Origin of the sequence: Corynebacterium sp. ACRPF (assembly GCF_022347395.1) — a bacterium.
In the GTDB taxonomy this organism is placed as follows: Bacteria; Actinomycetota; Actinomycetes; order Mycobacteriales; family Mycobacteriaceae; genus Corynebacterium; species Corynebacterium tuberculostearicum_D.
The window spans coordinates 1-53,010 of record NZ_JAKRNB010000015.1 but is presented as its reverse complement, the minus strand read 5'-3'; the positions used below and the strand labels follow the sequence as shown (position 1 = coordinate 53,010).

Here is a 53,010-nt window from a genome sequence, read left to right as displayed (position 1 = left end):
CGACAACGCTATCCCAACCGAGTACGAACACTCGATAGGAATCAGAAAAGGCCCCATGAAGTAACTAACCGTGTACCCGCCCGCGACACGCCGAGCGGACACACATTCTGCTACTTAACCCGTCTATGTCAACAGCCGGCCTACTCTCTTGCGAGGAAGGTCGGCTGTGGTGGTTAAGGGGGGCGTCGGCAAGCGCCCGCGACCGCGGGGAGTGCAAGCGGTGGAAACAGCGCTTCGCTAGTATAAGCAGCAGAACATTACGCACATTTTTAACCTAGAAAGGTTGAAGCACACCATGGCGAACCCATTTGTTAAGGGCTGGAAGTACCTGATGGCTCTCTTCGATAATAAGATCGAGGAAAACGCCGATCCGAAGGTGCAGATCGAGCAGGCTATTGAGGATGCTCAGCGCCAGCACCAGGAGCTGTCTCAGCAGGCGGCCGCCGTGATTGGTAACCAGCGTCAGCTGGAGATGCAGCTTAACCGCCGTTTGGCAGAGGTAGAAAAGCTGCAGGGCAATGCTCGCCAGGCTCTGGAATTGGCTGATCAGGCCCGTGCCAAGGGCGATGAAAATAAGGCCGTGGAGTACGAGAACGCGGCAGAGGCCTTCGCTGCCCAGCTGGTTACGGCTGAGGAGTCCGTGGAGGATACCAAGAAGCTGCACGACCAGGCACTGCAGCAGGCAGAAAAGGCCAAGAATGCGGTTCAGCGTAATAACACCGCGCTGCGCGAAAAGGTCAATGAGCGCTCCAAGCTGCTTTCCCAGCTGGAGCAGGCAAAGATGCAGGAAAAGGTCTCTGAGTCTTTGAACTCCATGAACGAGTTGAGCGCCAATGGCAATACGCCGTCCCTGGATGCTGTACGCGATAAGATTGAGCGCCGTTACTCCAAGGCACTGGGCCAGGCTGAGCTTGCTGAGAACTCCGTAGAAAACCGCATGGCCGAGGTTCAGCAGGCTGGCGTGCAGATGGCCGGTCATTCCCGCTTGGAGCAGATTCGCAGTGAAATGAACTCTTCCAAGTCCGTGGAAGGTAATAAGGCGCAGGCCATTGAGGGCAATAAAGCATCTGGCTCTGCTGCCGACAGCGCTGCCCAGCCAGGCAGTGCCAACAACGATGCTGTGCAGGCCCGTCTGCGTGAGTTGCGTGGGGAGTAAAACCCCCGACCGTCTTTTAAAAAGTTATCGCCTCCCTTGGCCATCATGTGGTGGTGCAAGGGAGGCGATAACTTATGCCGCTAGTCGCCGACGCCGCGGGCCTGCAACGCTTCCCCCATCGCGCGCGCTCGCCGGATGGAGCGAATAGTAACGGGGGTGCCAAATGCCAGCGGGGACATCCCGGCACCGCGCGCTTTGCGGGCATCTAGGACTTCATAGACGGTTTCAAACATCAGCGGGATGAGCCGAATAGTCAGTGACATAGCCAAGCTGATGTTTTCCACCGGTATTCCTAGTCGCTTTAGGGGCTCCAGCGACTCTTCCAGCGACTCCATGATTTCATCCACCGTGGAGGTCAGCGTGAGCAAGAAGGCAGCCATCATAGCGGCGAAGACATTGAGGAACATCACCGCCGCATAGTCGAAGTCCTTTGCCCACCATTGAAAGCCTGCCAAGGGGACTAGGAAAAAGAGAGGCGGCCAGATCTGACTCCAGGCAATGCCCAGTGGAATCCGGGCGCAAGCATAGAGAAAGACGACGAAAATGACACCGCCTGCGGCCCACGGAATGGACTTGAAAAAGATGCTGGTGACCAGGATAAAGACTAAGAGGAATGCGATCTTCCAGCTAGGTTTGATGCGATGAACAAAGCTGGTGCCATCAACATAGACGGAAAGTGGGAGATTCGTGCGTCGTTGCATGACAATTCTCCCTACAGCGGCCGCTGGGCCATGAGGTCTTGGTAAAAATCTATGACCTCGGCCGGCCGGCCATCCGCGGCGATGCGGTGGTTATCGATGCAAATGACCCGATCAAAATCGCGCAGAAATTCCAGATCGTGCGTGACCACAATCAGTTGCTGTTCCAGTCGCGCGAATTCTCTTTTGATCCGATCGCGGTTGCGTAGATCCAGCAGGGTAGTGGGCTCATCAGCGATGATGAGAATCGGGTCGATGACCATGACCGCTGCTAGCGCGAGGAGCTGCTTTTGTCCGCCAGACAGCGTGTGCGGTGAGCGCTCAGCAAATTCGGCGAGTCCGAAGCGCTCGAGGGCAGCATCCACGCGGGCGAGGCGCTCGTGTTTTGGCAGCTTAAAGCGGCGGAGCGAAAAGGCGACGTCATCGCGCACATTGGGCATGACAATCTGGTTTTCGGCATCCGAAAAGACAAACCCCACCTTTTCGCGCACCTTTTTGCCCTGCTTGGCGACGTCCATCTGGTCCACCGTCACCGTACCTTCACTAGGTTCGCCCAGCCCATTAATGAGCCTGGTTAAGGTGGATTTTCCGCCACCGTTTTGGCCGATAATGCCAATTCGCTGTTCGGTGAGGGTGAGGTTGATGTCCTCGAGTACCACGGTGTCATCAAAAGCCACCGAGACTGAGGAAAATTCGATCGTGGGCACTAGGCGGCCTTTCGTCCCATCAGATCGGGGAAGGCTGAGTGAACACCGAGAGCGATGATGACGGCAACGACAAGCTTTCCGGCATCGACAGGGATGAAGGGCAATTGGGCGGCGAAGGCTGGACCAATGTCCAAGCCAGAGCGGATCATGAGACCAAAGGCGCCGCAGATGTATTGGACGGCAAGGCCGGCAACGGCAGCGATGGCAAGCATGACCGCCATGCCGCCCTTGTTCTTAGGGGAGCGGTAGGCAATTGCACCTGCGACTGCTGGCGAGAGAACATAGCCGATGATGTAGCCCGCGGTTGGGCCTGCCAGCGCGCGCAGCGTGGTTCCGCCACCTGCCAGAACTGGGAGGGCAAGGCCCAGGAACAAAAAGAGGAGCCCCACGTATCCGCCGCGCTTGCTGCCCAAAATAAGGCCGGCGAGGATCAGCGCTGCGTTTTGCAGCACGATCGGCACGCCGGCCGAACCGATGGGGATGGACACGAAGGCAAGGACGATGACGAGAGCGGTAAACACGGCAACATAGGCAATGGTGGTTGCCAGAGAGTTCTTTTTCATGTTCAAGAGACTAGCACTGCATGAAAACTGCAGACAATTGAGGGTTTTGAACGGTGTTCATCCAGGGCTAATAATTGTGAGGCGGGGCCATTGCGGCGGGCTCCCAATCGAGACTTCCTAGCCCGCTAGCGCCCGTGCTTAAGCGCTGAGTAGGATGGCGCGCATGCGATTGACCGAGTATCACCAGCTCATTGTGGACGAATTTGGCGAGTCTAAGGGAAAGTGGATTAGCCACTCCCATGTTCTTCCTGACCTCGGGGCAACACCCGATGAGCTTATCGAACGCGGCGTCGATCCGCGTCGCGTCTGGCTGAGCCTGTGCGATGACTTTGATGTACCGAAGGAGCGCAGGTTGGGAGTCGATTACCCTACTTTATAGCGCGGTCGAATTTGACGGACTGGCGTGTTCACTTTCAAAATTCGAACAGATGTATGTAAGATGGCGGGAGTGTCGATGCAGTCGTCTACAGTGGGATGGCGTTGACGGAGGGAACCGTTTGAGTTCCACGGCAGTCTAATAATGCGTTAGTACATCGTCGTTAAAGATAAGGATGAAAGTTAATGGCAACCAAAAAGAAGTCTTCTTCTGCCGCCTCTAAGGGAGATGACCGCCAAAAGGCCCTCGATGCCGCAATGGCCATGATTGAAAAGGATTACGGCAAAGGCGCTGTAATGCGCCTGGGCGATGACAACCGCCCACCGATTAAGGCCATTTCTTCCGGTAATACCGCAATCGATGTCGCGCTTGGTATTGGCGGTTTCCCGCGCGGGCGCATCATAGAGATTTATGGCCCGGAGTCTTCTGGTAAGACCACTGTTGCGCTGCACGCTATTGCATCCGCGCAAAAGGATGGCGGCATTGCCGCGTTTATTGACGCCGAGCACGCGCTCGACCCGCAGTATGCTCGCCTGCTTGGCGTGGATACCGATAACCTCTTGGTGTCCCAGCCAGATACCGGTGAGCAGGCCTTGGAGATTGCCGATATGCTGGTGCGCTCCGGTGCTATTGACATCATTGTCGTTGACTCCGTGGCTGCTCTTACCCCAAAGGCGGAAATTGAAGGTGAGATGGGCGATAGTCACGTCGGCCTCCAGGCCCGCCTGATGTCGCAGGCGCTGCGCAAGATGACCGGTGCCCTGTACAACTCCGGTACCACCGCTATCTTCATTAACCAGCTGCGCGAAAAGATTGGCGTGATGTTCGGCTCGCCAGAGACCACCACCGGTGGTAAGGCGCTCAAGTTCTACTCTTCCGTGCGCTGCGATATCCGCCGCATCCAGACCTTAAAAGATGGCCAGGATGCCATCGGTAACCGCACCAAGCTCAAGGTAGTAAAAAACAAGGTCTCGCCACCATTCAAGATTGCCGAGTTCGACATCATGTATGGCGAAGGCATCTCTCGTGAGTCGTCCATCATTGACCTTGGCGTTGAAAACGGCTTCATCCGCAAGTCCGGCTCCTGGTTTACCTACGAAGGCGACCAGTTGGGCCAGGGTAAGGAGAAGGCGCGTAATTTCCTGAAGGATAACCCGGATCTGGCCAATGAAATCGAGCAGAAGATTTTCCAGAAGCTCGGTATCGGCGAGGCCGCGGCCGAAGGCGAGGAGGGTGCCGCGATGGACGTTCCTGGTGCCGATGACCCATTGACCGATGAGTCCGTTGATCTCGTTCCAAACGTCGATTTTGATGACGACTAAAATCGTCTAGCCCGTCCCCACACGCTCCACGTACCATTTGAATCTGCATCATGAATCAGCCCGCCCCCGAAAAGCTCGCCCAACTCCGTCAGGCCCTCGAGGCCTATGAGAATGGAGCAGCTGGGGGTGGGCTTTTTGATCGAGAGGCAGAAGAAGCCAAGGCCAAGGTCCGCTCTCGGGCGCTGGGTCTTTTGGATCAGCGTTCTAGGTCCCGGAAAGAGCTCTATGACCGTCTAGTAAAGGCCGAGTTTGAGCCAGATGTCGTTGAGGACGTGCTGGATGATTTGGCCCACGCGGGGCTGGTGAACGACGCCGCTTTTGCGCATGAATGGGTGCGCCAACGACATAAGCGGCGCGGCAAGTCCAGCTCGGTTCTCAACAGGGAATTGCGGGAAAAGGGCGTGAGCGAGGCCGACCGTGCTGAGGCCCTCGAGCAAATTTACCCTGCCGATGAACAAGCCATGGCGCAGGCCCTTGCGGAAAAGAAGGCTCGCTCCATTAAATCCGTACCAGAGGATCGCAAGGAGCGCGACAAGGCCCTACGCCGCATCGTAGGTGTGCTGGCACGCCGCGGCTTCCATGAAGGAATGTCGCTACAGATCGCAATCGCAGCGCTTGACGCGCGGTGCGTGGAGCTGCGCGCAGAGGACTGATACGGCCAAGGCAGGGCAGCACCGGAATTACTAAGTCCGGCAGTTATGAGATGCCTAGCTTCATGGCTAAACTATGCCGACGTGGAGCAGACAATCGCAGATAACCGTACTTATGAAGTCCGAACTTTCGGCTGCCAGATGAATGTGCACGATTCCGAGCGCATCTCTGGCCTCTTGGAGGAAGCCGGCTACGCGGCCGCTGGCGAAGGCGTGGAGCCAGATCTCATCGTCTTCAATACCTGCGCCGTGCGCGAAAATGCCGATAAGCGGCTCTACGGCACCTTGGGTGCCTTGAAGAAGACAAAGGAAAATCATCCCGGCATGCAAATTGCCGTGGGTGGTTGCTTGGCGCAGAAAGACAAGGACACCGTCCTAGATAATGCCCCGTGGGTTGACGCTGTCTTTGGCACTCACAATATGGCGGCCCTGCCGACGCTGCTGGAGCGCGCCCGACACAACGATGAAGCCCAGGTAGAAATCGTTGATTCCCTCGAGGCCTTCCCGTCGGTCTTGCCAGCCAAGCGTGAGTCTGCCTATGCCGGCTGGGTTTCTGTTTCCGTAGGCTGCAATAACACCTGTACCTTCTGCATTGTTCCTTCCTTGCGCGGCAAGGAAGAGGATCGCCGGCCCGGCGATATCTTGGCCGAGGTCAAAGCCTTGGTGGACCAGGGCGTATCCGAGGTGACTTTGCTGGGGCAAAACGTCAATGCCTATGGCGTCAATTTCGCCGATCCCAACATGCCACGCGACCGTTTCGCCTTTTCTAAGCTTTTGCGTGAGGTAGGCAAGATCGAAGGCCTTGAACGCCTGCGCTTTACCTCCCCGCACCCAGCGGAGTTTACTTCGGACGTCATCGACGCCATGGCCGAGACCCCTGCCGTATGCCCGCAGTTGCATATGCCGCTGCAGTCTGGCTCCGACAAGGTCCTTAAGGATATGCGCCGTTCCTACCGTACTAAGAGGTTCCTGCGGATTTTGGACGAGGTACGGGACAAGATTCCGCACGCCGCAATCACGACCGATATCATCGTGGGCTTCCCAGGCGAGACCGAGGAAGACTTCCAAGACACCATGGAGCTTGTGCGCCGCGCTCGCTTTGCCTCGGCCTTTACCTTCCAGTATTCGCCGCGTCCGGGAACCCCGGCTGCGGAAATGGAGGACCAGATTCCCAAGGAGATCGTCCAGGATCGTTTCGAGCGTCTCGTTGCCCTGCAAGATAGCATCCAGGCCGAGGAAAACAAGAAGCTCATCGGCACGGATGTGGAGGTTTTGGTGCAGGCCGAAGGCGGCCGCAAGAACGATGAAACCCACCGCATGACCGGCCGCGCCCGCGATGGCCGCCTAGTGCATTTCACCCCGGTTGACTCTGACGGCACGGATATTTCGGCGGAGATTCGCCCGGGCGATGTGGTGCATACCCAGGTCACCGGTGCGGGCTCCTTCTTCTTGCTTGCCGACGCCGCCGTGACCTCCCACACCCGCACCAAGGCCGGGGACATGTCTGCTGCCGGCGAAACGCCTACCACCGCACCCATCGGCGTCGGTCTGGGATTGCCGTCGATTGGCAAGCCCGCGGCGGCCGAATCCGGCGATTCCTGCGGTTGCTAGCAGGGGAGTAGGCTAGGGAGCCATGACTGAGGAACATTCGACCACCGCAGCCCGCAATGCAGCTAACGCTGAGCGTAGAGCAGCACAAACAATGGACCTCGGTGGCCACAAGTTCACACTAGGTATTGCAGTGGTGGTCTATATCCTCTACCTGATTTTGCCCTACGCCGGCTCAGCCCACGGTTGGGAGGCATTGACCTTTGGCACCACGTCTAGTGGCGTCAGGATTTCGATTATGGAAACCGTCTCCGCGTGGCTCGCGCTCATTGGGCTGGGCATTCTTACTCCGGTGACGCTGTTCACCCGTCGCGCCACGCCTGGGCTCGTTGCGTGGATGTTGGTGACGGTGTCCTTCTTTGCCAACCTATGGGGCTTCTGGTTCCGTGGTTCTACCGCCGATGGGGCGTCGCTGGGAATGTGGGTAGGGATGCTGGCTACCTTCCTAGCATTTTTGGCCTATAGCATGGTGGCGCTGCGCCGCAGCCCAGAGCAGAAGGCTGCCGAAGCCCGCGTGCGCGCCACCGCCGGACAGCTCGATGAGGTGGGCGAATTCCAATCCAGGATAGACGCGGCACCGCAGCAGGAGCCACTGGAGGACAATCGCCGCAAGCAAGCCGCCGAACGCCACCGCGCCCAGCGCGGCGAGCAGTAGGCCTACGGCCTCTAATCCCGCAGCCGCAATTCCCACGCAGAAGAACGGGAGAGTTCCCGGGCGCCCAGGCTGCGGTAAATGGCATTCATTGCCGCGTCCTTGGCGGCAACGGAACAATAGCAGCGCCGTACCCGCGGCCAATAGCCTGCCACCTCATGCAGCGCTGTGAGCTTGGCTAGCTGCGCAAGTCCACGGCGGCGGTGCGGGCGATCGGTTACAGTCAGAGTCCACTCGCATACTTCAGGATTCGCGTCCTCGTGCCGAGCCATTTCGGTTAGTGCGAGAATGCTCCCGTCCTCGGCGGTGAGTGCGATAAGAAGCGTGTGCCCGCGGCGAGAGCGCAGCCGGCTGTGCGCTTCGCGCAATCGAGCACGCGTCCACACGATGGGCTCCACCGTCAGATCTCCGGTTTCCGCGTCAGCGGAAGCTAGGCTAAGCAGCCGCATGACCTCGTCGAGGTAGCCCTCAGGGATGTCGTAATCCGGCCAGACTCGGGCGGTGATTCCCGCCGGCAGCAGTGCTGCGACAGGGCTTTCGGGGATGTCCATTACCAGCTGGTGCTCCGCATGCCTTTGCGTAAATCCCAACTCGCGGTAGATGCTGCCCATAGCGTCGTAGTCTGGATCCGCGCCCGGCGGGTGCAATAGCCCCACGTGCGCTACGGTGCGGCCGAGTTTCCGGGCCAGCTCCAGCGCGTTCGCACCCATCCACTCGGCTACTTGGCGCCCCTCCTCATCGAGCTGTTCGCCAGGGAGGGGCAAATCGCACAGCACGCACTCAATTTCTGCTGCCTCGCGCTCTTCTAAAAGCGGCAGGCTAATGTGGATGAACCCGAGGTAATCCAGCTCCGGGCTGGGTTCTATTGCAGGAATCTGCGGCAGTCCCAGCTCGGAAACCTCACCAAGGGTAGAGTCGCCGTCCACTACGGCAAAGAGATGGGTCTGCGATTCGCTAGAACCTTGTAGGCGCTGAACCACGCGGCCCGGCGACGTCGATGCCGCGGCATCGCCGCTTGCTTCTTGGGCCGCCAAGTTGGCCCAAAAGACGAAGCTGCGAATGCAATCCGCAGGTTCGCTGGGCCGGGCGTCAGTGCTAGGCGAGTGCGGCGGCCGCGGTGGCCGCGCAATCTGGACGAGGTGCACTACCTATCGTTGACGGCGTTAGCGGCGGCGTCGGCAAAAGCCTGCCACTGCTCAGCCTGCGCGCGCAGATCAGCGGCCTTCTTCGCATTGCCCTTGGCCTCAGCTGCCTCGGCCTGGGAGTTAAACTCATCGACCTTAGCCTGGAACTGCGCCACGCGTGCTTGCGCCTCTGGGTCAGTGCGGCGCCACTCGGACTTTTCTGCCTCGGTGACGCGCTGCTCCAGCGCCTCAATCTTGGACTCGTACTCGCGCACTTGCTTGCGGGGAACGAAGCCTACCTCTTCCCACTTTTCCTGCAGCTCGCGCAGCTTGGCCTTCGCACCTTCGATGCCCTTGGACGGGTCGATCTGGCCGTCGTATTCCGCAATCAAGGCGTCCTTGGCCTTGGCATTTTCTGCAAACTCGCGGTCGCGCTCGTCATTGACGGCATTGCGGGCATTGAAGAACTTGTCCTGGGCGGCGCGGAAGCGGGCCCAAAGCTTATCGTCCACGTCGCGCGGGGCGCGGCCTGCGGCCTTCCACTCGGTCATCAAATCGCGGTAGGCGCGGGCGGTGGGTCCCCACTCGGTGGAATCCTGGATGGCTTCGGCACGCTCGACGAGTTCTTCCTTCTTCTTGCGGGCAACTGCACGGGCGCGGTCCAGCTCGGCAAAATGGGAGCCGCGACGGCGGTTGAAGGAGTCGCGGGCGCGGGAGTAGCGCTTCCATAGGGCATCGTCGGTCTTGCGATCAATGCCCTTAATTTGCTTCCACTCTTCCAGGATGGCGCGAATGCGGTCGCCTGCGGCCTTCCATTCGGTGGAGTTTTCGGCAATTTCTTCTGCCTCAGCTGCCAGCTTTTCCTTGGCAGCGATAGCTTCCTCGCGGCGGCGCTCCTTATCGGCCTGCGCCTGCTCGCCGGCTTCTACCGAGTGCTCAATGACGGCAACAAGGCGGCGGTCAAGGGCCGCGATATCACCGATCACCGCAGCGGTAGGCAGGGTGTCGCGCAGTTGCGCTGCGGTCTTCTTGATGCCAGCGGCCTCGCTGGGGTTGGCGCGCAGGCGCGCCTCGAGCAGTTCAATTTCGGTGGAGAGATCGTCGTAGCGCGCGCCGTAGTGCTGTAGGCCCTCCTCGGGGGTGCCGGCCTGCCATTCGCCAATCTTGCGTTCGCCCTCCGGAGCGGAAACGAAGACGGAACCATCCGCGTCGACCCGGCCCCACTTGGCCGGGTCATTCTTGCTGGGTGCCTGGACGGGAACAGGCTTTGCGGTGGGACGAGGGCCCTTCTTGGGCATGGAACCTGGGGTAGGGATGGGAGACATGACTAGCCCTCCTATGCATAGATCGCCGCGCGTCACGGCTGCCGAATAAAATCACTGGATACATTACCGCGAATATTCCGCGCGTGCCCAGATTCTATTTAATTACCTCCACTTGGGTAGATAGTATGGAGGAATAATGTTCAATCTCATGGTAATGCCAGCCTCACCCGCGCTGGCCGTGGAGCTTTCCTCCAATGATGCCGCCTCCCGCGCACTGCTTGCCGCTGCCCGCACCCTTGCGGTGGAAGCTGCGGCCGCCGGCATAACGCAGGTAGATATCGTCGGCAGCCAGGACAATCGCTGGTACACCGCCCACACCGGCAGCTTAAAGGCGTGGGGTGCGGCCACGAACCTAGGCGGCGGCAATTATCTACCCGAGATTATGGCCCGTTACGTGCTGCACAGCGTGCCGCAGCTTAACGCCCGCGCTAGCCGGGAGCACATTGGCCAGCCGGATCCGGCGGCGCTGACCATCGTCGTGGCAGATGGCAGCGCGGGCCTGACCGAACGCGCCCCCTTAGCGCTCGTTCCCGGTGCCCAGGAAGCGCACGAGTGGTGCGAGGAGGTGCTCATGGGGGCGTCGGCAAGCAAGGCAGGCGAGTGGCTGTCCCAGCGCGGCGTGGTAGAGCCCGCACTGTGGGAGGAGTTAGCAGGACTACAACCAAAGAAGGCGCAGTTGCTGGCCACCGACGCCACCCTGGGGGTCGGCCGCTACGTTGCAGGGTGGGAGGTCTAATGCGCCCGATTGCAGTCTTTGGTCCTACCGCCTCCGGCAAATCTGCGCTGGGGTTGGCGCTAGCGCAGCAGCTGGACGGCGAGGTGGTCAACGTCGATTCCATGCAGCTCTACCGTGGTATGGACATTGGCACCGCCAAGCTCACCCCGGCCGAGCGCGAGGGAATCCCACACCACCAGCTCGATGTGTGGGACGTGACTGAGACCGCTTCTGTGGCCCGCTACCAGCGCGATGCCATTGCGGACGTGGAAGGCATCATGGCCCGCGGTAAGACGCCAATTCTGGTCGGCGGCTCCATGCTTTATGCCCAGGCGCTTGTCGACGACTGGCAGTTCCCACCCACCGACCCCGCCGTCCGCGCCAAGTATGAGGCCCGGCGCGTAGAAATCGGTACCGATGCCCTGCACGAGGAGCTGGCACAGGTAGATCCGGCCGCAGCCGCCATCATTGAAGATAAGGACCCACGTCGCACAGTGCGCGCCTTGGAGGTCATCGAACTAACCGGTAAACCTTATAAGGCTAGCCAACCGCCGAAGGACGCCCCGCCGCGGTGGGGCACACGTTTGCTCGGCCTGCGCACCACCGCAGACTGGCTTAATCCGCGCATCGAGCTGCGCACCCGCCAGATGTTTGAGCGCGGGCTCATCGAGGAAGTCGAGCGCCTCCAAGCCAAGGGCTTGGTGGCCGATTCCACTGCCGGGCGCGCCATTGGCTATGCGCAGGTATTCCAAGCCCAGCGCGGCGAACTTACGTGGGATGAGGCCGTTGAGCGCACGATTACCGGGACACGGCGCTACGTGCGCCGCCAACGCTCGTGGTTCAATCGCGACAAGCGCATCACGTGGTTGGATGCCGCGGGCGATACGACCGCCCAGGCGCTGCGCGCGCTAGGGTAGGGAGCATGAAATTTGCCAAGGGTCATGGAACTGAGAACGACTTTGTCATCGTCGAAGACCACGCGGCCGCCACGCCGCTTGCCCCCGAGCGCGTAGCGGCGCTGTGCGATCGCCGCGCCGGTATCGGCGGCGACGGATTGCTGCGTGTCGTGCGCGCCGAGGCCTTGCTCGCGGCCGGGGAAATCGAGTCGCTGCCCGAGGGCATCGCGCCCCATGACTGGTTCATGGATTATCGCAACGCCGACGGTTCCGTGGCCGAAATGTGCGGCAACGGCACCCGCGTTTTCGCCCACTGGCTGCGCTCGCGCGGCCTCGTGGAAGAAGACGAGTTCACCATCGGCACCCGCGCCGGAGCCAAGCGCGTGACGGTGCACTCGTGTGATGAGCACGCGGCCGAGGTCACCGTGGAGATGGGACCGGCCGAAGTAACGGGTGTATCCACCGCGTCTATGGCTGGGGAGAGCTACGCCGGTTTGGGCGTTGACATGGGCAACCCCCACCTCGCGGCCGTGGTGCCGGGGCTGGACGCCGAGGGACTTGCGGCCAAGACTTTCAAGCAGCCCGTCGTTGATGAGTCCTTCTTCCCGGCCGGCGTGAATGTTGAGCTGGTAACCCCGCTGCGCGATGGCCACGTGCACATGCGCGTCTTTGAGCGCGGGGTAGGAGAGACCCGCTCCTGCGGCACCGGCACCGTGGCGGCCGCGACCGCCGCGCTTGCCGACGCCGCCGTTGACCACACCACCACCCCTCACGGCACCGTGCACGTACACGTCCCCGGCGGGGAGGTGACGGTGGACATCTACGAGGGTGGCTCGCGCCTGACCGGCCCGTCCGCGATCGTCGCCACCGGCGAGACCTCGCTTTAGGCCGCGCAGCGCGCGGCGCACGCAGTGAGCGGTGAGTGCTTAGGCGCTGCGCCCTTCGCCTTCCTCTTCCTCGAACGCTTGCTCTTCGAGGGCTTGGCGGCGCAGGGCGCGATTTTTTACTTCGTTCTTTTCATACTTCGGCCCGAGCGCAAAAGCGGCGCGGCGGGCCGATAGCCAGGTTTCCTTGAGCTCGCGGGCTCGTTCATCGGTCACCTTGAGCAAGGATTCCAGCTCGTTGGTGCTGACCTCTTCCGCATTCACGCGCAGGTTCAACCGGCGCAGGAACCGTCGCGCGCCCGAAATCTCATAGTGGAAGGCCTCGATGGTGGGGTCGGAGCAATCCAGATCTAAAAGCGCCGGCCGGTAGAGCGTGCGGTCCGCGATCTTCTCGGCCGTCTCGGAGGACTGGAAGTCTTCGTATTCCGCCAAGACGTCCTCGATATCTTCGGCCGAGAGCCGAATGGAGCTGCGCAGCGCCGCCTGCTCCGAGGCATCCGGCCGGGTGTGGAGCATGAGTAAAGCTGCCGCGATAAGTAGTGCCGCGATGAAAACCCCGGGAAGTTTTAGGGTTGCCACAACCGCCACTGATCCCACCAGGATCAGCGCGAGAACCAGCACCCGCCGGTTCCTCGCATTTTCAGGGAAGGGCATCCACACAGCTATTCCACCAGACCTTTGCGTCAGTTCTTAGTGGCCGCCGCAGCCGCAGCCACCAGAGCCACAACCGCAGCCAGCGCCGTCGCCGCAGCCACCGCTGGGCATTTCAATAGAAGCCGTCAGCAGGGCGGTGCCGGCCACGATAGAGTCCTTGGCAGGCAGCTCGTCGCTACCCGCAGGCAGGCAGAGATCGAAGGGGAAGAGGCCGTCCATGACGAGGTGGGCGAATTTCTCGCCGCTTAGCTCATTGGTACGCCACTCGGATTCCATGACGCGGGCCGCGAAGGTAGCGGCTGGGGTAGGAACCTCCGCGCCAGAGCCGGAGGAAATAACCTTCGCGCCTGCGGACTCGAAGAGCGCCGGGAATTCGCCCTCGGCCGCCTCATAGGCAGCGGCAGACTCGTAGGTGCGGACATCAAGGCCCATGGCGGTGAGGGAGATTTGCTGCCATTGCTGCAAGGGTTCGTCGGCAAGCAAAGGCCCCTGCGCCAAGTTCGCGGTGGCCTGGGCGATGGTGGTTCCGAAAGGATCGATAATTTCCAGCAGCGCGAGAACATCGTTGACCATCTCCACGTGGGCGAACCCCTGCGTCACGGCATTGAAGCCAATGAAAGTAGCAAAAGGCTCTACCGCGAGAATATTGAGCTGCGCGCCCGATGGATCGGTGAACTGAATCAGCTGACCACCGCGTACCTCACCGGTAACGGCCAAGCGATCGCTAGCGATGGCGGCCTCGACGGCATCCTGCCAACGCTCGAAATTGAGGCCAATGGCCTGCATCTCGGTATTCTGCTTCACCCCAGTGTCCTTAACGTTCATGCCCGCCATTGTATCGCCTTGGGCAGCCAGCTAAGAATCCGCAATTCCCGCTTTCGGCCGCAACATGCCAAAATGAAAGGTAGTATGACCGAATTTTCCCAGCACAATAACGACGATCTCCTCGCCCGCGCGTTCCGCGATAACGACGCCCCGGCCGCACCAGAGGCAACGCCCACCACCGGTGACCTTGACCTGGCAGAGCGTAACGCCTTCCGCCGCGTTACCCGTGAGACCACCATCCGCGCCGAAGACACCACCGATGGCTATGAGGTGGAGTACCGTAAGCTGCGCCTCGAGCGCGTCATTCTGGTTGGCGTGTGGACCGAAGGCACCGTGGCCGAAGTCGAAGCCACCATGGACGAGCTCGCGGCGCTGACCGAGACCGCCGGCGCCGAAGTAGTGGAGATGATCTATCAAAAGCGCGATAAGCCAGACTCCGGCACCTTCATTGGCTCCGGCAAGGTCAAGGAATTGCGCGACATCGTCGAGGCCACCGGTGCGGATACCGTGGTGTGCGATGGCGAGCTCAACCCCGGCCAGCTCACCGCTCTCGAGCGCGCGCTTAACACCAAGGTCATTGACCGCACGATGCTCATCCTTGACATCTTTGCCCAGCACGCCAAGTCCAAAGAGGGCAAGGCGCAGGTTTCCTTGGCGCAGCTGGAATACCTCTACACCCATACCCGTGGTTGGGGCGGCAACCTTTCGCGCCAGGCGGGCGGCCGCGCTGGTTCCAACGGCGGCGTCGGCCTGCGTGGCCCCGGTGAGACCAAGATTGAGACCGACCGTCGGCGCATCCGCACGGAGATGGCCCGCCTGCGCAGGGAGCTGCGCGCTATGAAGACCGCCCGTGAGGTTAAGCGTTCCAAGCGCCAGCGCTCAACCATCGCGCAGATAGCCATTGCCGGCTACACCAATGCCGGAAAGTCCTCGCTCATTAACGCCATGACCGGCGCCGGCGTGCTGGTGGAGGACGCACTCTTTGCCACGTTGGACCCCACGACTCGCCGTGCCACGCTTGCCGACGGCCGCCAGGTCGTCTTCACCGATACCGTCGGCTTTGTCCGCCACTTGCCCACGCAGCTAGTCGAGGCCTTCAAATCCACCCTGGAAGAGGTGCTGGCCGCCGATATTATGTTGCACGTGGTCGATGGCTCTGACCCCTTCCCGCTCAAGCAGATTGAGGCCGTCAACCAGGTCATCTATGACATTGTCGCGGAAACCGGCGAGCAGGCCCCGCCCGAAATTATTGTGATCAATAAGATCGACCAGGCCGACCCGCTGGTGCTCGCCGAGTTGCGTCACGTACTCGACCACGAGGACGTCGTCTACGTATCCGCGCGCACGGGCGAGGGAATCGACGAACTTACCGCGCGCGTGGAGCTTTTCCTCAACTCCCGCGACAGCCACGTCAAGCTGCAGGTTCCCTTCACCCGCGGCGATGTGGTGGCTCGCGTACACGCCGAGGGCACGGTGCGCCACGAGGAGTACACGGCCGATGGCACGCTTGTCGACGTCCGCCTTCCCGCACCCACCGCCCGCGAACTCGCCGAATTTATCGTGGAGGAAGTTTCCTAAAACCAGCCTGGGTGATCCATAATTAAGGCTCGTGAGCTTAAAAGGTTGGACCGTCCACGGAGACGGTAAAAGGATTGCACCGGGCGCGGTCGTGGCGCCGGAAGAACGACTCAGCTGGGGCCGAACCATCGGCATCGGAATGCAGCACGTGGTGGCCATGTTCGGCGCCACGCTTTTGGTTCCCACCCTGACCGGATTCCCCGTCAATACGACGCTGCTCTTTTCCGGTCTCGGAACCATTTTGTTCCTGCTTATCACGCGCAACCGGCTGCCGTCTTACCTCGGTTCCTCGTTCGCGTTCATTGCGCCACTTTCGGCGTCGCAGCAGTACGGCATCGCCGCGCAAGCAGGCTCTATTTTGGTCACCGGCCTCGTCTTGGCCGCGGTGGGCGTGGCAGTCAAAATCGCCGGCCGCCGCGTGCTCGATGCCGTCATGCCGCCGGCCGTCACCGGTGCGATCGTGGCCCTCATTGGCCTGAACCTGGCGCCGAATGCGGCCGAGAACTTCGCCTCCCAGCCGCTCGTCGCCGCGGTGACGCTACTCGTCATCCTGCTGGCCACCGTCGCCGGCCGCGGTATGGTCTCGCGCCTGTCCATCCTGCTCGGTGTGGTCGTCGGCTGGATTTTCGCCGCGCTGACCGGCAACCTCGGCGATGACGCCGTGGCGGCCATCGATGCCGCCCCGTGGGTGGGCCTGCCGGAATTCCACGCGCCTTCTTTCAACGTCTCCGCCATTGCCGTGGCGCTTCCCGTGCTGGTGGTGCTTATCGCGGAAAACGTCGGCCACGTCAAAGCCGTCTCCGAGATGACAAAGCGCGATCTCGATGACCTGGCCGGTGACGCGCTGATCGCCGATGGCCTCGCGTCCACCCTTGCCGGTGGCTTTGGCGGCTCCGGTACCACGACCTACGCCGAAAATATCGGCGTGATGGCCGCAACCCGTGTATATTCCACCGCCGCCTATTGGGTAGCAGCCTTTACCGCCATCCTTTTGGCCTTCGTGCCGAAGTTTGGTGCGCTGATTTTCACCATCCCGACCGGCGTTCTGGGCGGCGCCTGCATCGTGCTGTATGGACTCATCGGCATGCTGGGTGTGCGCATCTGGATGGATAATAAGGTTAATTTCAATAACCCGGTTAACCTGACCGCGGCCGCGGTGGCGCTTATCGCGGGCATTGGCAACCTGACCCTCACCGTGGGTGGGGTTTCCCTCGAGGGCATTGCGTGGGGCTCGGTAGGCATCATCGTGGCCTATCCGATTATGAAGAAGCTTTACGATTCCGTCGGCGAGGGTCACGGCGCCAAGTATTAATTTTCCACCTGTGGATAACTGCCCGTCGCGCGCCCGCGGCGGGCAGTGTTGTTGACGGGCCAACGCGGGTTATCCACAGCGAACCGATATGCGGCTCGCGAAGGGGTGCGGGGTCTATTTAACTTAGCGGCATGACCGCATTGGACGCATACCTAAACGCAGTGAACGCCGGCATGGACATTGTCGCCGCCGTTCAAGGGCTTAGCGATCGCGAGCTCATCGCGCGGGGCGCCTCCGACATCGCCGCGCGCGACCTGTTGCGTCTATGCGATACCTATTTCGGCCGGTGCGGCTTTGCTGCCAAACAGCGAGCGGCGCGGCAGACTAGGCATTCCCTTGACGTGCTACTGCTGATTGAAAAATACGCCTTGCGCTTGCCGACGCAGCGCGATGCCTGGACCCTGCGCTCCGAACTGTGTGCCTTTCGCGGCAGCGCCACCGCCCTGGAAAAGCGTGCCCGCGCTTTGGTACGCGAGCTGCGACCGCGCCGCGCGCCCGAAAAGGGAGTGCGCATTACCCGCCGCTCCGGCGGCCCATGGTCACTGACCATCACCGGGGATTCGGCCGATGTGGCGGATATGCACGCTGCATTGGATGCCAATAAGCCCCTGGAATCTGCCAAAGACCTCTTCTTTGGCAAGGCGGATGCGACGCGGGCGACGGTGACGACGCAGGTGGTTCTCACACTCGACGAGCTCGACCGCGTAGTAGACGGAGAGGGCGAGGAAATCACCCTCCAACTCACCAATGGCGCTCGAATCACCGGAGCGGAGCTTGTCGCGCGGACACTGAGCGACCACGGCTATGTTACGCTCGTCCATCCCCACGAGGGGCCGGTCAACCTCTACCGCACCTCGCGCGTAGCCAACGACAAGCAGCGGCTCATGGCGGCTGCGGTCAACCCGGTATGCCCGTGGGAGAGCTGTAACTACCCCGCCGACAAGTGCCAGATTCACCACCTCAAAGCGTGGAAGCATGGCGGCGAGACCAACGCTGCGAACCTTGCGACCTGCTGTTCCTATCACAATGGCGTCAATGACGATGACCCCAACGCCCCGCCGCGCCGTGGCCGGCTAGCCCGCGTGCGCGGGCAGGTGACGTGGGTGCCACCGTGGGGATAGGTGGCGTCGGCAAGCGAAAAGCTCCCCACCGCAAGGGCGGGGAGCCTAAAGTGGAACCGTTTTAGGACTTAGGAAGCGTCCAGGTCCTTCTCGATGAGAGCAGCAATCTTTTCCACTGCTTCTTCGTTTTCGGAGGTGACGGTAACCTCATCGCCCTGTTCTGCACCAAGAGCCATAATCATCAGGGAAGAGGCCGCATCGGTCTCATCCTCATCATCGTCGCCGACCAGGTTGAGGAAGATATCCTCATCGAACTCGCCGGCAGCGTCCGCGATAATAGATGCAGGACGTGCGTGCAGGCCTACAGAGGAGCCAACCTTTACAGTCTTGGAAGCCATCGAAAATATCCTTTCTTACGGGGATTTTTAGAATCCAGTGTACGAGTGTTTGGTTTATGCTGCCACGTTCTGGGCGGCTTCTTCGGCGGCCCTGTTAGGCCAGAACTGCTTCATCGCCAGCACCGCCGCCGTCGAAACAACCACGCCGGCCGCAATGGCCACGAGGTAGCCCCAGAACGGGTCGATGGCGAAGAAGACGAACACGCCGCCGTGCGGGGCACGGGAACCGACCGACAAGGCCATCGAAATCGCGCCCGTCACCGCGCCACCGGCCATCATCGAAGGGATGACGCGGAACGGGTCGGCCGCCGCAAACGGGATGGCGCCCTCCGAGACGAAGGACAGACCCAGCAGCCAGGCAGACTTGCCGTTCTCCTGCTCGGCCGGGGTAAACAGCGACTTGCGGATGAACGTAGCCAGCGACAGCGCAATTGGTGCGACCATGCCGGACGCCATGACGGCGGCCATGATCTGCATGGAGGATTCGTCGCCGGTAGACAGCCCGGCCGTCGCGAAAAGGTAGGCCGCCTTATTGACTGGGCCGCCCAAGTCGAAGCACATCATCAGGCCAAGAATGATGCCCAGCAATACGGCCGAAGAGCCGGACATGGACGACAGCCAATTTTGCAGGCCCTCCATGAGGTTTGCCAGCGGTACGCCGAGTGCCAGGTACATGGCAAGACCGACAACCAACGAGGTCAGCAGCGGGATAATGACAACCGGCATGAGGGAGCCTAGCCAGCGCGGTACCTTCCAGTTGCCAATCCACATCGCGATGAAGCCTGCCAGCAGACCGGTAACCAGACCACCGATGAAGCCAGCGCCCAAGGTGACCGCGATCGCGCCGCCCGCGAAGCCTGGGGCGATGCCCGGACGGCCGGCGAGCGCGTAGGCGATGTAGCCCGACAGCGCGGCGACGATAAAGCCCATTGCTGCTTGGCCTATAGCGAAGAGAACTGCGCCAAGGTAGAGCAGCAGGCCGGAGCGCTCGAAGTGCATGAGTTCGCCGTCAATGGTCACGTCGTGGCCGGGGAGGTTGCCGAGCGAAAAGTCCGTCGATAGTGCCTGCCAGCCGTTGGCCATATCGGCACCGCCGAAAAGGAAGCCGAGGGCAAGCAGCAGGCCGCCGGCCGCGACGAACGGGACCATATAGGACACGCCGGTCATAATTGCCTGTTGGATGCGCTTGCCCCAACCGAGCGACTGACCTTCTTCTTCCGCATCGGCGCGGGTAGCAGTGCCAGAGACCTTGTGGGCGTGCGGGTTGTGAGCGGCAGCGACGGCCTTGTCGAGCATGGTGCCGGGCTCATTGATGGCGCGTTTGACGCCGGATTCGATTACCGGCTTGCCGGCGAAGCGTTCGCGGTCGCGCACGCCGACGTCCGTGGCGAAGATGACCGCATCGGCCGCGTCGATCGTGGATTGGGAGACGGACTCATTGTTAGACGAGCCCTGCGTCTCAACGGTCAGAGATACATCATCACGCTCGGCTGCGGTTTGGGTGAGGGCGTCGGCCGCCATGTATGTGTGGGCGATGCCGGTGGGGCAAGCGGTGATGGCCACGATGCGGGTGACATCGGCCGAAGGCTCTGCGCTGGCAGGGGTTGCGGCCGAGGGCGCGGCGGCGGAGGAGCCGGCGGCACCGGCACCGGTTGTGGCAGCGCCGGCAGCAGCGCCCTGGGTGGCCGGTTCCTCGGCCGGCTTCTTCTTCGGCTTTTCGGCATTGACTACGTCCAGCACAAGCCGGACGATTTCTTCCTTGGTGGGCGCGTTGCGCAGGGACTCGAGGAAGTCCTTGCGCACTAGAGCGCGGGCCAACTTGGACAAAATCTTCAAGTGGGCCTTGCCGCCGCCGGCCGGGGCGGCGATGAGGAAGACGAGCTGGGCGTCACCGTCAGGGCCGGAGAAATCCACGCCGCTGCTCAGGCGGGCGAATGCGAGGGTAGGTTCGGTCACTGCCTCGGAGCGGCAGTGTGGAATGGCGACTCCGCCAGGGACGCCGGTACCGGCCTTGGCCTCGCGGTCAATGGCGGGCTGTGCCAAACCGGCGATGTCGGTGGCTCGGCCGGTGTCATGGACTAGCGTGGCCAGGTTGGTGATGACGGAGTCAACGCTGTCGCCGAAGTCGGCGTCGAGCGCGACTAGGTCGGTAGTGATGAGGTCGGAAGCCATGTTTAGGCACTCCTTAGGCTAGCGAGTTTACGGGGGTATGTGCGATATCGAGTTCTTCTGGGCGGGGGAATTGGGTGCCTTGTTTGGATGCAGTCGCAGTTCCATAGGCCACCGACTGCGCCAGGCTATCGGCCGGCGACTTACCGGCGGTACGGCCGAGGAGGTATCCAGCGAGCGCGGCGTCACCGGCGCCTACGGTGGATTTCACCGTTGCTGGCGGGGGAGTTGCAGCCCAAGCGCCGTCCGCGGTAACCAGCACCGCCCCGGCACCGCCAAGGGTGACGAGTACCTCTGCGATGCCCTGCTTGACGACGTCCCGGGCCGCCCGAACAACCCCCGAGTACTCGCCGCGTGCGGCCTGGTCTTCCAGTTCGCGGCCGTCGGTTCTGGTGAGCTGGCCGAGTTCTAATCCATTGGGCTTAATGAGATCCGGCGCAGCAGAATTGAGGCTTTCGCCAATGGCTTGCATTGGGGCATCTGACGTATCCACGGCAATGCGAGCCTGTGGTGCGGCCGCGCGGACCGCGGAGATGAGGTCGCAATACCAATCTGTGTTAACGCCACGCGGCAGGGAGCCGGCTAGAACCACCCAGTCGGAGGCAAGGGCGCGGGCGGTGAGCTCGGAGGTAATAGCGCGGGAGTCGGCGTCGGAAAGCGCAGGGCCTGGACCGTTGACCTTGGTGGTAGTGCCATCAGGCTCTGTGATGGTGGTATTGACGCGAACTGCGCCGTCCATGGGGATTGCAGAGGAAGGCAGCCCGGCCGAGTGGATGAGATTTAGGAAAGAATCGGAGTCGTGGGCCGGGAAAAGAGCCAAGGATTGCTCGCCGGCCAAGTGCACGGCATGGGTGACGTTTACGCCTTTGCCGCCAGCAACCTGTGTGACCTCGCTGGCCCGGTGGACATCACCGGAGGTCAATGGCTCGCTGAGCACAAGGGTGGCGTCAATACTGGGATTGGGGGTCAGCGTGAGAATCAAGTTGTCCCTTTCGCAGGTTGTATATTGGGGCCGAACGCCGTTGGGGAGAACCTCGCGGGCATGGCCCGCCCTTAATGTTGATTCTTGTCCGATTGTGTCCGAAAGTCAACAGAATTTCTGTGGTATACATTGCTTTTCTATCCGATTTGTGGTGTTCTGGAAGTTAATAAACCGCTATCTTCGAAGGAAGTACGCTCATGGAAAACGCGTCTGAGTCCACAATCAAAGGAACCGGTGTCGTTGCCGGAGTCGCCTACGCCGAAGCCGTGTGGGTCCGCCCTCGCCCGGCCTTGCCTACCGAGGGAAGCATTGATCCAGAGCAAGCGAGCGATTCTGAGTACGACCGCTTCCTTGCGGCCGTAGATACTGTCGCTGGCCGCTTGGAGCAGCGGGCTGCTGCCGCGGAGGGCCAGGCTGCGGAAGTTCTGACCGCAACGGCCGGCATGGTCAAGGACCGTGGTTGGCATAAGGCGGTGCGCAAGAATATCCGCACCGGCCGGGATGCGGAATTCGCTACTGTCGGTGCCACCGATAAGTTTGTCACCATGTTTGAGGCTGCCGGCGGCATGATGGCAGAGCGCACCACTGACTTGAAGGACGTGCGCGACCGCGTAATCGCAGAGCTGCGCGGCGAGGAAGAGCCGGGCCTGCCGCTCGTAGACGGCGAGGCCGTGCTGTTCGCGGACGATTTGGCCCCGGCCGATACCGCGACGCTGGATACCAAGCACATCAAGGCCCTTGTCACCGAGCTTGGTGGACCTACCAGCCATACGGCCATCATCGCCCGTCAGTTGGATATTCCATGCATCGTTGCTGTGGGCGCCGCGCTGAGCGATATTGAAAGCGGCACGTTGGTATTCGTCGATGGTGCAGTGGGCGCCGTCACCCTTGGGGCCGACGAAAAGACTTCCACAAAGGCAGTGGCTGAGTATCGCGAGCGTGCGGCACGCGTTGCCCAGTGGCGCGGCCCGGCTGAGACCAAGGACGGCCACCGTGTGCAGCTGCTTGCCAACGTCGCTGATGGCAACGCCGCCCGCATTGCTTCGGATTCGCAAGCAGAGGGTATCGGCCTGTACCGCACGGAACTATCGTTCCTCTCGGCCAGTGAAGAGCCCAGCGTTGACGAGCAGGCAAAGATTTACGGCAAGGTTTTTAATGCCTTTCCTGAATCAAAGGTTGTCGTGCGTACGCTGGATGCCGGATCCGATAAACCTATCTCTTATGCCACGCTAAGCTCCGAGGAAAACCCAGCATTGGGTGTTCGTGGGCTGCGTATTGCACGCGATAATGAGGCTCTGCTGACCCGCCAGCTGGATGCGATTGCGCAGGCGGCTGCGGCTCGCGATGACAAAGCATCTACCTGGGTGATGGCTCCTATGGTTGCCACCTCTACCGAGGCCCAGTGGTTTGCTAGCCTGTGCCGCGAGCGCGGCCTGACTGCCGGCGCCATGATTGAGGTTCCGGCCGCAGCGCTTATGGCCGATAAAATCATGCCGCACCTTGATTTCGTGTCTATCGGCACTAATGACCTGACTCAGTACACTATGGCTGCGGACCGCCTGTCGCCACAGCTGGCCTACCTGACCGACCCGTGGCAGCCGGCTGTGCTGCGGCTCATTCAGCACACCTGCATCGTGGGCCAAGCCAATAACGTTGCGGTAGGCGTGTGCGGTGAGGCGGCGGCCGACCCAATGTTGGCCTGCGTGCTTACCGGCTTGGGCGTAAATTCGCTATCCGCAGCGTCGACCGCAGTTGCGGGCGTCGGCGCGCAGCTGGCGGAGGTTACCTTAGAACAGTGCCAGCAGTTGGCAGAGGTAGCACTGGATGCGGAGAGCCCTGACGCTGCCCGTACCGCAGTGGTCGAGCGCATGGAGTCCTTCGCCTAAAGTAGGCGAAGGATCGGGGGACTATTCGCTGGCGAGCACGACCTCAATCTCGCGCTCGCGCAGCGCCTCCACGAAGGAATCGGGGGCAGCGGCGTCCGTAATGACGACGTCGATATCGGCGGCAGAGGCGAAACTTACCAAATAGTCATTGCCCAGCTTGCTGGAGTCACACATGACCACAACCTTGTGGGCATTGGTGACAAAGGCGGATTTGATGGCTGCCTCTTGGGAATCGGCCGTCGACAAGCCATGGTCCAGGGTTAGGGCATTGGTGCCGATAAAGGCGACGTCGGCACGCATCAAAGCCAGGGTGCGCAGTGCGGTATCGCCAACGACGGCTTGGGTAATCGCGCGGACCGTACCGCCAAGTAGCTGGACGTCAGGCACGCCATTGCCCGCTAGCGACAGGGCAATAGGCAGGCTATTGGAGACAATATTAAACTGCGCCTGCGGGTACTGCTGTCCAATGAGCTCCGCGAACGCGTTAATGGTGGTGCCTGCGTCCAAGAAAATGCTGCCGCCGCCCTGGGGAAGAAAATCTAGGGCCGCGCGGGCGATAGCCGCTTTTGCGCCAGAGGCGGACCGCTGGCGGGTATCTAGGGTAAGCTCCGCGGTCTGGAAGGATTGGGAGGCTACTGCGCCGCCATGCACGCGATGGACGACGCCCTCACGGTCAAGCACCGCAAGGTCGCGGCGGATGGTCTCGGCCGTAACTTCGAAGCGTTCCGAGAGCTCAGTGACGTTGACGCGGCCTTCAACGGCGGTGAGGGAAGCAATTTGGCGACGCCGCTCTTCTGCGTACATGATTCCTCCTTGAATCTAGAGACATCGCGTCATGTAGTGGGGGTAAAAGTTGCCACTTTATGCGGAAGTGAAAATCCGGCGATGTTGTTTTGCTTAGTCCATTGTCTCAAAAATCGGGAATAAACGGACTAAAGCAAAAATTTGCACGGCTGCATTCTATATCCGGTGCGCTGAAGTACCTGGTCAGAGGGAAAAGTGGGAAAGTGGGATTTTCGTCTCTTTTGGTGTCCGGGTCCGAAATGGAGCCAAATGGGGGTGGCAGGAAACGGGCCGCTTCAACGAAGGGTGTACATAGATAGACCCCGCAAGGGCCAATCGAGGACCTCGCGGGGCTATAGAATCTGTGTCAGGCTGGTGACTAAAGCTTACGGAATACGGATACAACCTTGCCCATGATCTCCGCATCATCGCCGTTGATGGGAGCGTAGGCATCGTTGTGGGGGAGCAACCACACGCCAGAGGAATCGCGGTGGAATTCCTTAACGGTAGCTTCAGCACCATCGAGCAGCGCTGCAACGAACTCGCCCTCTTCTGCAACTGACTGGGAGCGAATGATTACCCAGTCGCCGTCAAGAATGCCGGCATCCTGCATCGAGTCGCCGACCACTTGCAGCATATAAAGGTCGCCGCCACCGACTACCTCATCGGGCATCGGAAAGTAAGTGTCTACGTTTTCTTCCGCGGTAATGGGCGCACCCGCTGCGATTCGGCCAACCACAGGAATGTAGGAAACCGCACCTGCCTCTGCGGGAACCTGCTGTTCGGGCTTAGCCGGTTTGCGGCCCGGCTTCTTGGCGCCATCGTCGGTATTTAGGTGTCGAACATCTACGGCTCGCGGCTTATTTGGGTCACGGCGCAAGAAGCCCTTTTCTTCCAATTGCTTTAGCTGGTAGGCAACAGAGGAGGTGGACTGCAAGCCTGCTGCGTCACCAATTTCGCGGATGCTTGGTGGGTAACCACGCAGCATGACGGCGTCACTAATGACGTTAAGAATTCGTCGCTGGCGGTCAGACAGGGAAGCGTAGTCGGTCTTCTCGGTGGTCTTCTTTGGCTTGCGGCCCATTGCTGGCTCCTCGGAGGGGATCGGCTGGATTTATCGGTGGTCTGTTAGCTGGCGGCGCTGAAAAGTTGCCACACGTCATTTGTAGCACGAAAAGTACAGATGTTCGAGATTTGCGTGTTGGGGTGGACAAGTATTCGAAGCGATGCTATAAATCGAACGTACCAACTAAATCGAACATTATGGCGACTGGGTGTCATGACGTGTCGCATGAGGCGCCTACGGTGGGTTCAGTCGTCGAAAGGAAAGTTATGTCTCTGCTGATCAATTCTCGCAATAACCTGGTAACTCGCAAAGCTTCCGAACCTGTAGTGGTGCCTTCTGCGTCCGTGTGGGATGTGGAGCGCGGCTACGGTTCTGCGGCCCGCGGCACCGAAAGCTCTCGGTATGTTCGAACCCTACGTGTGGAAGATCGCACGACCTATCGTTCGAACCGTACGTCGGCCGGAGGCTCTGGGAACAGATCGAATAGGGGACGAAACAGTGTGGGTGAGTCGAACACAGGTAACTACGCATTGGGTGCAGTGTTTGGTGTCGCGGTCTTTGTGGGCACATTGCTAGGGGGACTTGCGGGCGCTGAAGGAAATAGTGCTCCTCAACCCCCGGCTTCTGGTGTGCAGCAAGTTGAAGCTGCAGTAGCGCACTAGGGGCTACAGCGGGGTGAAGCCCAGTGGCCGCACGGAATTGGAGATGAGTAAACTACTGGCGTATCAACGTCAGTGAAAGGACCACTGTGTATTGCCCCTTTTGTCACAATGAGCAATCCCGCGTCATTGACTCGCGTGTGGTCGATGCTGGAGCGTCGATTCGTCGCCGGCGCGAGTGCGCTTCGTGCAAGGGTCGCTTTACCACGGTTGAAAAGGCCGTGCTGCTTGTCGTGAAGAGAAACGGTCTGGCCGAGCCCTTCAGTAGAGATAAATTGATCCGCGGTGTCCGTCGTGCCTGCCAGGGACGAGACGTAAGCGACGATGCCCTGAAGAAGCTTGCGCAAGAAGTTGAGGAGACGGTGCGTAGTCATGGCTCCTCGCAGGTCAACGCGAACGAGATTGGTTTGGCCATCCTAGAGCCACTGCGTGACCTTGATGAAGTGGCTTATCTGCGCTTCGCCTCCGTGTATAAATCCTTTGAAAGCGCAGATGACTTTGAATCCGAGATTCGGCTGATGCGAAGGCGCGATCGCGAGGACTTTTAGCGCAGTTTGTCCACCGCCTTTTGGATACGGCGGAGTGAAACGGCGTGGGCTGTGCCAAGGCGCTGGGCGAAAAGAGATACTCGAAGTTCTTCAATCATCCAGCGTACGTCCTTGACCTCGCGGGTCTTTTCGCGGCCGGCCGGGAGGTTGCGAAGGCGGTTGGATAGGTAGGCCTTGGCGTTATCTACCTCGGCTTGGCGGTCTGCATCGCGGTCCGGGTCAAGGTTCATGTCCTCTAGACGAATGCGCATGGCTTGGATATATCGCGGGAGATGACGCAGATGGGACATTCCATGGACAGTGATGGCATTTCGGGGGAGGAGGAAATCCAATTGTGCGCGCATGTCATCGATTGCTGGACCGTCCCAATGCGCGAGTTCGGCTCGCAGATTGGAGTATTCGGCAAGTCCGGGGGCAATAGCTACCACTGCCTGGCGTACGCGTCCTGGGACCTGGGGTTTGACGGTGTCCTTGAGCTGCTGGAACGCCGAGGGGGTGCGGACCGGGCCGCCGGCTTCGAGCATCAAGTCGCGGATGGCGGCTACGCGGGCGTCGTTAACCAAGCCGTCGGCGCCGCCGTGCGGATAGGAATCGACAGCGACGCGCTGTTGCAACGGCAAGCCCTTGACCATTTGTGGAGCATTAACGGATATCTCACGCATGAGGAGGGTGAGTGTGGTCGTGACCATGGCGGCATCTGCGGCGGCCTTGGTGGGATGGACCTTGAGCTCGACGCCGTCCTTTGTGGCGACTAGGGCGGGGTAGGCGGTGACTTCGTGGCCGTCGACGGTGGTCGTAACCGTGTCATCGATGGTGCCGAGGGTGTCGTCGGTCCATTCGCTAACGGCGGTGGACTCGGAGGTGCGCGAGACGCGGGATACGGAGGACTTGATGTGTCCGGCCTGCCGTCGGACGAGCGCCGCGAGGTCGCGGTCCGAGTCGACGATTTTGCCGCGCTTATCGATGGCCCCGTAGTTCATCCGCAGGTGGGCGGGTAGCTTGCTGGCCTGGAAGTCGGTGGCGTTGATTCCTTGACCGCCGAGTTCGCGGAGGACGTCGGCAAGCTGCTGGGTGATGGGGCCTTCATAAGGGATGAGGCGGTCGATGGCGCGCTCGGCAAATTCGGGCGCGGGTACGACGGTGCGGCGCAGGGCCTTGGGCAGGCTGCGGATGAGCTCGGTGACGAGCTCGAGGCGCAGACCGGGAACGAGCCAATCGAAGCCTTCGGTATCCAAGCCGGCGAGCATAGGAATGGGAACCATTACGGTAACGCCGTCGAGAGGATCGCCGGGCTCGAACTTGTAGGTCAGTTCGTAATCGATAGAGCCCTTGCGCCAGTGGTCGGGGAAGGATTCCTCGGTGACATCATGGGAGTCATCGATGAGCTTAGCGGGATCGAAATCCAGCAGATCCGGGGTGCGGCGGCGCTCCTTTTTCCACCACGAGTCAAAGTGGCGGCCAGTGGTAACTTTTTCCGGAATGCGCTGGTCATAGAAATCGAAGAGCGTGTCTTCGTCTACGATGAGGCCGCGGCGGCGGGCCTTTTCTTCGTATGCGGCGGCGTCGTCAAGCGCTTGGGCGTTGGCCTTGAAAAAGGCGTGGTGGGTGTTCCAGTCGCCGGCGATAAGGGCATTGCGGATGAACATATCGCGGGCAGCGGCGGGATCAACGCGGTGGTAGGGCACGGAGCGGTCGGCCACGATGGGCACGCCGTAGAGCGTGGATTTTTGGTGCGCGATGGCGGCGGCGCGCTTGCGAGACCAGGTGGGCTCGGAGTAGTTGTGCTTGAGCAGATCCGCACCGAGCTTTTCTACCCAGGCAGGATCGATGGCGGCGACATCGCGCGCCCAGAGGCGGGAAGTTTCCACCAGCTCGGCAGCCATGAGGAACTCGGGAGGCTTTTTAGCCAAAGCGGAGCCGGGGAATACCAGGAAGCGGGTGTTGCGCGCGCCCTGGAACTCCTTGGAATTGCCATCGCGGGCGCCGATATTGGATAGCAGGCCCGAAAGGAGAGACATGTGGATGTCATCGGAGCGGCGCTCGGTGCCTTCCTGGTAGGTCCAGCCCAGCTGCTTGGCGACGTCCTTGAGCTGGCGCACCAAGTCAAACCACTCCCGGATGCGCATGTAGTGGAGGAATTCCTGCTTCATGCGCTTGCGGAACTTATTGCCGGATTGCTCATTGCGGGTTTGCTTGATGTAATCCCATAGCTTGAGCATGGACAAGAAATCCGAGGTCTTGTCCTTGAAGCGAGCGTGGGCTTGGTCGGCCTGGGCCTGGAAGTCGAGGGGACGCTCGCGCACATCTTGGATGGTCATGGCGGCAACGATGACCATGACATCATCGAGGCATCCGTTGGTATTGGCTTCAATGAGCATGCGCGCCATGCGCGGATCCAGTGGGATGCGGGAAAGATCGCGGCCGATGGTGGTGAGCGAGGGCTTGTCCTGCTTGTCGTGGAGGGCGCCGAGCTCGTGGAGGAGTGTGAGACCATCGCGGATGGCCTTGTGCTCGGGAGGTTGGATGAAGGGGAATTGTTCGATATCACCGAGCTTGAGCGAAACCATTTGGAGGATGACACTCGCGAGGTTGGTGCGCAGGATTTCTGGGTCGGTGAACTCGGGACGGCTTTCAAAATCCTGTTCGCTGTAGAGGCGGATGGCGATGCCGTCGGCAACGCGGCCGCAACGGCCGGAGCGCTGGTTGGCGGAGGCCTGCGAGATGGGCTCGATAGGCAACCGCTGGACCTTGGTGCGCGTGGAATACCGCGAGATACGGGCGGTGCCGGTATCGACGACATAGCGGATGCCGGGCACGGTAAGCGACGTTTCGGCGATATTGGTGGACAAGACGATGCGGCGGCCGCGGTGCTCGCTAAACACGCGGTGCTGCTCTTGGTTAGATAGGCGGCCAAAGAGGGGAGTGACCTCGACGTTTTTCCACTTTTTGCCTTCGATGGCCTCCATGGCATCGCGGATATCTCGCTCGCCAGGGAAGAAGCACAGGATATCGCCGTCGCCTTCGCGCATGAGCTCTTCGATGGCCTCGGTCAAGCCGTCGAGCGGGTCTTGGTCCACGACTTTTCCGCCGGCTTCGAACTCGAGCGGCCGGTAGCGGATTTCTACGGGGTAGGTACGACCGGAGACTTCGATGATGGGGGCGGGGTTGCCGTCGGCATCGGCAAAGTGGGCGGCAAAGCTTTCTGGGTCGATGGTTGCGGAGGTGATGATCACCTTGAGGTCGGGACGCTTGGGCAATAGGCGCTTCAAGTAGCCCAAGAGGAAGTCGATATTGAGCGAACGTTCGTGGGCCTCATCGATGATGATGGTGTCGTACTTATTGAGGAAGCGGTCGCGTTGCATCTCGGCGAGCAGAATGCCGTCGGTCATAAGCTTGACGGCGGTGGTCTCAGAGACGCGGTCATCGAAGCGGATGGCGTAGCCGACGGACTCGCCGATTTTCTGATCCAATTCCGCGGCGATGCGTTCGGCCACGGTGCGCGCTGCAATACGGCGCGGCTGGGTATGGCCGATGAACCCGCGCCGGCCGCGGCCCAGCTCGAGGCAGATTTTCGGGATCTGGGTGGTCTTACCAGAACCGGTCTCACCAGCGATGATAACGACCTGATTGTCCCGAATTGCCTCGGCGATATCGTCCTTGCGGGCGGTGACGGGGAGGGCGTCGGGGTAGGAGATGGTGGGAACGGCGGCGTCGGTAAGCGCGACGCGCTCGGCCGCGGCATGGATTTCAGCGCCGATTTCTTGCAGCGCTTTAGGGGCGCGAGCCTTCTTGAGACGGCGGCGGAAGGAGCGGGCCTCGGCCAAAGTGACATTTTCGAGTGCGGCGAAGAGCTCGTCGCGAGAAGGGGATTCGTTCTTAGTCATGACTAGGCAACGAGTTTACCCGTCCACCTGAAATGAGGAAAAAGTTGTTAAAGTGAAAATACTTATCCATTTTTCTATGTGCATTCCTGAAGGAGGAGCACCGCCTATGACGAACCCGTATTCGGGTGGAAATGACGATTTTCCTCGCTATGAGCCGACCAACCATCCTGAGGATCGGCCGGACTACGGCCAGCTTCCATCGTATGGTGGCGCCCACGAGGGCAACGCCCAAGGCTATGCCGGCTACCAGGCAGGCGGGCCTCAGCACACCGGAAAGGTTTCGGCCGTTGATGCCGTTTCTTGGGCTTTTCGGGCTGTCTTTGGCAACTGGAAGCTATGGATTTTAGGAACGTTGCTTGCTGGCTTCCTCGGCGTAGTCTTTTTCGCTATTTCTGGCGGAGTAGGCGCTGCAACGGCGAGTGCCGATGGCGATCTCTCCGCTAGTTCCACGATCATGCAAATCATTTCCTGGGTGATTGGCATCGTGCTAACTCTGGCGCTTATGCGCCTAGCGCTTTTCCAGATTGATGATTCTCGCACCGGGTGGGGCTACCTATTTAAGAATGTGCGCTGGTGGCAGCCACTAGTCATTATGTTTGTCATCGGTATTGTCATCGGTGTTGTAGCGGGTCTTATCTCGTTCCTGGCTCTGCGTGGTTCGGCGGCGAAGCTGGCTGGCGGTGCCGAGCAGCTTTCCGATGAAGAAGCGTTCACCGCCGTCATGGGCATGCTCGGCGTCATGGCTGTGATTTCGCTGATTAGCTTCTTTGTGCAGCCGCTGTTCTCCCTGATGCAGTGGTTCGCGGCTGACGGCGATAGCGTTGATGACGCCGTGAAGAAGGGCTTTCAGGCAGGTAAGAATAACTACGGTCAAATGTTGCTACTGGCAATTTTGAACTTTTTCATCATTGTGGCCGGTTTCTTGCTTTTGGGCATCGGCCTCATCGTGGCTTATCCGGTCACACTATTGGCGCAAGCGCACATGTTCCGCCAGTGCGCGGGTCGCAACACCCTCCCGCAGGTATAGCACCAGATAGGTAAAGGCCACCGTTTCCCGCTTGGGACGGTGGCCTTTGGCGTGCTTGGCGACGCCCAGGGGCAACTAGAGGCAGTGTCCACTGCCGATTGTGGCTACTGCTGGGAGCGCTCTATCGCCTTGTTGTAGGCGGCGGTGATGAGCGTGCCGAATTCGCGGAATTCTTCGCTGCGGGCTGCAGAGGAGCGGAAGACGAGGCCGACCTCGCGCTCGGCTGTGACGTCGGGGGCGAAGTGGGCTACGGCTACATCCTTGCCATGGCATTCGGTCGCGAGGGCGGATTCGGGGACGAGGGTGCAGCCCAGCCCGCCCATGACCAGCTGCATGATGGTGGTCAGGGAGGAAGCACGGGTGACGGAATTGGTGGCCTCGGCGGGGTTGATACTGGCGTGGCGGCAGAGATCGACGACCTGATCGCGCAAGCAGTGGCCGTCGTCAAGCAGCAGCAAATCCAAGTCCTTGAGCTCCGCAAGCTCGACATCCTCGCGGCCGGCGATGGGGTGATCGGGCGGGCAGACAATGGAGAATTTCTCCGTGTAAAGCGGGCTATCGACCATGCCGGTGGCCTCGGATGGAAGGGCCATGATGGCAAGGTCCAAGTTGCCGTTGCGCAGGCGGGTAATGAGGTGCTGGGTTTGCTCCTCGACGAAGCGCGGCTCGAGCTCCGGGTAAGCCTGCGCAAGCATGGAGAGCAGATCGGGGAGGATGTAGGGGGCGATGGTGGGGATAACGCCGATAGTCAGCGGGCCGGCAAGGGTGCCGTTGGCGCCGCGAGCGTGAGCGAGGAAGGTATCGGCTGCTTCAAGCGTTGCCTTGGCGTAGGGGAGGAGGGTCTCACCGGCCGAGGTGACGATGACTTTGCGGGTCGAGCGCTCGATAAGCTGCAAGCCCAATCCCTGTTCGAGGGCAACGAGGCCCTGGGAGAGGGAGGGTTGGGAAATCTCGAGTTTGGCGGCCGCGGTACCAAAGTGCTTGTTTTCCGCAACGGTGACGAAGGTACGCAGCTGAGCAAGTGTAGGGCGGTACTCTTTATTATGCATGCCTATTACTCTAACACTTACCTATAGGATTTGCTATTGACGCGAGCGAAAAAGATGGTATAACTGATCGTGTTGGGCCGGATGCGGTCCGGCCCCGCTGCTTGTATGTCAAGCAGCAGGACACTTAGAGGAAAAGCCTTTGATAAAGGAGTTGAAGACTATGCCTATTTTGACCGTCGGCGAGAAGTTCCCAGAGTTCAATCTCACCGCCCTGACAGGTGGCGACCTGCACAACGTCAACGCTAACCAGCCGGAGGACTACTTCGAGCAGGTATCCCTGGACAAGTACGAAGGCAAGTGGAAGGTCGTCTTCTTCTACCCGAAGGACTTCACCTTCGTCTGCCCGACCGAGATCGCTGCCTTTGGCAAGTTGGACGAGGAGTTCCAGGACCGCGATACCCAGATCCTCGGCGGCTCCACCGATAACGAGTTCGCTCACTTCAACTGGCGCGCAACCCACCCGGACCTGAAGGAAGTTCCTTTCCCGATGTTCTCCGACGTGCGCCACGACCTCATCCGTGCACTGGGCGTAGAAAACGCTGATGGCGTTGCTGACCGCGCCACCTTCATTATCGACCCCGATGGCGTTATCCAGTTCGTATCCGTCACCCCGGATGCTGTCGGCCGTAACGTAGACGAGGTGCTGCGCGTGCTCGACGCCCTGCAGTCCGAAGAGGTCTGCGCTTGCAACTGGGAGAAGAACGACCCAACCAAGAACATCAACAAGATGGACGTCGTACAGTCCGCACTCTAAATCTCACTGAGATGCAGGTTTACCCCGCTTTCGTAGCGGGGTTTCCTTTTAAATCCAGCGCAGTAAATTCCTATCAAAACCTCAAAGGAGAAAAGCTATGTCTATTGATAATCTGAAGTCTTCCCTACCGGAGTACGCCAAGGACCAGAAGCTCAACCTGGGCGCCCTGACCCGTTCCAAGGACCTGGACGAGGAGCAGCTCTGGGGCTGCCTGCTGGCATCGGCCGCCGCAACCCGCAATGACACCGTGCTGTCTGAGATTGCGGAGGAAGCAAAGGAGCACCTCTCCGAGGAAGCTATCGAGGCAGCCTACGGCGCAGCCACCGTTATGGCTATGAACAACGTTGCCTACCGCGCCAAGGGCTGGTTGGGCGATGACTACGCACAGGTTAAGTTCGGCCTGCGCATGAACATCATCTCCAAGCCAGGCGTGGACAAGGCCAACTTCGAGCTGTGGAATACCGCAGTCTCCGCCATCAATGGCTGCGAGCACTGCCTGGGTGCTCACGCTCACGAGCTCAATGAAGCTGGCCTGAGCAAGGAGCAGGTCTGGGAGGCCGTCAAGGTTGCGGCCGTTGTCCAGGCTGTGGCACAGGCCATCCAGATTGAGGCCGCACGCTAAAATAGCCGGCCTTTAGCCGCGCTCGCGCTTGCCGACGCCCCCTCACTCGGGGCGTGGCAGCCAGGGCGGCTTTGTCGTTTTCGCTGGCTAGTACTCCACGCGCAGGTCCGACAGCCGGACTTCGCCGGCCTCATCGGAGGCATCGAGATCTACCGTAGCGACGAACTGGTAGGCGTGGTCGCCGTCTGGGTCCTTGATGATCTGGCGCACGGACCACGCACGCGAGTCAGTATCGCCTAGGCGGAAAAACTCCGGGCCGCGGGCCTCGGGGCCGGAATCGATGTCATCATACTCATCGAAATAGTCATCCAGGATAGCGCCGAAGTCCGGCACCTCGTCCAAGTAATCGAGCAGGTCCGCCAAACGATCTTCCTTTTCCAATGCAAAGAGCTGCACCAAGCGGAACATGTAATTGCGCACCATGATGGTAAAGGCGCGGCGATTGGCCGTGAGCGCGGTGGGGTCCTCCACACCAAAGGCCAGCTCGCGGTCCACCGTGTCTTGGTCGATGGGGGAGTCTTCGCCGGCCATCTGCGCCCATTCGTCGACAAGCGAGGAGTCCACTTGGCGGATAAGCTCACCTAGCCAGACAACGATGTCCTCGAGCTCCGGAGTGTTGTACTCGTCCGGAATGGATTGCTTAAGGGTGCGCCAGGCGTCGGTCAGGTAGCGCAAAATCACGCCCTCGGAGCGGGCCAGGCCATAGGTTGCGACCAGATCCGAGAAGGTCATCGCATTCTCGAGCATGTCGCGCACCACGGACTTGGGGCGCAGCTCGAATTCCTTGACCCACGCATTGGTCTCAGCGAAAGTATCGTAGGCCTGCTCCAACAGCTCCTCGAGCGGCTTCGGCCAAGTTATATCCTCCACCATATTCATGCGGTCGGTGTAGTCCACACCGTCCGCCTTCAGCGCGGCAATCTCTTCGCCGCGGCGCTGCTTCTGCTGAGCGATGAGCACCTGGCGCGGGTCATCCAGGATGGCCTCGAATACGGAAATGACGTCCAGGTTATAGGTCTCCGCTTCCGGATCCAGCAGCGAGAGCGCGGCTAGGGCGAATGGACCCAGTGGCTGGTTGAGCGCAAAGTCACGCGGCAACTCTCGCACCAAATGGTAGGGACGGCCGTAAATATCCAAACCCTTGGTGGATTTTTGTACCACGCCGGAATCTACTAGTCCGCGGAAGAGATCGATGGCGGTGAGAATGTCCTTATTCTGTTTGCTGCGATTATCGTGATTGTCTCGCAGTAGGTGGCGTATGTGCTCGTAGCCATTGCCATGGCGCGCCAAGACGTTGAGCAGCATGGAATTAGAAACGCGGAACTGAGAGGTAAGCTGTTCCGGCTCAGCCTCAGTAAGGCGCGCGAAAGTCTTCTCGGACCAGGACACCTCGCCTTCTCGGGCGGACTTTTTCTTAAGCTTCTTCAAGCGTTTGGGGTCGTCGCCGATGCGGCGGCGTTCCTTGGCATTTTCGATCTCGTGCTCGGGGGCCTCGACCACCACAGTGCCCTCGGTGTCATAGCCGGCGCGGCCGGCGCGGCCGGCAATCTGGTGGAATTCGCGCGATTTGAGGATGCGTTGGCGCTGGCCATCGAACTTGGCAAGCCCAGTCATCAGCACGGTGCGGATGGGCACGTTAATACCCACTCCTAAGGTATCGGTGCCGCAAATGACCTTAAGCAGGCCCTTTTGTGCCAGGCGCTCCACTAGGCGGCGGTATTTGGGCAGCATGCCCGCGTGGTGGATGCCGATGCCCTTGCGCAAGAGCTTGGACAGATCTTTGCCAAAGGCAGTGGTGAAGCGGAACCCACCTATTTCTTGAGCAATCGCTTCCTTTTCTTCCTTGGTAATGATCCCCGAAAGTGAGGTGAGCGCCTGGGCGCGCTCGGCCGCTTCACGCTGCGAGAAGTGCACCACGTAGATGGGTGCCTTCTTATCGGCCAAGAGCTCCTCGATGGTCTCGTGCACCGCGCTAAAGACATAGGAGAAATCCAGCGGGACAGGCCGCGTGGTGCCGGCGACGAGGTTGGTGGCGCGGCCAGTGCGGCGGGTGAGATCATCTTCTAGCCACTGAGTATCGCCCAAAGTGGCGGACATGAGCAGGAACTGCGCCTTGGACAACTCCAGCAGCGGCACCTGCCAGGCCCAACCGCGATCCGGCTCGGAGTAGTAGTGGAACTCGTCCATCACTACTTGGTCGATATTGGCCTCGGCGCCATCGCGCAGCGCAATATTGGCCACAATCTCGGCGGTGGCGGCGATGATGGGGGCATTGCCATTAACGGTGGCGTCGCCAGTCATCATGCCCACATTTTCGGCGCCGAAGATATCGCACAGGGCAAAGAACTTCTCGCTCACAAGGGCCTTAATCGGCGCAGTATAGAAGCTGCGCTGGCCACGAGCTAGGGCGATGAAGTGTGCAGCATTAGCCACCATGGACTTTCCCGAGCCTGTAGGGGTAGCGAGGATAACATTATCGCCGGCCAAAATACCGAGCGAGGCTTCTTCTTGCGCTGGGTACAAATTGATACCCCGGCCGGTGGTCCACGAGGTAAAGGTATCCCAAATTGCCTCGTCTACGAGGGACTCGGGTACTTCCGTTAAATCTGGCAGCAGCTGAGATAAGTTCACCCCCACCACCTTAGCGGCGATGGGGGCGGGTTAGTTAGATATCGTCACCTAAGTCGCCCTCGCCCGAAGCAGAATCAGTGCCATCCTTGCCATCATCGGACTGCGGGCCTTCCTCTTCGGCGGAATCTTCGCGGTCATCGATCTCGGTATTGATGATCTGCTGGCTTTCTTCTTCATCCAAGGAAGCCAAAAATGCCTGGAACTCCTCGCTGATTTCCTCACCGGTAGGCATGGGCTCCTCGCCAGGCATGATCGCCTGCGGATGCTCCTTGCGGTAGCGCTCCATATAAGCGTCATATTGCTGCTCGAGTTGTTGGACTACGCCTTCGATCTCATCCGAGCCACCAACTTGCTCCTCCAGCTGGTTTTCCACGCGAGAAATATCGGCCTCAATGCTGCCCAAAGGAATGTTGAGGCGCGCCGCCCGAGCCACCGAATCCAGCAACTGGTACGTGGCCTGCGGATAAGGCGAAGCTGCCAGATAATGCGGCACGTGGACGGTATATCCAGCCACCGTGCGGTGCTTATCCGCCAGAGCCTTTTCCAGATACAGCGCGGCGGAGCCTGGCACCATCATGGTGGAATCCATCGAGAGCATGTGCTCAGTCAAGCGGGAGGAGGTGCCATGGGCCGTAACCACCGTGGGGCGGGTATGCGGCACCGGCATCGGCGCGGCATAGAGCATAATGGTGTCTTCGATGTTGAACTTTTCCACCAACTTCACCACGGCGGTAGTAAACGCCTCCCAGCGCATGTCTGGTTCAGGGCCAGACAGCAGTAGGAAGGTCTTTCCGGAATTATCGCGCAGGACCTTAATACCAAGATCCATGGATTCGATTTCCAGCGCCCGATCCTTATCAATCGTGATGGCTGGGCGGCGCGAGCGGTAATCAATCAGCTCATCAGAGTTAAACGACGCCAGCTGACGGCCTTCCAAAGCGGCCTTCAGGTGGTCAGCACTTGCCTCAATGGCCTGGCCAGCGTCAGCATAGCCGTGCATGGCAACAATCATGGTGGGGCCTTGTCCGTCACCGGAATCATCCCTAATCACCGGAGCCGGATATTCCAGCTCATACATGCGGCGATCTTCTTCGTGCATGTTGTGTTACCTCCTTGCATTCTTACCTACCCCAACGCCGCGCGCGTGCCTACTATTCCCGCGCGCACTGCGAGGTTAAATAAACAATTGTGCCCCAAACCGCTGCGCATTGCCAGCGCAATCCCGGGCGGGTTGTGGAAAGCCGCTAGCCGACGCCCCCCTTCACCCCACCTATCCACAGATCCCCACCACCTAATCCTTAGCGGCCTATGCATAGTTGCGCTCATGGTTGAGGCTGGGGCCATGGACATCACAACACCAACTCAGCCCATCCGTACGCCCGGCGATATCCTCGCCAATATCCCAGGAATCCTCGGATTCTTTCCCACCGAATCAGTCATCCTCATCTCCATCCAACCCAGCCAACGCGGATACAGCATCGGACCAGTAGCCCGCCTCGATTTGCACGATGTGCCTGGTGCCCTGCACGAGGTGATGGATGCGTTTCACTGCGGAAACCCCGAAATCATTTTTTGCTTCGTGCTCTCCCAGCGCGAGGAAGGAGAGCTCTGGGACATTCTGCAGTCTCTTTACCATTTCCAAGACCGGACAGGTATGGGCATCGATGCCTGCTGGCTGTCCGAAGAACTATCCACCGATACCGCCTATGACCTCATCTTTGGCCACGCCACAGAAAGCGGCGAGGGCCCGCTGCAGAATTGGATGGAAGGAACCATACCCGCCATCTCGACGAGCCACACGATGCGCGCCTGCGTGAATAACGGGATGCTTCCGGAACTTAGCCGTCATGACTTGGTCCAGCGTTTCAAGGACCCGAACCCATACTTTGGGGAAGAAGAGATAAGGGCCATGGAGCGATGCGCCGAAGAGATTGCCCGCCAACTGCGCGCCGGGCACGGATACGGCACTACAGATCCAGTGCAGGTGGTCAAGCACCTCATTGCCGATGTGCTCTATGTGCTCAGCGAGGTCGAATCGCTGGAGGAAACCCTAGAAAATGAAGAATTGTTGTGTGTGGCAGCCATGTGGATGTCTACCACCTGGACCCGCGACCTAGTCATTACGGAGCTTGTCTCCGCGCCGCAGGAAGCAGGTGACCTGTTATTGGCGGTAGCCCGTACATTCCAGGGGTCTATTCGCTACAACGCCCTAGCTTTGTATGCTGCTAGCCAGGTGTCTCACGAATTCGGAATTTATGCCGGTCCGGCGCTGGCAGTAGTAGTAGAAGAGGCGCCCCATCACAATTTGGGGCGCCTCATAGCGCAGGGGTATCGCAGCGGTATGGGAAAGCGGTTGGTCTCCAGCCTATGCCATGGTTGCGAGCTAGCCCGCGAAGCGGCGGGGCTCCGCGTTGACAGCCCCGCCTAACACGCGCGGCGTCTAGGACCGCTTTGCGGAATGTGCCTTATCGCCAAGCTGTCGGGTGAAGTTCCACGCGTCGGTGACGATGGTTTCCAGGTCCGTACGGGTGGGATTCCACCCGAGTTCCCGCTGAATCTTCTCTGAGGAAGCGATGAGCGTAGCTGGGTCGCCCGCGCGGCGCGGGGCCACCTCAGCCGGAATATCGTGGCCGGTGACCTTGCGACACATCTCGATGACTTGCTTGACGGAGTACCCATCGCCAGAACCCAAGTTGTAAATGCGGTGCTTGCCAGATTCGTTGGACTCGAGGGCAAGCACGTGGGCGTCGGCTAGATCGCGGATATGGATGTAGTCACGCACTGGGGTGCCGTCTGCGGTATCCCAGTCATCGCCGAACATGAAGATCTTATCCCGGTGGCCCAAAGCAACCTGCAACACGATGGGGATGAGGTGGGTTTCTACCTCGCGGTTCTCGCCAATATTTCCGTAGGCACCAGCCACATTGAAATAGCGCAGCGAGGTAGCGCCCAGGCCGTAGGCGTGGGCAAAGGACGTGATCATGTAGTCGATGGCCAGCTTGGTCGCACCATACGGATTGGTGGGCTGGGTTGGCATGTCTTCCGTAATCGGGACTTGGTCGGGCTCACCGTAGGTTGCAGCGGTGGAGGAAAAGACGAGGTTTTTGACGTCGTTATCCCGCATGGCATTAAGCAGTGTCAGGGTAGTAACGACGTTGTGCTGCCAGTACTCATCTGGCTTTTCCACGGATTCGCCCACCAAGGAGCGCGCAGCGAAGTGAATGACGCCTTCGAAGCCACCTTCGCCCAGGACATCGGCAGCCTTGTCCGCGACGTCGCCCTCGATGACGCGGGCGGCTTCCGGAACGGCCTCACGGTTGCCGGTGGAGAAATTATCGATGATGGTTACGTCATGGCCTTGTTCGACCAATACTGCGGCGCAGACGCTGCCCACGTAGCCGGCGCCACCGGTAACGAGAAGCTTCATAGCTATACCTCCACGCGCACTGCGTGCGCCAAATCGTCGGAAAGCACGACGCTGCCACCTTCCGGTGTCGACAGTGTGATCGTGCCGCTGTTATTGACCACAGATACCTTGGCGCCCACACGAATGCCGGCATCGGTGAGCTCCTGGAAGGTGCCATCATCAACCTGCAGGATTTCATTGACCTGGATGACGGTCGCGGAGACCTGCTCGCCATTGGGGAGATCGACCGCCCGGGTGCCCTGGTCCGGCTGCGGAACATCGAAGCCAAGTGCAGACAGTGCCGGAATAGGATTGCCAAAGGGGGACCGCGTCGGGTCATCGAGAACGGCGACCATGCGCTTTTCCACCTCTTCACTCATGACGTGCTCCCACCGGCAGGCCTCGTCGTGGACCTTGGCAATGTCGAGCCCCAGGACGTCGGTAAGCAAACGCTCTGCCAAACGGTGCTTGCGCATGACTGCGGTTGCTAGGTCGCGGCCCTTGTCCGTGAGATCCAAACTGCGGTCGGTGCGCACGTGCAAAAGGCCATCGCGCTCCATGCGGGCCACAGTCTGAGAAACCGTAGGTCCGGACTGCTCCAAACGCTCCGCAATGCGGGCGCGCAGGGGAGTAATGCCTTCTTCCTCTAGCTCGTAGATGGTCCGCAGATACATCTCCGTTGTATCAACTAGGTCCCTCACGTGGGCATACCTTTCTGTGTGAATACAGTTACGCGGCTATAGTCCCGTCCAAGAACGGGAAAGCGCTTTCTAGACTCTGCAGTCCAGATTAGCCTACCCAAGGCTTGGCTCGCCGCTAGGAACCAAGCCGATGCCTTATCCACGCCAAACCCCGAGCCCATGGCGGTACGTTGCCAAATGGGCCCGGGGATAGGATGTGCTGCCGAATGCAGTAGGCGTGGATTACAAAGCGTACTCGCGCAGGCGATCGGCGCGGTTTCCATCGCGCAGCTTTGCCATGACTTCGCGCTCAATCTGGCGTACACGCTCGCGTGAAAGGCCGAAGCGGCGGCCTATCTGATCCAAGGTGCGCGGAACACCATCATCGAGGCCATAACGCAGGCGGATGACGTCCTGCTCGCGCTTCTCTAAGGTGTCAATCACACCGCGGATATCGGAGTGGCGCATAGATGCGACGACCGCAGTTTCAGCATCGGTAGCTTCTGCATCTTCAATGAAGTCGCCCAAAGGAGCTTCTTCATCGGTACCTACCGGCATATCGAGAGAGACCGGATCGCGTGACTGGCGCAGCAGCATTTCAATCTTGTTCTCATCAATACCGGATTCTTCCGAAAGCTCCTCGTTGGTAGCTTCGCGGCCCAATGATTGATACATCTCGCGCTTAATACGAGAAAGCTTGTTAACCTGCTCAACCAAGTGGACTGGGAGGCGAATGGTGCGGGACTGGTCAGCCATGCCGCGGGTAATCGCCTGACGAATCCACCAAGTGGCGTAAGTGGAGAACTTGAATCCCTTGGCGTAATCGAACTTCTCCATTGCGCGGATAAGGCCTAGGTTGCCCTCCTGGATGAGATCCAGCAGTGGCATACCGCGGCCGGTGTAGCGCTTGGCCAGCGAGACAACTAGGCGCAGGTTGGCTTCGAGCAGGTGGGAGCGTGCCTTCTTGCCTTCGCGGGCGAGGATCTTTAGGTCGCGCTTTTCGGCACGGGTGAGCTTTTCTGCGTTATTGAGCTTGTACTCCGCGTACAGTCCAACCTCGATGGCCTGAGCGAGTTCTACCTCATCTTCCGCGCTGAGCAGTGCGGTCTTGCCGATGCCGTTGAGATAGACGCGGACGAGGTCGGCAGAAGGATTATCGTTGGTTTGGTTGCGGCGAGATCCGCGGTCTACTTCCTGTTCTTCATCAGTAGTGGCACTTGAAGTGCCCTTGGCGGTGGTGGCAGATGTCTTCGTCATAGTGAAGCCTCCTGAATTTGTCGCCGGTTTCACACAGTACAACGGAGTCTTTAGCGATTTAGTTCCCAGTGCAGAGAGAATTAGTAAAAACAGTTGGTCCCCGTGGTACAACTCCACCTTTTCGGGGGAGAGGTACCACGGGGAACGGTTACGAGCTGCGAATAGCTTGGTATGTGGAACTACTATCCGCGCACCTGGACGAGGTAGCGGTAGATAGTCGGTTCAGATACGCCTAGGCGCGTCGCTGCCGCGGCAATTCCGCCTTTAAGAAGGAAGAATCCTGCATCCTCAAGGTCAGAGACCACTTCGAGTCGCTCCTCGCGCTGCATGCGAGGTACTGGCGTGCTCTGGTTAGAAATTGCGGAATTCAACATGGAATCTAGAAGGTTCTCTACGTTGGAACGCAAAGACTCGCTGACTTCTTCCTTCTCTGGCTCCTCTTCCGCAGCCTCGTCTTCTGGAGCCGGGTCTGGTACCGCGACGGGTCGCTGCGGCTGCTCTTCCGTGCCGGGATAGCCGCCGAAGGCCTTCGACTTATCAAATGCGGGATCATCGGCGTTGCCGATAAGTGCGGCGGCAGTATCGCGAATGTGTACCAACTCGGAGACGTCAACATTGATGCACAGCATGCCGCGCATATGGCCAGAGTCGTCTCGGATGAAATAACTAGAAGAGCGGCAAATTTTGCCTTCCGCATTGACGGCGCGGTAGCCGGTCATCATGGGGATTGCTGCGGCATCGCCTTGTTTCATAAACCACAGAGCGAAGTCGGTCACGGGGCCGCCTAGCTGCCGGCCAGAGATGTGGCCGTTGGCGATGGCCATGATGGATTTATCGGGGACGTCGAGATCGTGCAGCACGATTTCGGTGTTGGGGCCCATTGCCTTACCGAGGAATTCGACGAGGGGAATGTACTGCTCGAGGAAATTTTCTTCGGAGGCACTGCCGCTAGGGAAATTCATTAGCTGAAGCATGTCCTTTAATTCCTGTCAGGTTATAGAGAAGATATCACACGGAAGCGAGTAGGCGGAAGGGGGGGAACTAGCGCCAAGAAGGCCGGGTGAACACAAGCGGCTTAGCGCTGTGCTCACCCGGCTCATCGCTTCTCTACAGGGTGGTCTCTATCCACACACCGGAACTGGTGGGTGAACTGCTAGGGCCAGGCCACCTTGTGAGGTCTCCCTGTACTTGGCGTTCATATCCTTACCAGTCTTATACATGGTCCAGATGACTTCGTCCAAAGAAACGCATGGCTTGCTCTCGCGCTCCAGCGCCATGCGGGCGCTGGTGATGGAGTCAACGGCAGCGACAGCGTTGCGCTCAATGCAGGGGACCTGAACCTGTCCAAGGACTGGGTCACAGGTCAGGCCTAGCTTGTGCTCCATGCCAATCTCGGCTGCAATGCAAACCTGCTCTGGGGTAGCGCCCATGAGCTGGGCGAGACCGCCAGCAGCCATGGAGCACGCTACACCAACCTCACCCTGGCAGCCGACCTCAGCGCCAGAGATGGAAGCGTTCATCTTGTACAGGGAAGCAATCTGGTTGCAGGCGAAGATGTAATCAGCAAACATCTCGGTGGTGACGGGCTCAACGAACTTGTCGTAGTAGGCCAGTACCGCCGGGACAACGCCGCAGGCACCGTTCGTGGGAGCGGTAACAACGCGGCCACAGGATGCATTCTCTTCAGAGATAGCCAGTGCGAACATGTTGACCCAGCTGAGGATGTTCAGACCATCGTGCGGTTCGGACTGCTCTAAGCGGCGCCTCAGGGCAGCGGCGCGGCGGGGGACAAGCAGGGAACCTGGAAGCGGACCGTCGGTAGCGGAGCCGCGCTCGATGCCGGTGTACATGACATCGCGGACCTTGCGCAGGTGCTCGTTGACTTCGTCTTCCGAGCGCAGGGCCAACTCGTTGGCCAAGCCAAGCTCCGGGAGGGTCATGTTGTTCTTCTCGCACAGCTCGAGCATCTCTGCGGCGCTAGCGTACGGGAAGGGGATATCAACCTTGGCGTCCGTGCGCTTGGCAAAGTCTTCCTGTTTGACGATGAAACCGCCGCCGACCGAGTAGTAGGTCTTGTGCAGGATGTCTTCCTCGCCGGCGAAGGCGATAAGACACATGCCGTTCTCGTGCATTGGGAGGTACTCATCGTGGAAGTAGAAGCCGCCGTCCTTGGGGAATTCCACCTCGTGGGAGCCGCCCAGCATGAGCTTCTCGCTGCTGCGGACGTTCTTCATGAATTCGGAGATGCCGTCGATATCAACTGTCTCTGGCTCTTCACCGGCGAGGCCGAGGAGGATGGCCTTGTCTGTGGAGTGGCCGATGCCCGTGAGGGAGAGGGAGCCGTAGACATTTGCCTGAACTCGAGTGACCTTGTCAAGGAGGTCCTTTTCCTTGAGTTCGTCCACGAAAGCCTTGCCGGCTTTCATTGGGCCTAGGGTGTGTGAGCTTGAGGGGCCGATGCCAATCTTGAACATATCGAAGATGCTGATGAACATTGTTCTTTCCTTGAATCCTCTGCGATTTTCTCGTCTGCGGCGGTACTTAGAAGGCCTGGACGATGGAGTAGATGATGGTTGCTAGGGCGACGAGGCCCATGAAGAAGACGAAGTAGTTGGAAGCCATGCCCTTGTAGCGCTTCAGCGCTGGGACCTTGTGGATGGCGACCATTGGGATGATGAAGAGCATGATGGCAATCGTCGGGCCACACAGGGTTTCAATCATGCCCAGGATGGATGGGTCAGCCCAGGCGACGAGCCAAGCGGTGACCAGCATGAAGATGAGGGTGATGGTATCGAGCTTGTGAGCGGACTCTGCGTCGTCCTTGCTTGCGTTCTTGCTGCCCTTGATGACGAGGCCTTCGAAGCCTTCGGCTGCGCCGAGGTAGTGGCCGAGGAAGGACTTAGCAACTGCAATCATGGCGATGACTGGGGCAATCCACTGGATAAGTGGGTTATCGAAGTGGTTGGCCAAGTAGGACAGGATGGTGATGTTTTGTGCCTTAGCGTCCGCCATGTCAGCCGGGGAGAGGCTTAGAGCGGTGGAGAAGACGAAGAACATAACCACGACGACCATGAGGATTTCTGCGCGGAGCAAGGTCTTGCGGGACTTGGCCTCAGCGAACTTGCCGTAGGTCTGGCGGCGGTCAACGGCGAAGGAGGAAATCATCGGGGAGTGGTTGAAGGAGAAGACCATAACCGGAACCAGCAGCATCAGGGTAACGCCCATGCTGTGGCCAGAAGCCTCGCGAGCGACGTTGAGGTCGAAGGAATCGAAGAGCGCGGTATTCCACTTCGGGATGAGGTAGAGGGAAAGCAGAACCAAGATGCCGATGAATGGGTATACCAAATAGGACATGACGTGAACTACGACGTCCTTGCCCATGCGGACGATTAGGATGAGGCCGCCTACCAGCAGGAGGGAGGTAAGCCAGCGGTCCGGAGGAGTAATTCCGAGCTGGTGCTCCAGGAAGGAGTTGACCGTGTTGGTGATGGTGACCGAGTAGACCAGCAGGATGGGGTAGACCGACAGGAAGTACAGGATGTTCATGAGCACACCAGCCTTCTTGCCAAAGTGCTCTTCCACGACGTCCGTGAGGTCACCGTCTGGCTTGGAACTGGACAGTACCAAGCGGGTCATTCCGCGGTGAGCCCAGTAGGTCATAGGCAGTGCTAAGACCGTCATGATGATAAGCGGGATGATGCCACCGATGCCGGCGTTAATGGGAAGGAAGAGGACACCAGCGCCGATTGCGGTGCCGAACAGGGAGAGCATCCATACGGTGTCTTCCTTATTCCACTTCGGTGCACCCTTCTGGCCATCGAACGGGGTGTCAATGCCAGGGGCGGGTGCGGATTCCTTGGATGAGGGAGCTGCCTTGGAGGCCTTGAGATCCTCAGGCATCTCAGCCTGGTTTTCTGGGTGCTGGGCCTTGTTGCGCCGCGTGATTGAGTGGGACATTTTCTTTCCTACATCTAGTTGGTCGGCCGAAGCGTTTGGGCTTCTGCAACCATGAGTGAGAAAAATTTTCTCACTCAATTTTGCGTTTGTAGGATTTTGAGAAACTATCTCGCATCCTGCATGTCCAGCCCTTTTGCTTCGCTGTGCCTTCAGTATAGAACAAAATCTTGCAGAATGATAATAAATTATTGCACTGCGAGTAGGGCATTTATCACTCTCTGAGAATTTGCATTCCCTTGCGCTTTATGGCTTGCTTTACACAAAATCCGGAAAAGTGGTTTACGTCACGGAATCGTTTGTAAAAGGTCCTGCTTAACACGATTTTCAGATCTCGTGGGGCGGAAATTGAGGGTGCGGGCTAGGTCTCTACCAAGACGGTGAAAGGTCCTTCACTCACAGAGGAAACGCGCATTTTAGCCCCGAATTGGCCTGTTTCTACTGACACGCCGTGTTCCCTGAGGCTCGCAATAATCGCCGCGATGACCGGTTCGGCCTCGGGTCCTGGAGCGGCATCCGCCCACGAAGGGCGTCGCCCTTTGGCAGTGCGGCCGTACAAAGTAAATTGGCTCACCACAAGCACGGGCGCTCCGGCATCAATGACTGACACTTCGCCATCAAGAATGCGCAGTTCTGCAATCTTGCGTGCCATCTTCTCAGCGCGGGGCTGCCAACCATCCATATCCTCGCGTGAGACCCCAATTAGAGCGAGAAGGCCACCGGTTTCGGGACTAGTAATGGCCCCTACGGTCTCTCCATCGACGGTCACTGTGGCCTCTGATACCCGAGTCAAAACTGCGCGCATGGTTTACTTCTCCTTATATAACGAGTGGGGGACAGTGTGGATCTAGCTGAGGTCCGGCGAATCGGTATCCAAGAGGAGATCAGCTGGGATAAGCAGGCCATGTCGGACCATATCGATCACGGCGGGTAGGGCAGCAGTAGTAAGTTCTGCTTCGTCGAATCCGTGCGCCGCCGCATACAGGCCAATGGTTTCTTCCAGGTTCAAGCCCTGTGGGTTGAGTCCGGCGACAATGGCAGCGATGTGTTCATCTACTTCGTGGCTCCAGCGCGGACCGTCGGTGCGAGTAAGGCGTAGAGCGGCCCGTGTAAATCCCTGGCCCAAATCCCCATCTGGGGTGCTGATATCTTCGCGTGCCAGCCCCGGGCGTACCTGGAAGTGCTTTCCCTGTAGCTCGCCGGGTACTAGGTCGCGCAACCACGCCACACGGGCAAAGTATTCTTCTACTTCAGGTCCAAGTGGGTCGCTAAAGGCCTGCGGCATTTCTTCGGCCAAGATATCGGCAGGTTCATCGTCGCCGATGCGTTGGATAGCGACAAATCCAAAGCCAATGCCATTGACCTCATGTTGCTGGAAATGTTCCAGCCAGGCGCGAGAGCGCTGTTGTCCTTCAGGGGAGCGTACATCCAGGGATTCATCCTCGAGCCAGGTGGACACATAGAGTGCGGGATCGGCTACGTCGCGCTGGATGATCCAGGCAGCAATTCCCTTGTCTGGCAGCCAGGAGGCAACGCGTTGCTGCCAGGTCTCGCCGCTGGTGTGTACCCAAGCTGCCAGAAGGTGAGCCGTGCCGCCAGGGGTTAGGTGATCGGTGGCCCGAGAGACAACCAGCTCGCTGGCACCGTCCAGATTTAACCCGGAATCGCGGTAGACGTGGCCAACTTCGGGAAGGCCAACAACAAAAGGTGGGTTAGCTACGAGGCGGTCAAAGCGGCGGCCGGCTACGGGGGCGAACCACGAACCTTGCAGCAATTCCACTTTCTCGCTATCGCCAGTAGCGGCAATGGTAGCCTCGGCCAACTCCAATGCACGCTCATGCACGTCGGTGGCGGTAATCTTTTCAGCGCAATCGAGCTGCCCCAGCAATTGGACGCCCGAGCCAGTGCCTAGATCTAAGACGCTGCCCACTGGGCTTACTGGCGTGGATTGCAGCAGCGAAAGGCTTGCCGCACCAACGCCAAGCACATGGTCTGGGCCAGGTACGTGGTCGACCAAGGAGGCGTCGACGTCGGAGAAGATGAGACGGTTGGCGCCAACGATGGTGTGGGGGCGGATATCGAGGGCAATGTAGGCCTTGCCATGGGCGTCGGCAAGCGCAACATTGGCATCGAGCAACTGGGTAGCCAAGCGCGCGCCTACCGCCTCGCCCAAAAGCGTGGCCGGTAGGTGTTCATGCAGGAGGAAGAAGCGGATCAAAAGATCCAATTGAGATTCGCTGTGCGCGGCGAGCGCAACTGGTGCGGGTTCGCCGCGGAAGAGGGCCTCGGTAACTTCCGGACCTAGGTGCCCGGCTACGCCATCGGTAGTAAAACCGGCGGCGGTAAAGACGTCGGAAAGCTCTGCGGCCAGCGTGGCTAGCGCGGTGGCATCAAAGTCGGGGCCAAAAGCGGTCGTCATGTAGGCAGGAATCCTTTACTCTTCTTCGTGATCAATGATGTCGTGGTGTGCCTCAATAGGCCGGGCAGTGCCGCCGGATACCTGTGGGGCGTGGGTCTGGCTATAAAGCTGCCGGTTCATGGCTGGCTTGTACACGTTTTTCTCGCGCTTATCCTTCTTTTCTCCCCGGCCGTTGCCAATCACCACGGCTATCCAGGGGAGGGGAAATGTCACGCCCACAATGATGGCGGCTAAAAGCCACCAATGCATATAGAGGAAATAACCGGCGATGAGCAGGGAAGGAACGCGCAAAAACTGAAAGATTCCGTACCGGATTTCGCGGCGCTTGCGGTCCTGGCCAGGCGAGAGCTTGGCATCTGTGATGAGGTAGCGCTCTTTTTTGCCAAACAACCTAGACTCGGCTCCCCTCGTGCGCATCGGCGTTCCCTCGATAAGGGGAGAAGGGCGCAGTGGTTGGCGTGCATGACGTGTACATGTTCTCCAAGGGTAGCCGCCTGACTCGCAAAGTTCGATGCCGATGCGGCAAAATGGAGTGCGTGACTACGACTACGAAGACAATTGAACGGCCAGATATTCGTGAAGACACTTCGACGACGGATAATGACACGCCGAAGTTCTTCCACTACGTCAAAAAGGATCACATCCTCGATTCCGCGGTGAACGGCAAGTACGTCGTTGCGCTGTGCGGCGAAACTTTCCCGGTGACCAAGCAGGCAAAGCCGGGTTCTCCGGTGTGCCCCGATTGTGAGCGTGTGTATAAGGGTCTGCGCCGCAAGTGAGGACTTTTAAAAAGACTAACCTTCGCGCCTGGCAGCAATCCGCCCTCGATAAATTCCTCGCCACTAAGCCGCAGGACTTCATGGCGGTGGCGACCCCGGGCGCCGGAAAGACTACTTTCGCACTGCGCATTGCCACCGAGCTCATGGAAGACCGTACGGTCGAGCGCGTAATCGTGGTGGTGCCTACCGAACACCTCAAGACCCAGTGGTCGAGCGCTGCCGCGCGCGTGGGTCTGGCTCTAGATCCGGCGTTTAGCAATTCCTCCGCCGTTAATCCCTCGATGGACGGCATCGTGGTGACTTATGCGCAGGTGGGTATGCACCCCTTCAAGCACCGCGCGGTGGCCTCGGCTCGGCGCACTTTGGTGATCCTTGACGAGATTCACCATGCAGGCGACGCCAAGAGCTGGGGCGATGGCGTCAAGGAAGCCTACGACGATGTCAATCACCGCCTGGCCTTGACCGGTACGCCTTTCCGCTCCGATGACTCGCCCATTCCATTCGTCCAATACGTGGACGATGGGGAGGGGCACAAGGTATCCCGCTCGGACCATACCTATGGCTATGGCGATGCGCTTGCCGACGGCGTCGTGCGCCCCGTTGTCTTTCTTTCTTACTCTGGCGAAGCCCGCTGGCGCGACTCGGCCGGCGAGGAACATGCAGCCCGTTTGGGCGACATTATGAATGCGGAGCAAACCGCCCGAGCGTGGCGCACCGCCTTGGACCCCAAGGGTGAGTGGATCCCTGCTGTGCTGCAGGCGGCGCATACCCGCCTGATGCAAATGCGGCGCAATATGCCGGATGCCGGCGGCCTTGTGCTGGCTTCGGATACGACGACCGCACGCGCGTATGCCAAGATCCTCAAACAGCTTTCTAATACGCCAGTGTCGGTGATTTTGTCTGATGATCCCGGTTCCTCGGACCGCATTCAGGAGTTTTCTGAGTCCACCGATGAGTGGATGGTGGCAGTCCGCATGGTGTCCGAGGGCGTCGACGTCCCGCGCCTTGCGGTGGGCGTTTATGCTACCTCGGCGTCGACACCTCTCTTTTTCGCCCAGGCCATCGGCCGCTTCGTGCGCTCGCGCATGCCGGGCGAGACGGCATCGGTTTTCCTTCCATCGGTTCCTGTGCTGCTGGGCTTGGCGGAAAATATGGAAAAGTCCCGCGACCACGTCTTGGGTGAAGAAAAGCCCGACAAGGAAGGCTGGGACGACGAACTGCTAGAGCAGGCGAATCAGAAAAAGACCGAACCAGACATGCTGGAGAAGTCTTATGAGTCGCTTGGTGCCGAGGCAGAGTTTTCGGGGCTCCTCTACAACGGTTCTCAGTTCAATACCGGGGATATGACCACCGATGAGGAAGCGGATTTCCTTGGCATTCCCGGGCTACTGGATGCGGACCAAGTAAAAGACTTGCTGCGCAAGAAGCAATCCGAAGAAATGGACCGCCGCGAAGCGGAGGAAAAGGCGCGGCGCGCTGCTGAGGCGGAGGAAGCTCACCGCCGTAAGCTCTACGGCATGGACTATGCGCCGGCCTCGCGGAAGAAGTCTATGGAGTCTGAGTCCAGCGACACCGGAGTCGTCGATGAGCTAGGCCAGCTGCGCAAAGAGCTCAATACGGTCGTATCCATCGCTGCCCAGCGCTCGGGCCGCCCGCACGGTGCGATTCACACCGAGGTCCGTAAGGCCTGCGGTGGACCGCCCACCGCGCTCTGCAACGCCGACCAGCTACGCGAGCGCATCGAGTACCTGCGCAAGTGGTAGGTGACGCTACGTGGTAGGCGGTCATGGTCAAAGTCAAGAGAAAGCAGGGCCGGATTGGGAAAGTACTCCAGTACCTTTCGTGCGGTGCACTTCTAGCGCAGTGCACTCCTAGCGCGGAGTCCACCCAGCCCGGCCTTTTCTGCGCTCTACCAGAAAGCGACCGCCGTACAATGCGCAGCCAGCGTGGGTAACGTAGTTAAAAGCAATAGAACGATTAGCAATAACACGATTATGGCTTTTGGGCTGCACTCAAGGAGGCCAATCGTATGACCACCCCGAACGACCCTCACACCCCGGGCAACGGAAAGAATTCCGACAGTACCGAAGGCGCGGTATACCCGGCCTTTGCCGGTGGCGGTGACGGTTACGGTTATTCCCCGGCCGAAAAGAAAAGCGTGATTGCGGTGTGGGCTCTCATTATCGGCATCATTGCGCTGGTGTCTTTGCTCCTAGTTGTTCCACCGCTGCTGCTAGGACCGATTGGCATCATCGTCTCCATCATCGCATTGCTAAAAGGCAAGAAGCGACCAAAAGAGCTGCGCCGCGCCTGGATGTCCATCGCCGGCTTGATTACCTCAATTATCGCTTTAATCTTGTCCGTTGCTTTCTTAATTTACTTGTATACGCACATTGGTTGGACGATGACGCCTGACCCTGAAATGTGCACGACCATCGATGACCCAGCGCAAAAGCAAGCCTGCATGGAAGATTCCTTGAACGGTTCTACTCAAAACTAGGCGTTTCCCAAACGCCGAATATCGCATCCTCCCACCCATGGCACCATCCATGTGGAGGTGCGCAAGGCTTGCCGCGGCCCGACCGCCCACAAACTCGGCCACTCGGTAGTTGCCAGTTATTTCACAGGTTCTGTAAGTAACGTGGCCGAAAGCGATTACAAATGCGTAAGTTATTAGAATCACATATTCGATAAAGAGCACCCAATTAGGGCTGCCCCAAGGAGGCCAACCACATGACCACCCCGAACAACCCAGAGAACCCGGACAACGCGAAGAACCCATTTAGCAGCGACAGCACCGGCAAGCTGCCCTCCTACGGTGAGGCAACCTCCAAGGCCAACGAGGAGCACACCCACGACGCAAACAACTACGGCGTAGACAACACCGCTCACGACCACGCCTCCCACGATGCTTACGGTACGGACGCAACCGCCGCTGGCGCCAGCTACCCGGCCTACGCTGGTGCCGGCAGCCAGCCGGCAAAGAAGAACGCAGTTGCTATCTGGGCACTGGTCATCGGCATTATCGCGCTGCTGTCCCTGCTGCTGATCGTTCCGCCGCTGCTGCTCGGCCCAATCGGCATTATCGTTTCCATCATCGCCCTAGTCGTTGGCCGCAAGCGCCCGAAGGAGCTGCGCCGCACCTGGATGTCCGTCGTCGGCCTGGTTACCTCTATCTTGGCCTTGGCCGGCACCATCGCCATCATGGCCTTCGGCGTGAAGATTCTCGGTGACACTGGCGCCGACAAGTGCCTGAACATGCAGGACCCTGCCCAGCAGCAGGCCTGCATGGAGGACACCCTGGGCACCGCATCATAGCAGTAAGGGAAATACCCACACACTGCATTTAGCAGCCCCCACGAGCCCCGACCACATACGTGGTTGGAAGGCATGTGGGGGTCTTTATGTCTCGTGGAAGTCGTGGGGTTGCCCGCAAATCGTGGACACGTAGTGGAGCTACCTAGTGGTTAGGCAGCTATTTCTTTTCTGCTGGTGGTTAGACCAATGTGGTTCTCGAAGTCGACGGGGCTTACCATACCGAGTGCGGAGTGTCGGCGCCGGCGGTTGTAGACGACTTCAATCCAGTAGGCAACGGCCTTGCGTGCGGCATCACGGGTCGCCCAGCGCTTACGGTCGTAGAACTCGGTTTTAAGCGTTGACCAGAATGACTCGGCCATCGCGTTATCGAAGCACACACCGGTACGCCCTACGGACTGAGCAATGCCCAGGTTGCGGCAAACTTCCCAGAGCTTCTCGCTGGTAAATTGGAGCGTGTCAAGTTGTTTGTGTGTGGGGCTGGGTTTATAGGTATTTGTCGAAGCGGTCGGGGTAGGCCACGGCCATTTGGTTGATGGCTTGTTTCCAGCCGGATACTCGGGCTCCTTCCATGAGTCTGCCGGCTGTTCTTGAGACTCGTTTACCTTGCTTTGCTCTCTTGGCGGCTCGCTTGTC

Annotated in this window: 48 protein-coding genes; 22 read left to right on the top strand and 26 right to left on the bottom strand. The window is 59.6% G+C overall.

Translation table 11 applies throughout. The features are described 5' to 3' along the window. Nucleotides 1–295 precede the first annotated feature (295 nt). The gene (locus MHX61_RS08355) at nt 296–1,156 is read left to right on the top strand and encodes a PspA/IM30 family protein (protein ID WP_239194083.1); all 861 of its coding nucleotides are present in this window, start codon (nt 296–298) and stop codon (nt 1,154–1,156) included. Nucleotides 1,157–1,236: 80 nt separating this feature from the next. Here MHX61_RS08355 and MHX61_RS08350 read toward each other — a convergent pair whose 3' ends face one another. The 3 genes from MHX61_RS08350 to MHX61_RS08340 are packed head-to-tail and all read right to left on the bottom strand — an operon-like array spanning nt 1,237 to nt 3,124. Continuing rightward, entirely contained in the window at nt 1,237–1,857 is a 621-nt protein-coding gene (locus MHX61_RS08350) for an energy-coupling factor transporter transmembrane protein EcfT (RefSeq protein ID WP_239194082.1), read from the bottom strand. An 11-nt stretch (nt 1,858–1,868) separates the two neighbouring features. After that, the gene (locus tag MHX61_RS08345; RefSeq protein ID WP_239194080.1) at nt 1,869–2,561 is read right to left on the bottom strand and encodes an energy-coupling factor ABC transporter ATP-binding protein; all 693 of its coding nucleotides are present in this window, start codon (nt 2,559–2,561) and stop codon (nt 1,869–1,871) included. Further along, nucleotides 2,561–3,124 carry a biotin transporter BioY gene (locus MHX61_RS08340; RefSeq protein ID WP_239194078.1) on the bottom strand — a complete coding sequence of 188 codons (564 nt, stop codon included), beginning with the start codon at nt 3,122–3,124 and terminating at the stop codon, nt 2,561–2,563. Before MHX61_RS08340 ends, MHX61_RS08345 begins: the two co-directional genes overlap by 1 nt. Nucleotides 3,125–3,287: 163 nt before the next feature. Between MHX61_RS08340 and MHX61_RS08335 the strand changes: the two genes are divergently transcribed. The 5 genes from MHX61_RS08335 to MHX61_RS08315 all read left to right on the top strand — a co-directional run bounded on the left by MHX61_RS08335 (nt 3,288) and on the right by MHX61_RS08315 (nt 7,735). Continuing rightward, a complete protein-coding gene (locus MHX61_RS08335) occupies nt 3,288–3,503 on the top strand; it encodes a DUF3046 domain-containing protein (RefSeq protein WP_005325117.1) in 216 nt (71 codons plus the stop codon). Nucleotides 3,504–3,685: 182 nt separating this feature from the next. Next, nucleotides 3,686–4,822, top strand: a complete 1,137-nt coding sequence (gene recA / locus MHX61_RS08330; protein WP_239194076.1) for a recombinase RecA — start codon at nt 3,686–3,688, stop codon at nt 4,820–4,822. 50 nt (nt 4,823–4,872) lie between these two features. Further along, entirely contained in the window at nt 4,873–5,475 is a 603-nt protein-coding gene (gene recX / locus MHX61_RS08325) for a recombination regulator RecX (protein ID WP_239194074.1), read from the top strand. A gap of 45 nt (nt 5,476–5,520) precedes the next feature. Then, on the top strand, nt 5,521–7,083 hold the full coding sequence (gene miaB, locus MHX61_RS08320) for a tRNA (N6-isopentenyl adenosine(37)-C2)-methylthiotransferase MiaB (RefSeq protein ID WP_255717645.1): 1,563 nt from the start codon (nt 5,521–5,523) through the stop codon (nt 7,081–7,083). 22 nt (nt 7,084–7,105) lie between these two features. Continuing rightward, nucleotides 7,106–7,735, top strand: a complete 630-nt coding sequence (locus MHX61_RS08315; RefSeq protein WP_239194072.1) for a DUF898 domain-containing protein — start codon at nt 7,106–7,108, stop codon at nt 7,733–7,735. A gap of 11 nt (nt 7,736–7,746) precedes the next feature. On the opposite strand, the gene MHX61_RS08310 is transcribed toward MHX61_RS08315, so the two are convergent. Beyond that, a complete protein-coding gene (locus tag MHX61_RS08310; RefSeq protein ID WP_239194070.1) occupies nt 7,747–8,877 on the bottom strand; it encodes a GNAT family acetyltransferase in 1,131 nt (376 codons plus the stop codon). Continuing rightward, the gene (locus MHX61_RS08305) at nt 8,877–10,181 is read right to left on the bottom strand and encodes a DUF349 domain-containing protein (protein ID WP_239194068.1); all 1,305 of its coding nucleotides are present in this window, start codon (nt 10,179–10,181) and stop codon (nt 8,877–8,879) included. Before MHX61_RS08305 ends, MHX61_RS08310 begins: the two co-directional genes overlap by 1 nt. 136 nt (nt 10,182–10,317) lie before the next feature. Here MHX61_RS08305 and MHX61_RS08300 point away from each other — a divergent pair, with 136 nt between their 5' ends. Genes MHX61_RS08300 through dapF form a run of 3 tightly spaced genes read left to right on the top strand, consistent with a single transcriptional unit; the run spans nt 10,318 to nt 12,679 of the window. Further along, a complete protein-coding gene (locus MHX61_RS08300) occupies nt 10,318–10,917 on the top strand; it encodes a hypothetical protein (RefSeq protein ID WP_204608679.1) in 600 nt (199 codons plus the stop codon). Next, nucleotides 10,917–11,813: a tRNA (adenosine(37)-N6)-dimethylallyltransferase MiaA gene (miaA, locus tag MHX61_RS08295; RefSeq protein WP_239194066.1), complete on the top strand. Its 897-nt coding sequence runs from the start codon at nt 10,917–10,919 to the stop codon at nt 11,811–11,813. Before MHX61_RS08300 ends, miaA begins: the two co-directional genes overlap by 1 nt. Nucleotides 11,814–11,818: 5 nt before the next feature. Further along, nucleotides 11,819–12,679 carry a diaminopimelate epimerase gene (gene dapF, locus MHX61_RS08290; RefSeq protein ID WP_239194064.1) on the top strand — a complete coding sequence of 287 codons (861 nt, stop codon included), beginning with the start codon at nt 11,819–11,821 and terminating at the stop codon, nt 12,677–12,679. A 39-nt stretch (nt 12,680–12,718) separates the two neighbouring features. Here the strand turns inward: dapF and MHX61_RS08285 are convergent, their stop codons facing one another. Both MHX61_RS08285 and MHX61_RS08280 read right to left on the bottom strand, forming a co-directional pair. After that, nucleotides 12,719–13,330, bottom strand: coding sequence for a hypothetical protein (locus tag MHX61_RS08285; RefSeq protein ID WP_255710195.1), 612 nt, complete (start codon nt 13,328–13,330; stop codon nt 12,719–12,721). Nucleotides 13,331–13,366: 36 nt separating this feature from the next. Continuing rightward, entirely contained in the window at nt 13,367–14,164 is a 798-nt protein-coding gene (locus MHX61_RS08280; RefSeq protein ID WP_239194060.1) for a hypothetical protein, read from the bottom strand. Between the two features lie 75 nt (nt 14,165–14,239). Between MHX61_RS08280 and hflX the strand changes: the two genes are divergently transcribed. The 3 genes from hflX (at nt 14,240) to MHX61_RS08265 (ending at nt 18,166) form a co-directional block, all read left to right on the top strand. Further along, nucleotides 14,240–15,733 carry a GTPase HflX gene (hflX, locus tag MHX61_RS08275; protein ID WP_239194058.1) on the top strand — a complete coding sequence of 498 codons (1,494 nt, stop codon included), beginning with the start codon at nt 14,240–14,242 and terminating at the stop codon, nt 15,731–15,733. A gap of 31 nt (nt 15,734–15,764) precedes the next feature. Beyond that, nucleotides 15,765–17,045 (top strand): uracil-xanthine permease family protein, encoded by a 1,281-nt coding sequence (locus MHX61_RS08270; RefSeq protein WP_239194056.1) that lies wholly within the window; start codon nt 15,765–15,767, stop codon nt 17,043–17,045. 131 nt (nt 17,046–17,176) lie between these two features. Further along, a complete protein-coding gene (locus tag MHX61_RS08265) occupies nt 17,177–18,166 on the top strand; it encodes an HNH endonuclease signature motif containing protein (RefSeq protein WP_239194054.1) in 990 nt (329 codons plus the stop codon). Between the two features lie 68 nt (nt 18,167–18,234). On the opposite strand, the gene MHX61_RS08260 is transcribed toward MHX61_RS08265, so the two are convergent. Genes MHX61_RS08260 through MHX61_RS08250 form a run of 3 tightly spaced genes read right to left on the bottom strand, consistent with a single transcriptional unit; the run spans nt 18,235 to nt 21,655 of the window. Continuing rightward, complete coding sequence (locus tag MHX61_RS08260; RefSeq protein WP_005325102.1) at nt 18,235–18,504, bottom strand: HPr family phosphocarrier protein; 270 nt, start codon at nt 18,502–18,504, stop codon at nt 18,235–18,237. A 54-nt stretch (nt 18,505–18,558) separates the two neighbouring features. Further along, nucleotides 18,559–20,676 carry a fructose-specific PTS transporter subunit EIIC gene (locus tag MHX61_RS08255; protein ID WP_239194052.1) on the bottom strand — a complete coding sequence of 706 codons (2,118 nt, stop codon included), beginning with the start codon at nt 20,674–20,676 and terminating at the stop codon, nt 18,559–18,561. A 13-nt stretch (nt 20,677–20,689) separates the two neighbouring features. Further along, nucleotides 20,690–21,655 carry a 1-phosphofructokinase family hexose kinase gene (locus MHX61_RS08250; protein WP_239194050.1) on the bottom strand — a complete coding sequence of 322 codons (966 nt, stop codon included), beginning with the start codon at nt 21,653–21,655 and terminating at the stop codon, nt 20,690–20,692. 197 nt (nt 21,656–21,852) lie between these two features. Between MHX61_RS08250 and ptsP the strand changes: the two genes are divergently transcribed. Beyond that, nucleotides 21,853–23,541, top strand: coding sequence for a phosphoenolpyruvate--protein phosphotransferase (gene ptsP, locus MHX61_RS08245; protein ID WP_239194048.1), 1,689 nt, complete (start codon nt 21,853–21,855; stop codon nt 23,539–23,541). A gap of 21 nt (nt 23,542–23,562) precedes the next feature. Here ptsP and MHX61_RS08240 read toward each other — a convergent pair whose 3' ends face one another. Together MHX61_RS08240 and lexA are read right to left on the bottom strand one after the other, a co-directional pair. Next, nucleotides 23,563–24,345, bottom strand: coding sequence for a DeoR/GlpR family DNA-binding transcription regulator (locus MHX61_RS08240; RefSeq protein ID WP_239194046.1), 783 nt, complete (start codon nt 24,343–24,345; stop codon nt 23,563–23,565). Nucleotides 24,346–24,703: 358 nt separating this feature from the next. Next, nucleotides 24,704–25,408, bottom strand: a complete 705-nt coding sequence (gene lexA, locus MHX61_RS08235) for a transcriptional repressor LexA (RefSeq protein WP_005328592.1) — start codon at nt 25,406–25,408, stop codon at nt 24,704–24,706. Between the two features lie 730 nt (nt 25,409–26,138). Here lexA and nrdR point away from each other — a divergent pair. Beyond that, nucleotides 26,139–26,597: a transcriptional regulator NrdR gene (gene nrdR, locus MHX61_RS08230; RefSeq protein WP_005328590.1), complete on the top strand. Its 459-nt coding sequence runs from the start codon at nt 26,139–26,141 to the stop codon at nt 26,595–26,597. On the opposite strand, the gene hrpA is transcribed toward nrdR, so the two are convergent. After that, on the bottom strand, nt 26,594–30,481 hold the full coding sequence (hrpA, locus tag MHX61_RS08225; protein ID WP_239194044.1) for an ATP-dependent RNA helicase HrpA: 3,888 nt from the start codon (nt 30,479–30,481) through the stop codon (nt 26,594–26,596). The two genes, nrdR and hrpA, sit on opposite strands and share 4 nt — an antisense overlap. A 106-nt stretch (nt 30,482–30,587) precedes the next feature. Between hrpA and MHX61_RS08220 the strand changes: the two genes are divergently transcribed. Next, complete coding sequence (locus MHX61_RS08220) at nt 30,588–31,508, top strand: hypothetical protein (protein WP_239194042.1); 921 nt, start codon at nt 30,588–30,590, stop codon at nt 31,506–31,508. A 104-nt stretch (nt 31,509–31,612) separates the two neighbouring features. On the opposite strand, the gene MHX61_RS08215 is transcribed toward MHX61_RS08220, so the two are convergent. After that, nucleotides 31,613–32,557 carry a hydrogen peroxide-inducible genes activator gene (locus MHX61_RS08215; RefSeq protein ID WP_239194040.1) on the bottom strand — a complete coding sequence of 315 codons (945 nt, stop codon included), beginning with the start codon at nt 32,555–32,557 and terminating at the stop codon, nt 31,613–31,615. Nucleotides 32,558–32,717: 160 nt separating this feature from the next. Between MHX61_RS08215 and MHX61_RS08210 the strand changes: the two genes are divergently transcribed. Together MHX61_RS08210 and MHX61_RS08205 are read left to right on the top strand one after the other, a co-directional pair. Further along, complete coding sequence (locus tag MHX61_RS08210) at nt 32,718–33,311, top strand: peroxiredoxin (RefSeq protein WP_239194038.1); 594 nt, start codon at nt 32,718–32,720, stop codon at nt 33,309–33,311. Between the two features lie 97 nt (nt 33,312–33,408). Beyond that, a complete protein-coding gene (locus MHX61_RS08205) occupies nt 33,409–33,933 on the top strand; it encodes a carboxymuconolactone decarboxylase family protein (RefSeq protein WP_239194036.1) in 525 nt (174 codons plus the stop codon). 87 nt (nt 33,934–34,020) lie between these two features. Here the strand turns inward: MHX61_RS08205 and MHX61_RS08200 are convergent, their stop codons facing one another. Together MHX61_RS08200 and MHX61_RS08195 are read right to left on the bottom strand one after the other, a co-directional pair. Further along, nucleotides 34,021–36,564 (bottom strand): DUF3516 domain-containing protein, encoded by a 2,544-nt coding sequence (locus MHX61_RS08200; RefSeq protein ID WP_239194034.1) that lies wholly within the window; start codon nt 36,562–36,564, stop codon nt 34,021–34,023. 34 nt (nt 36,565–36,598) lie between these two features. Beyond that, a complete protein-coding gene (locus MHX61_RS08195; RefSeq protein ID WP_204608713.1) occupies nt 36,599–37,663 on the bottom strand; it encodes a PAC2 family protein in 1,065 nt (354 codons plus the stop codon). A 225-nt stretch (nt 37,664–37,888) separates the two neighbouring features. Here MHX61_RS08195 and MHX61_RS08190 point away from each other — a divergent pair, with 225 nt between their 5' ends. Beyond that, nucleotides 37,889–38,992 (top strand): DUF4192 domain-containing protein, encoded by a 1,104-nt coding sequence (locus MHX61_RS08190; RefSeq protein WP_239194032.1) that lies wholly within the window; start codon nt 37,889–37,891, stop codon nt 38,990–38,992. 12 nt (nt 38,993–39,004) lie between these two features. Here the strand turns inward: MHX61_RS08190 and galE are convergent, their stop codons facing one another. From galE to MHX61_RS08145, 9 genes are all read right to left on the bottom strand, one after another. After that, entirely contained in the window at nt 39,005–39,991 is a 987-nt protein-coding gene (galE, locus tag MHX61_RS08185) for a UDP-glucose 4-epimerase GalE (protein ID WP_204608719.1), read from the bottom strand. Nucleotides 39,992–39,993: 2 nt separating this feature from the next. Next, nucleotides 39,994–40,671 (bottom strand): metal-dependent transcriptional regulator, encoded by a 678-nt coding sequence (locus tag MHX61_RS08180; protein WP_005328577.1) that lies wholly within the window; start codon nt 40,669–40,671, stop codon nt 39,994–39,996. 222 nt (nt 40,672–40,893) lie between these two features. Then, complete coding sequence (locus MHX61_RS08175) at nt 40,894–41,907, bottom strand: sigma-70 family RNA polymerase sigma factor (RefSeq protein WP_005325073.1); 1,014 nt, start codon at nt 41,905–41,907, stop codon at nt 40,894–40,896. 182 nt (nt 41,908–42,089) lie between these two features. After that, the gene (locus MHX61_RS08170) at nt 42,090–42,869 is read right to left on the bottom strand and encodes a transcriptional regulator (protein ID WP_239194030.1); all 780 of its coding nucleotides are present in this window, start codon (nt 42,867–42,869) and stop codon (nt 42,090–42,092) included. A 159-nt stretch (nt 42,870–43,028) separates the two neighbouring features. After that, nucleotides 43,029–44,402: an L-serine ammonia-lyase gene (locus tag MHX61_RS08165; RefSeq protein WP_204608726.1), complete on the bottom strand. Its 1,374-nt coding sequence runs from the start codon at nt 44,400–44,402 to the stop codon at nt 43,029–43,031. 46 nt (nt 44,403–44,448) lie between these two features. Beyond that, complete coding sequence (locus MHX61_RS08160) at nt 44,449–45,864, bottom strand: HAAAP family serine/threonine permease (RefSeq protein ID WP_204608729.1); 1,416 nt, start codon at nt 45,862–45,864, stop codon at nt 44,449–44,451. A gap of 358 nt (nt 45,865–46,222) precedes the next feature. Then, complete coding sequence (dtd, locus tag MHX61_RS08155; protein WP_239194028.1) at nt 46,223–46,666, bottom strand: D-aminoacyl-tRNA deacylase; 444 nt, start codon at nt 46,664–46,666, stop codon at nt 46,223–46,225. A 42-nt stretch (nt 46,667–46,708) separates the two neighbouring features. Further along, nucleotides 46,709–48,280: a class I SAM-dependent methyltransferase gene (locus tag MHX61_RS08150; RefSeq protein WP_204608736.1), complete on the bottom strand. Its 1,572-nt coding sequence runs from the start codon at nt 48,278–48,280 to the stop codon at nt 46,709–46,711. Nucleotides 48,281–48,295: 15 nt separating this feature from the next. Beyond that, the gene (locus MHX61_RS08145) at nt 48,296–48,670 is read right to left on the bottom strand and encodes a DUF3099 domain-containing protein (RefSeq protein ID WP_239194026.1); all 375 of its coding nucleotides are present in this window, start codon (nt 48,668–48,670) and stop codon (nt 48,296–48,298) included. A gap of 137 nt (nt 48,671–48,807) precedes the next feature. On the opposite strand from MHX61_RS08145, the gene MHX61_RS08140 reads away from it, so the two are divergent. From MHX61_RS08140 to MHX61_RS08125, 4 genes are all read left to right on the top strand, one after another. Then, nucleotides 48,808–49,059, top strand: coding sequence for a DUF3039 domain-containing protein (locus MHX61_RS08140; RefSeq protein ID WP_005325062.1), 252 nt, complete (start codon nt 48,808–48,810; stop codon nt 49,057–49,059). Further along, entirely contained in the window at nt 49,056–50,822 is a 1,767-nt protein-coding gene (locus MHX61_RS08135; protein WP_204608737.1) for a DEAD/DEAH box helicase, read from the top strand. The genes MHX61_RS08140 and MHX61_RS08135 overlap by 4 nt, the downstream gene beginning before the upstream one ends. A gap of 266 nt (nt 50,823–51,088) precedes the next feature. Further along, nucleotides 51,089–51,559, top strand: coding sequence for a hypothetical protein (locus MHX61_RS08130; protein ID WP_239194024.1), 471 nt, complete (start codon nt 51,089–51,091; stop codon nt 51,557–51,559). A gap of 233 nt (nt 51,560–51,792) precedes the next feature. Next, nucleotides 51,793–52,377: a hypothetical protein gene (locus tag MHX61_RS08125; protein WP_239194022.1), complete on the top strand. Its 585-nt coding sequence runs from the start codon at nt 51,793–51,795 to the stop codon at nt 52,375–52,377. Nucleotides 52,378–52,526: 149 nt separating this feature from the next. On the opposite strand, the gene MHX61_RS08120 is transcribed toward MHX61_RS08125, so the two are convergent. Next, a partial coding sequence (locus MHX61_RS08120; protein WP_239194020.1) for an integrase core domain-containing protein occupies nt 52,527–53,010 on the bottom strand: 484 nt, incomplete at its 5' end.

Coding starts and splice junctions, on each gene's coding strand:
- MHX61_RS08205 (WP_239194036.1), top strand. CDS start 33,409: ATGTCTATTGATAATCTGAAGTCTTCCCTACCGGAGTACGCCAAGGAC.
- recA (WP_239194076.1), top strand. CDS start 3,686: ATGGCAACCAAAAAGAAGTCTTCTTCTGCCGCCTCTAAGGGAGATGAC.
- MHX61_RS08130 (WP_239194024.1), top strand. CDS start 51,089: ATGACCACCCCGAACGACCCTCACACCCCGGGCAACGGAAAGAATTCC.
- MHX61_RS08195 (WP_204608713.1), bottom strand. CDS start 37,663: ATGCACGAAGAAGATCGCCGCATGTATGAGCTGGAATATCCGGCTCCG.
- MHX61_RS08125 (WP_239194022.1), top strand. CDS start 51,793: ATGACCACCCCGAACAACCCAGAGAACCCGGACAACGCGAAGAACCCA.
- MHX61_RS08280 (WP_239194060.1), bottom strand. CDS start 14,164: ATGGCGGGCATGAACGTTAAGGACACTGGGGTGAAGCAGAATACCGAG.
- MHX61_RS08140 (WP_005325062.1), top strand. CDS start 48,808: ATGGAGTGCGTGACTACGACTACGAAGACAATTGAACGGCCAGATATT.
- miaB (WP_255717645.1), top strand. CDS start 5,521: ATGAGATGCCTAGCTTCATGGCTAAACTATGCCGACGTGGAGCAGACA.
- dapF (WP_239194064.1), top strand. CDS start 11,819: ATGAAATTTGCCAAGGGTCATGGAACTGAGAACGACTTTGTCATCGTC.
- MHX61_RS08260 (WP_005325102.1), bottom strand. CDS start 18,504: ATGGCTTCCAAGACTGTAAAGGTTGGCTCCTCTGTAGGCCTGCACGCA.
- hflX (WP_239194058.1), top strand. CDS start 14,240: ATGACCGAATTTTCCCAGCACAATAACGACGATCTCCTCGCCCGCGCG.
- MHX61_RS08300 (WP_204608679.1), top strand. CDS start 10,318: ATGTTCAATCTCATGGTAATGCCAGCCTCACCCGCGCTGGCCGTGGAG.
- MHX61_RS08190 (WP_239194032.1), top strand. CDS start 37,889: ATGGTTGAGGCTGGGGCCATGGACATCACAACACCAACTCAGCCCATC.
- hrpA (WP_239194044.1), bottom strand. CDS start 30,481: ATGACTAAGAACGAATCCCCTTCTCGCGACGAGCTCTTCGCCGCACTC.
- MHX61_RS08165 (WP_204608726.1), bottom strand. CDS start 44,402: ATGTTCATCAGCATCTTCGATATGTTCAAGATTGGCATCGGCCCCTCA.
- MHX61_RS08350 (WP_239194082.1), bottom strand. CDS start 1,857: ATGCAACGACGCACGAATCTCCCACTTTCCGTCTATGTTGATGGCACC.
- MHX61_RS08150 (WP_204608736.1), bottom strand. CDS start 48,280: ATGACGACCGCTTTTGGCCCCGACTTTGATGCCACCGCGCTAGCCACG.
- recX (WP_239194074.1), top strand. CDS start 4,873: ATGAATCAGCCCGCCCCCGAAAAGCTCGCCCAACTCCGTCAGGCCCTC.
- MHX61_RS08305 (WP_239194068.1), bottom strand. CDS start 10,181: ATGTCTCCCATCCCTACCCCAGGTTCCATGCCCAAGAAGGGCCCTCGT.
- MHX61_RS08240 (WP_239194046.1), bottom strand. CDS start 24,345: ATGTACGCAGAAGAGCGGCGTCGCCAAATTGCTTCCCTCACCGCCGTT.
- MHX61_RS08340 (WP_239194078.1), bottom strand. CDS start 3,124: ATGAAAAAGAACTCTCTGGCAACCACCATTGCCTATGTTGCCGTGTTT.
- MHX61_RS08215 (WP_239194040.1), bottom strand. CDS start 32,557: ATGCATAATAAAGAGTACCGCCCTACACTTGCTCAGCTGCGTACCTTC.
- MHX61_RS08170 (WP_239194030.1), bottom strand. CDS start 42,869: ATGAATTTCCCTAGCGGCAGTGCCTCCGAAGAAAATTTCCTCGAGCAG.
- dtd (WP_239194028.1), bottom strand. CDS start 46,666: ATGCGCGCAGTTTTGACTCGGGTATCAGAGGCCACAGTGACCGTCGAT.
- MHX61_RS08160 (WP_204608729.1), bottom strand. CDS start 45,864: ATGTCCCACTCAATCACGCGGCGCAACAAGGCCCAGCACCCAGAAAAC.
- miaA (WP_239194066.1), top strand. CDS start 10,917: ATGCGCCCGATTGCAGTCTTTGGTCCTACCGCCTCCGGCAAATCTGCG.
- MHX61_RS08210 (WP_239194038.1), top strand. CDS start 32,718: ATGCCTATTTTGACCGTCGGCGAGAAGTTCCCAGAGTTCAATCTCACC.
- lexA (WP_005328592.1), bottom strand. CDS start 25,408: ATGGGCCGCAAGCCAAAGAAGACCACCGAGAAGACCGACTACGCTTCC.
- MHX61_RS08355 (WP_239194083.1), top strand. CDS start 296: ATGGCGAACCCATTTGTTAAGGGCTGGAAGTACCTGATGGCTCTCTTC.
- MHX61_RS08220 (WP_239194042.1), top strand. CDS start 30,588: ATGACGAACCCGTATTCGGGTGGAAATGACGATTTTCCTCGCTATGAG.
- MHX61_RS08255 (WP_239194052.1), bottom strand. CDS start 20,676: ATGGCTTCCGACCTCATCACTACCGACCTAGTCGCGCTCGACGCCGAC.
- MHX61_RS08335 (WP_005325117.1), top strand. CDS start 3,288: ATGCGATTGACCGAGTATCACCAGCTCATTGTGGACGAATTTGGCGAG.
- MHX61_RS08315 (WP_239194072.1), top strand. CDS start 7,106: ATGACTGAGGAACATTCGACCACCGCAGCCCGCAATGCAGCTAACGCT.
- MHX61_RS08265 (WP_239194054.1), top strand. CDS start 17,177: ATGACCGCATTGGACGCATACCTAAACGCAGTGAACGCCGGCATGGAC.
- ptsP (WP_239194048.1), top strand. CDS start 21,853: ATGGAAAACGCGTCTGAGTCCACAATCAAAGGAACCGGTGTCGTTGCC.
- MHX61_RS08175 (WP_005325073.1), bottom strand. CDS start 41,907: ATGACGAAGACATCTGCCACCACCGCCAAGGGCACTTCAAGTGCCACT.
- MHX61_RS08285 (WP_255710195.1), bottom strand. CDS start 13,330: ATGCCCTTCCCTGAAAATGCGAGGAACCGGCGGGTGCTGGTTCTCGCG.
- galE (WP_204608719.1), bottom strand. CDS start 39,991: ATGAAGCTTCTCGTTACCGGTGGCGCCGGCTACGTGGGCAGCGTCTGC.